This window comes from Serratia sp. (in: enterobacteria) (assembly GCF_051654945.1).
Taxonomy (GTDB): domain Bacteria; phylum Pseudomonadota; class Gammaproteobacteria; order Enterobacterales; family Enterobacteriaceae; genus Chania.
Genome location: NZ_JBOFZA010000038.1, coordinates 113,163 through 170,833, shown reverse-complemented (window position 1 = coordinate 170,833; position 57,671 = coordinate 113,163). Strand labels below are relative to the sequence as shown.

Annotated in this window: 46 protein-coding genes and 3 pseudogenes (2 of these 49 cut by a window edge); 27 read left to right on the top strand and 22 right to left on the bottom strand. The window is 54.2% G+C overall.

Features of this window, described 5'->3' with window-relative positions; translation table 11 throughout:
- Positions 1–394: the 5' portion of a molybdenum cofactor guanylyltransferase MobA gene (gene mobA / locus ACRDCA_RS05430; RefSeq protein ID WP_438688610.1), read on the bottom strand. 197 nt of this gene lie to the left of the window's left edge; the window shows 394 of its 591 coding nt (coding positions 1–394); the start codon lies at positions 392–394; its stop codon lies beyond the left edge, outside the window.
- A gap of 195 nt (positions 395–589) precedes the next feature.
- Here mobA and ACRDCA_RS05425 point away from each other — a divergent pair, with 195 nt between their 5' ends.
- The 3 genes from ACRDCA_RS05425 (at position 590) to dsbA (ending at position 2,592) form a co-directional block, all read left to right on the top strand.
- Entirely contained in the window at positions 590–859 is a 270-nt protein-coding gene (locus tag ACRDCA_RS05425; RefSeq protein WP_438688609.1) for a YihD family protein, read from the top strand.
- Between the two features lie 93 nt (positions 860–952).
- Complete coding sequence (locus ACRDCA_RS05420; RefSeq protein ID WP_438688608.1) at positions 953–1,939, top strand: serine/threonine protein kinase; 987 nt, start codon at positions 953–955, stop codon at positions 1,937–1,939.
- Positions 1,940–1,968: 29 nt separating this feature from the next.
- Entirely contained in the window at positions 1,969–2,592 is a 624-nt protein-coding gene (dsbA, locus tag ACRDCA_RS05415) for a thiol:disulfide interchange protein DsbA (RefSeq protein WP_438688607.1), read from the top strand.
- Between the two features lie 50 nt (positions 2,593–2,642).
- Here dsbA and ACRDCA_RS05410 read toward each other — a convergent pair whose 3' ends face one another.
- On the bottom strand, positions 2,643–3,533 hold the full coding sequence (locus ACRDCA_RS05410; RefSeq protein ID WP_438688606.1) for an acyltransferase: 891 nt from the start codon (positions 3,531–3,533) through the stop codon (positions 2,643–2,645).
- 500 nt (positions 3,534–4,033) lie between these two features.
- Between ACRDCA_RS05410 and polA the strand changes: the two genes are divergently transcribed.
- Together polA and ACRDCA_RS05400 are read left to right on the top strand one after the other, a co-directional pair.
- Positions 4,034–6,829, top strand: coding sequence for a DNA polymerase I (polA, locus tag ACRDCA_RS05405; protein ID WP_438688605.1), 2,796 nt, complete (start codon positions 4,034–4,036; stop codon positions 6,827–6,829).
- A 200-nt stretch (positions 6,830–7,029) separates the two neighbouring features.
- Positions 7,030–7,077, top strand: coding sequence for a spot 42 RNA, inhibition of DNA synthesis (locus ACRDCA_RS05400; RefSeq protein ID WP_071892919.1), 48 nt, complete (start codon positions 7,030–7,032; stop codon positions 7,075–7,077).
- A 304-nt stretch (positions 7,078–7,381) separates the two neighbouring features.
- On the opposite strand, the gene yihA is transcribed toward ACRDCA_RS05400, so the two are convergent.
- Positions 7,382–8,029 carry a ribosome biogenesis GTP-binding protein YihA/YsxC gene (gene yihA, locus ACRDCA_RS05395; RefSeq protein ID WP_025121265.1) on the bottom strand — a complete coding sequence of 216 codons (648 nt, stop codon included), beginning with the start codon at positions 8,027–8,029 and terminating at the stop codon, positions 7,382–7,384.
- Positions 8,030–8,774: 745 nt separating this feature from the next.
- On the opposite strand from yihA, the gene yihI reads away from it, so the two are divergent.
- Complete coding sequence (gene yihI / locus ACRDCA_RS05390) at positions 8,775–9,326, top strand: Der GTPase-activating protein YihI (protein WP_438688604.1); 552 nt, start codon at positions 8,775–8,777, stop codon at positions 9,324–9,326.
- Positions 9,327–9,512: 186 nt separating this feature from the next.
- The gene (gene hemN, locus ACRDCA_RS05385; RefSeq protein WP_438688603.1) at positions 9,513–10,886 is read left to right on the top strand and encodes an oxygen-independent coproporphyrinogen III oxidase; all 1,374 of its coding nucleotides are present in this window, start codon (positions 9,513–9,515) and stop codon (positions 10,884–10,886) included.
- Positions 10,887–10,922: 36 nt separating this feature from the next.
- On the opposite strand, the gene ACRDCA_RS05380 is transcribed toward hemN, so the two are convergent.
- From ACRDCA_RS05380 to glnA, 4 genes are all read right to left on the bottom strand, one after another.
- Positions 10,923–11,045 carry a YshB family small membrane protein gene (locus ACRDCA_RS05380; protein ID WP_438688602.1) on the bottom strand — a complete coding sequence of 41 codons (123 nt, stop codon included), beginning with the start codon at positions 11,043–11,045 and terminating at the stop codon, positions 10,923–10,925.
- Between the two features lie 452 nt (positions 11,046–11,497).
- Positions 11,498–12,910: a nitrogen regulation protein NR(I) gene (glnG, locus tag ACRDCA_RS05375; protein ID WP_025121268.1), complete on the bottom strand. Its 1,413-nt coding sequence runs from the start codon at positions 12,908–12,910 to the stop codon at positions 11,498–11,500.
- A gap of 8 nt (positions 12,911–12,918) precedes the next feature.
- Positions 12,919–13,968, bottom strand: a complete 1,050-nt coding sequence (gene glnL / locus ACRDCA_RS05370) for a nitrogen regulation protein NR(II) (protein ID WP_025121269.1) — start codon at positions 13,966–13,968, stop codon at positions 12,919–12,921.
- Positions 13,969–14,148: 180 nt separating this feature from the next.
- Entirely contained in the window at positions 14,149–15,558 is a 1,410-nt protein-coding gene (gene glnA / locus ACRDCA_RS05365; RefSeq protein ID WP_024482962.1) for a glutamate--ammonia ligase, read from the bottom strand.
- A 371-nt stretch (positions 15,559–15,929) separates the two neighbouring features.
- Between glnA and typA the strand changes: the two genes are divergently transcribed.
- The 11 genes and pseudogenes from typA to ACRDCA_RS05310 all read left to right on the top strand — a co-directional run bounded on the left by typA (position 15,930) and on the right by ACRDCA_RS05310 (position 36,507).
- Positions 15,930–17,753 (top strand): ribosome-dependent GTPase TypA, encoded by a 1,824-nt coding sequence (typA, locus tag ACRDCA_RS05360; RefSeq protein WP_438688601.1) that lies wholly within the window; start codon positions 15,930–15,932, stop codon positions 17,751–17,753.
- 165 nt (positions 17,754–17,918) lie between these two features.
- Positions 17,919–18,509, top strand: coding sequence for a glucose-1-phosphatase (gene yihX, locus ACRDCA_RS05355; RefSeq protein WP_438688600.1), 591 nt, complete (start codon positions 17,919–17,921; stop codon positions 18,507–18,509).
- A 50-nt stretch (positions 18,510–18,559) separates the two neighbouring features.
- Positions 18,560–19,453, top strand: a complete 894-nt coding sequence (locus ACRDCA_RS05350; RefSeq protein WP_438688599.1) for a virulence factor BrkB family protein — start codon at positions 18,560–18,562, stop codon at positions 19,451–19,453.
- Complete coding sequence (gene dtd / locus ACRDCA_RS05345) at positions 19,450–19,887, top strand: D-aminoacyl-tRNA deacylase (RefSeq protein WP_438688598.1); 438 nt, start codon at positions 19,450–19,452, stop codon at positions 19,885–19,887. The genes ACRDCA_RS05350 and dtd overlap by 4 nt, the downstream gene beginning before the upstream one ends.
- 23 nt (positions 19,888–19,910) lie before the next feature.
- Positions 19,911–20,858 carry a fatty acid biosynthesis protein FabY gene (fabY, locus tag ACRDCA_RS05340; protein ID WP_025121275.1) on the top strand — a complete coding sequence of 316 codons (948 nt, stop codon included), beginning with the start codon at positions 19,911–19,913 and terminating at the stop codon, positions 20,856–20,858.
- Positions 20,859–21,201: 343 nt separating this feature from the next.
- Positions 21,202–22,872, top strand: coding sequence for a ShlB/FhaC/HecB family hemolysin secretion/activation protein (locus ACRDCA_RS05335; RefSeq protein WP_438688597.1), 1,671 nt, complete (start codon positions 21,202–21,204; stop codon positions 22,870–22,872).
- A gap of 22 nt (positions 22,873–22,894) precedes the next feature.
- Entirely contained in the window at positions 22,895–34,675 is an 11,781-nt protein-coding gene (locus tag ACRDCA_RS05330; protein ID WP_438688596.1) for a hemagglutinin repeat-containing protein, read from the top strand.
- Between the two features lie 4 nt (positions 34,676–34,679).
- Positions 34,680–35,237, top strand: a complete 558-nt coding sequence (locus ACRDCA_RS05325; protein WP_438688595.1) for a hypothetical protein — start codon at positions 34,680–34,682, stop codon at positions 35,235–35,237.
- Between the two features lie 246 nt (positions 35,238–35,483).
- Positions 35,484–35,843: pseudogene (locus ACRDCA_RS05320) on the top strand (hemagglutinin repeat-containing protein); the annotation flags it as partial.
- Positions 35,832–36,236, top strand: coding sequence for an EndoU domain-containing protein (locus tag ACRDCA_RS05315; RefSeq protein WP_438688619.1), 405 nt, complete (start codon positions 35,832–35,834; stop codon positions 36,234–36,236). The pseudogene ACRDCA_RS05320 and the gene ACRDCA_RS05315, both read left to right, overlap by 12 nt.
- A gap of 10 nt (positions 36,237–36,246) precedes the next feature.
- Entirely contained in the window at positions 36,247–36,507 is a 261-nt protein-coding gene (locus ACRDCA_RS05310; protein WP_129938841.1) for a MafI family immunity protein, read from the top strand.
- A 37-nt stretch (positions 36,508–36,544) separates the two neighbouring features.
- Here the strand turns inward: ACRDCA_RS05310 and ACRDCA_RS05305 are convergent, their stop codons facing one another.
- Complete coding sequence (locus ACRDCA_RS05305; protein WP_438688594.1) at positions 36,545–36,781, bottom strand: hypothetical protein; 237 nt, start codon at positions 36,779–36,781, stop codon at positions 36,545–36,547.
- On the opposite strand from ACRDCA_RS05305, the pseudogene ACRDCA_RS05300 reads away from it, so the two are divergent.
- The 3 genes and pseudogenes from ACRDCA_RS05300 to ACRDCA_RS05290 form a co-directional block, all read left to right on the top strand.
- Positions 36,707–36,982, top strand: a pseudogene (locus tag ACRDCA_RS05300) (DNA primase); the annotation flags it as partial. The gene ACRDCA_RS05305 and the pseudogene ACRDCA_RS05300 sit on opposite strands and share 75 nt — an antisense overlap.
- Positions 36,983–37,010: 28 nt before the next feature.
- Positions 37,011–37,619 (top strand): hypothetical protein, encoded by a 609-nt coding sequence (locus tag ACRDCA_RS05295; RefSeq protein ID WP_438688593.1) that lies wholly within the window; start codon positions 37,011–37,013, stop codon positions 37,617–37,619.
- Between the two features lie 13 nt (positions 37,620–37,632).
- A complete protein-coding gene (locus ACRDCA_RS05290) occupies positions 37,633–37,863 on the top strand; it encodes a hypothetical protein (RefSeq protein ID WP_438688592.1) in 231 nt (76 codons plus the stop codon).
- Between the two features lie 32 nt (positions 37,864–37,895).
- On the opposite strand, the pseudogene ACRDCA_RS05285 reads toward ACRDCA_RS05290, so the two are convergent.
- Positions 37,896–38,239: pseudogene (locus ACRDCA_RS05285) on the bottom strand (hypothetical protein).
- Positions 38,236–38,421, bottom strand: coding sequence for a hypothetical protein (locus tag ACRDCA_RS05280; RefSeq protein WP_438688591.1), 186 nt, complete (start codon positions 38,419–38,421; stop codon positions 38,236–38,238). Before ACRDCA_RS05280 ends, ACRDCA_RS05285 begins: the two are co-directional and overlap by 4 nt.
- A gap of 362 nt (positions 38,422–38,783) precedes the next feature.
- Between ACRDCA_RS05280 and ACRDCA_RS05275 the strand changes: the two genes are divergently transcribed.
- Both ACRDCA_RS05275 and ACRDCA_RS05270 read left to right on the top strand, forming a co-directional pair.
- Complete coding sequence (locus tag ACRDCA_RS05275; RefSeq protein ID WP_438688590.1) at positions 38,784–39,068, top strand: damage-inducible protein J; 285 nt, start codon at positions 38,784–38,786, stop codon at positions 39,066–39,068.
- Positions 39,065–39,370 carry a type II toxin-antitoxin system RelE/ParE family toxin gene (locus ACRDCA_RS05270; RefSeq protein ID WP_438688589.1) on the top strand — a complete coding sequence of 102 codons (306 nt, stop codon included), beginning with the start codon at positions 39,065–39,067 and terminating at the stop codon, positions 39,368–39,370. Before ACRDCA_RS05275 ends, ACRDCA_RS05270 begins: the two co-directional genes overlap by 4 nt.
- Positions 39,371–39,380: 10 nt before the next feature.
- Here ACRDCA_RS05270 and ACRDCA_RS05265 read toward each other — a convergent pair whose 3' ends face one another.
- Together ACRDCA_RS05265 and ACRDCA_RS05260 are read right to left on the bottom strand one after the other, a co-directional pair.
- A complete protein-coding gene (locus ACRDCA_RS05265; protein ID WP_438688588.1) occupies positions 39,381–41,045 on the bottom strand; it encodes an AsmA family protein in 1,665 nt (554 codons plus the stop codon).
- Positions 41,046–41,183: 138 nt separating this feature from the next.
- On the bottom strand, positions 41,184–42,578 hold the full coding sequence (locus tag ACRDCA_RS05260; protein WP_438688587.1) for a nucleobase:cation symporter-2 family protein: 1,395 nt from the start codon (positions 42,576–42,578) through the stop codon (positions 41,184–41,186).
- A 237-nt stretch (positions 42,579–42,815) separates the two neighbouring features.
- On the opposite strand from ACRDCA_RS05260, the gene gltS reads away from it, so the two are divergent.
- The gene (gltS, locus tag ACRDCA_RS05255) at positions 42,816–44,027 is read left to right on the top strand and encodes a sodium/glutamate symporter (protein WP_438688586.1); all 1,212 of its coding nucleotides are present in this window, start codon (positions 42,816–42,818) and stop codon (positions 44,025–44,027) included.
- Between the two features lie 39 nt (positions 44,028–44,066).
- Here gltS and recG read toward each other — a convergent pair whose 3' ends face one another.
- Genes recG through gmk form a run of 5 tightly spaced genes read right to left on the bottom strand, consistent with a single transcriptional unit; the run spans position 44,067 to position 49,932 of the window.
- Complete coding sequence (gene recG, locus ACRDCA_RS05250) at positions 44,067–46,148, bottom strand: ATP-dependent DNA helicase RecG (RefSeq protein WP_438688618.1); 2,082 nt, start codon at positions 46,146–46,148, stop codon at positions 44,067–44,069.
- Positions 46,145–46,843: a tRNA (guanosine(18)-2'-O)-methyltransferase TrmH gene (trmH, locus tag ACRDCA_RS05245; protein WP_438688585.1), complete on the bottom strand. Its 699-nt coding sequence runs from the start codon at positions 46,841–46,843 to the stop codon at positions 46,145–46,147. The genes recG and trmH overlap by 4 nt, the downstream gene beginning before the upstream one ends.
- Positions 46,844–46,848: 5 nt before the next feature.
- Positions 46,849–48,960 carry a bifunctional GTP diphosphokinase/guanosine-3',5'-bis pyrophosphate 3'-pyrophosphohydrolase gene (gene spoT / locus ACRDCA_RS05240; RefSeq protein ID WP_025121292.1) on the bottom strand — a complete coding sequence of 704 codons (2,112 nt, stop codon included), beginning with the start codon at positions 48,958–48,960 and terminating at the stop codon, positions 46,849–46,851.
- Positions 48,961–48,978: 18 nt separating this feature from the next.
- Entirely contained in the window at positions 48,979–49,254 is a 276-nt protein-coding gene (gene rpoZ / locus ACRDCA_RS05235; RefSeq protein ID WP_024482945.1) for a DNA-directed RNA polymerase subunit omega, read from the bottom strand.
- Between the two features lie 54 nt (positions 49,255–49,308).
- Complete coding sequence (gene gmk, locus ACRDCA_RS05230) at positions 49,309–49,932, bottom strand: guanylate kinase (RefSeq protein ID WP_024482944.1); 624 nt, start codon at positions 49,930–49,932, stop codon at positions 49,309–49,311.
- 285 nt (positions 49,933–50,217) lie between these two features.
- Between gmk and ligB the strand changes: the two genes are divergently transcribed.
- On the top strand, positions 50,218–51,927 hold the full coding sequence (gene ligB / locus ACRDCA_RS05225; RefSeq protein WP_438688584.1) for an NAD-dependent DNA ligase LigB: 1,710 nt from the start codon (positions 50,218–50,220) through the stop codon (positions 51,925–51,927).
- Here the strand turns inward: ligB and ACRDCA_RS05220 are convergent.
- On the bottom strand, positions 51,924–52,541 hold the full coding sequence (locus tag ACRDCA_RS05220; RefSeq protein ID WP_025121295.1) for a trimeric intracellular cation channel family protein: 618 nt from the start codon (positions 52,539–52,541) through the stop codon (positions 51,924–51,926). The two genes, ligB and ACRDCA_RS05220, sit on opposite strands and share 4 nt — an antisense overlap.
- 275 nt (positions 52,542–52,816) lie before the next feature.
- Here ACRDCA_RS05220 and ACRDCA_RS05215 point away from each other — a divergent pair, with 275 nt between their 5' ends.
- Positions 52,817–53,248 (top strand): DUF3574 domain-containing protein, encoded by a 432-nt coding sequence (locus ACRDCA_RS05215; RefSeq protein WP_438688583.1) that lies wholly within the window; start codon positions 52,817–52,819, stop codon positions 53,246–53,248.
- 45 nt (positions 53,249–53,293) lie between these two features.
- Here ACRDCA_RS05215 and ACRDCA_RS05210 read toward each other — a convergent pair whose 3' ends face one another.
- Together ACRDCA_RS05210 and ACRDCA_RS05205 are read right to left on the bottom strand one after the other, a co-directional pair.
- Positions 53,294–54,478 carry a NupC/NupG family nucleoside CNT transporter gene (locus tag ACRDCA_RS05210; RefSeq protein WP_438688582.1) on the bottom strand — a complete coding sequence of 395 codons (1,185 nt, stop codon included), beginning with the start codon at positions 54,476–54,478 and terminating at the stop codon, positions 53,294–53,296.
- A 189-nt stretch (positions 54,479–54,667) separates the two neighbouring features.
- On the bottom strand, positions 54,668–55,747 hold the full coding sequence (locus ACRDCA_RS05205) for a linear amide C-N hydrolase (protein WP_438688581.1): 1,080 nt from the start codon (positions 55,745–55,747) through the stop codon (positions 54,668–54,670).
- A gap of 109 nt (positions 55,748–55,856) precedes the next feature.
- Here ACRDCA_RS05205 and ACRDCA_RS05200 point away from each other — a divergent pair, with 109 nt between their 5' ends.
- A complete protein-coding gene (locus ACRDCA_RS05200) occupies positions 55,857–56,744 on the top strand; it encodes a LysR family transcriptional regulator (protein ID WP_438688580.1) in 888 nt (295 codons plus the stop codon).
- 117 nt (positions 56,745–56,861) lie between these two features.
- Here ACRDCA_RS05200 and fdnI read toward each other — a convergent pair whose 3' ends face one another.
- Both fdnI and fdxH read right to left on the bottom strand, forming a co-directional pair.
- The gene (gene fdnI, locus ACRDCA_RS05195) at positions 56,862–57,503 is read right to left on the bottom strand and encodes a formate dehydrogenase-N subunit gamma (protein WP_438688579.1); all 642 of its coding nucleotides are present in this window, start codon (positions 57,501–57,503) and stop codon (positions 56,862–56,864) included.
- A protein-coding gene (gene fdxH / locus ACRDCA_RS05190) for a formate dehydrogenase subunit beta (RefSeq protein ID WP_438688578.1) crosses the window boundary here: on the bottom strand, positions 57,490–57,671 show its final stretch. The gene runs 712 nt beyond the window's last position; the window shows 182 of its 894 coding nt (coding positions 713–894); its start codon lies off the right edge, out of view — the gene reads right to left on this strand; the stop codon is at positions 57,490–57,492. Before fdxH ends, fdnI begins: the two co-directional genes overlap by 14 nt.

Sequence of the window (57,671 nt, the reverse complement as noted above, 5' to 3'; positions counted from 1 at the left end):
TTGGATGATCACGCTCACCATCGTTGGCATAGGCAGCCAGCGCGTTGCCTTTATGCTGCCACAGTTGCTCTACCAGATTGATAGGAAAGTCGGGTACGTCACAAGGGGCGCAGACAATCCATGGCGTGCGGGCATAAGTGAGGCCTGCCAAGATCCCGCCCAGGGGACCTGGGTAATCCGCCGTCAGATCGCCGACAACCGGCAAACCGCTTTGCTGATAACTCTGCTGATTACGGTTGGCACTGATGATCACCTGGCTCACTTGCGGTGTTAATCGGCTCAGTACGTGCTGGTACAGGGTTTTATCCCCCACTTGCACCAATCCCTTATCTTTCCCTCCCATGCGGGTAGAGCGTCCACCGGCCAGAATAACGCCGGTTATATTTGCATGCATAGTCATCATCCAGCCCCTCTCCAATGCCCTGATTGTAGCGCTAAACCTGTTTAGACATCATGATTTACCTTTATTGACACGCTGGTTCTTTCACTACGTAGTCAAGCCTGCTACTTTGTGGGTTTAAACCCGTCGTCTTTCAAGCTGCAGCTCGAAATCCATAGGGTTACTCACTTCACTGGATGATATCTTGATATGAAAACGCATCGCGTAAACGAGCTGATTGAGCTCTTGCACCCGGCCTGGCAACAGGATCCCGATCTCAACCTGATTCAGTTTTTGCAAAAACTGGCGCAGGAAGCGGGTTTTCAGGGGGAACTGGGTGAACTGAGCGATGACATCTTGATCTACCATCTGAAAATGCGTGGCAGTGCGGGCAGCGAACAGATCCCAGGCCTGAAGAAAGACTACGAAGACGATTTTAAAACGGCGTTGCTGCGTGCCCGTGGCGTGATAAAAGATTAGCATTCATGCGGTACGGTCATCAGTGGCGATGATTAGTGCTACTCTTTCTTATTCTTGGCACGCCGTTGTCATCTGGCGAACTGAACGGTTGGTATGAACAACTCGGCATTTAATTTTGAAACCCTTTCCCCCGATCTGATTATGGATGCGCTGGAAGGGATCGGTTTGCGTGTTGATTCTGGGCTGACAGCGCTCAACAGCTATGAAAACCGCGTTTACCAGTTTATGGATGAAGACCGTAAGCGTTACGTGGTGAAATTTTATCGCCCGGAGCGCTGGAGTGCCGAGCAGATTGGTGAAGAACATCGTTTCGCACTGGATTTGTCGCACAACGAAATCCCGGCGGTTGCGCCACTGGTCTTACAGGGAAATACGCTGCACACCCATGCAGGCTTTTTCTTTACCGTATTTCCCAGCGTCGGTGGCCGGCAGTATGAAATTGATAATCTGGAACAGCTGGAGTGGGTAGGGCGATTTCTTGGCCGCATCCACCAGGTTGGCAGTGAAAGCCTGTTCGTCGAGCGGCCGACCATTGGTCTTGAAGAGTATCTCACTGAACCACGGCAGGTGCTGGCCAGCTGTGATTTGGTCCCCAAGGCCCAGCGCGAGACTTTCCTGCGGGCTACGGATACGCTGATTGACGCGATCAAACCGCACTGGCAGCTGGATTGGCAGCCGCTGCGTTTGCATGGCGATTGCCACCCAGGCAATATCTTGTGGCGTGATGGGCCGCTGTTCGTCGATCTTGACGATGCACGCAACGGACCGGCGATACAGGATTTATGGATGTTGTTACACGGCGAACGGCGCGATCGGCTGATGCAGTTGGATATTCTGCTGGAAGCCTACGGCGAATTTGCCGAATTTGATCAACGTGAACTGGCGTTGATCGAACCTCTGCGGGCCATGCGTATGGTGTATTACCTGGCATGGGTAGCACGCCGTTGGCAGGATCCCGCGTTTCCTAAAAGTTTCCCGTGGATGGCGGAGTCTGATTTCTGGTTATCTCAGACTGCGGCATTTACTGAACAGGTTAAGCTGTTGCAGGAGCCTCCTCTGCAGCTCATGCCAATGTATTGAAGCGTTAACATAATGGAGAGTTTAGTTGTATGAAAAAAATCTGGTTGGCACTCGTTGGTATGGTGATGGCATTCAGTGCCTCCGCTGCGCAATTTAGCGATGGGACCCAATACATCACTTTGGATAAGCCGGTCACTGGTGAACCACAGGTGCTGGAGTTCTTCTCTTTCTACTGCCCGCATTGCTATCAGTTTGAAGAGACTTTCCATATCTCTGATGCGATCAAGAAAGGGCTGCCTGAAGGCACCAAGATGACCAAGTACCATGTGGAGTTCTTGGGGCCATTGGGTAAACAACTGACGCAGGCCTGGGCCGTTGCCATGGCTCTGGGTGTAGAAGACAAAATTACTCAGCCAATGTTTGAAGCGATTCAGAAAACCCAAACCGTGCAAACGCCAGACGATATCCGCAAGGTGTTCGTCAATGCTGGCGTAGCTGGGGAAGAGTATGACGCGGCCTTGAACAGCTTCGTGGTGAAATCTCTGGTGGCTCAGCAAGAAAAAGCAGCCGAAGATTTGCAACTGCGTGGCGTGCCAGCGGTATTTGTTAATGGCAAATACATGGTGAAAAACGATGGCCTGGATACCAGCAACATGGACGTTTACGTCAAGCAATTCGCTGATGTTGTCAAGTTCCTGAGCGAGAAGAAGTAATCAGCAGCAAATCACTAACGCCGGTTAATCCGGCGTTTTTTTTACCCTTGTTATTCGCGTTTGAGCCTTTCAAGTAAACTGTCTTTTTCCTGCCATAAGGTATTCAGCCACAGCTGGAATTTGCGCTTAAACCCTTTGTCATTGAAGTAATCCCCATGCAATGTTTCATCAATCGGCAGGCATTCAATCCTGACGACAATGCGCTGCAACCGTCCGCACAACATATCCATAAACGGATGCTCACGGTTATCTGGGTAGCACAGAGTGACGTTCAGGATCTTATCAAATTGCTGACCAAGAGCACTCAGGGTAAAGGCGATCCCGGCAGCTTTGGGGGCGAGTAAATTGCGGTAAGGGGAGCGAGTTTTAATTTTCTTGGCCTCGGTGAAACGGGAGCCTTCAACGAAATTGACGATGGTGGTCGGGCGCAGGCGAAACTTTTCGCAGGAACGTCGTGTGGTTTCTATATCCTGGCCGCGCTTTTGCGGGTGTTTGAGCAGATAGGCCCGCGAATAGCGCTTCATAAAAGGCATATCCAGCGCCCAGCAGGCGATACCGACGAAGGGAACCCAGGCCAGCTGTTGTTTAAGAAAATACTTATTCATGGGGATGTGGTGGCGGAATAATACACACAGCACCACAATGTCCGACCAGCTTTCGTGGTTGCTGATCAGCAAATACCAATTCTTTTTTTCTAAACCTTGCAGCCCTTGAATATCCCATTGTAGCCAGGGGTTAATGCGTAACAATACCGCCAGGCATTGGCACCAGCACCACATCATCAGGTCGGCAAAAGTGGAAATGTATCGCCATACGCCGGGCATGGGGAGCAACAGCTTGATGAGCCCGGCCACCACGATGGGGATAGAGCACAGCATCGTCACGCCAACGGCAAGCAGCGCAGAAAAGATAAAAATAACAGGAGCTAGCAATTTTGGCATGAGTTAAGTGCTGATGGTTGATAAGGATCGTTAGCTACGCCGGAGCGTATCAACAAAAAAATATTTTAACAGAATACAGGCCAACCACACGTGGCTAAAAGTAAGCGATTTTAACCGGGTAGAAATAGCCTGTTTTTTGTCGTTGGCGTGCAGATTTTCAATCTTATGCTATGGTCATTGAGGTAGTAAAATTGATTAAACGTGCGATTAAACTCCGGCCCCAGTTATATCCACAAATTGTCTGAAACACGATAAATAGCAAAGTCGCCAACACTCTTTTTTAACAGTGTGATTTCAATAGGAATTTTATTTCCTATTATAACGATATTAGCGTCGTTATAATTCAGTCTCTAAACTATGCACAAAGTTATCCACAGGCACGATCTTGTGGATCGTTTCGCATAATCCCAGCTAATTTGGCCGAAATGCACGCTAAGATTCGTCACCAGCGGCTAGCTATGGCATGCTTAGCCCAGTCCTTTTCACGAAAAAGAAACGTTATGGCCCAGATTGCAGAAAACCCATTAATCCTGGTGGATGGTTCCTCTTACCTTTACCGCGCCTATCACGCCTTCCCACCGCTGACTAACTCGGTCGGTGAGCCGACGGGAGCGATGTACGGTGTGCTGAACATGCTGCGCAGCCTGCTGCTGCAGTACACTCCCAGCCATGTGGCAGTGGTGTTTGATGCGAAAGGGAAGACCTTCCGTGATGAGCTGTTTGCCGAATATAAATCTCACCGGCCACCGATGCCTGACGATCTGCGGGCGCAGATCGAACCGTTGCATCAGATGGTCAAAGCCATGGGCTTGCCGCTGCTGGTCACACCAGGGGTTGAGGCCGATGACGTGATCGGTACCTTGGCGCTGCAGGCAGAAAAAGCGGGTCATGCCGTTTTGATCAGCACCGGTGACAAAGATATGGCGCAGTTGGTGACACCGAATGTCACCCTGATCAATACCATGAACAACACCATCCTCGGTCCGCAGGAGGTCTGTGACAAATACGGCATTCCTCCCGAGCTGATCATCGATTTCCTGGCGCTGATGGGGGATTCGTCGGACAACATTCCTGGCGTGCCTGGAGTGGGTGAGAAGACGGCCCAGGCGTTGTTGCAAGGGTTAGGGGGGCTGGATGCGCTCTATGCCAATCTGGACAGTATTGCCACGCTGAGCTTCCGTGGTGCCAAAACGATGGCCGCCAAGCTGGAGCAGAACAAAGAGGTCGCTTACCTCTCTTACAAACTGGCGACGATTAAAACCGACGTCGAGCTGGATCTGACCTGCGGTGAATTGGCTGTTAGTCCACCAGATGCCGATAAACTGCATGAACTGTTTAAACGCTACGAATTTAAGCGTTGGATGGCCGATGTTGAAGCCGGTACCTGGTTAGAAAACAAAGGGTCGGGCCGCAAGGCAAGCGCGGCTGCCAAGCCAACCGCAATAGCGGAAGCACCAAGAGCGGCGGCGGAAGCTACCTTGTCGCAGGAAGGTTACGTCACCATTCTGGATGAGGAAACCTTTGCCGAATGGATGCAGCGCCTGAAAAACGCCGACGTCTTCGCCTTCGATACCGAAACTGACGGCCTGGATACCCTGACGGCCAATCTGATCGGGCTGTCCTTCGCCATTGAGCCTGGCGTAGCCGCTTACCTGCCGGTCGCCCATGATTATCTGGATGCACCCCCACAGTTGGATCGCAACCACGTCCTGGCCACCCTGAAACCGCTGCTGGAAGATGAGAAGGCGTTCAAGGTAGGGCAGAACCTGAAGTTCGATAAGAGCCTGCTGGCGCGCTATGACATCGATTTGCGTGGTATTGCTTACGACACCATGCTGGAGTCCTATGTACTCGACAGCGTCAGTGGTCGCCACGATATGGATAGCCTGGCCGATCGTTATCTGGGCCATAAAACCATTACCTTCGAAGAGATCGCGGGTAAAGGTAAAAAGCAGCTAACCTTCAACCAGATTGCCCTTGAAGAGGCGGGCCCTTATGCGGCGGAAGATGCTGACGTAACGCTACAACTGCATCTGGCGATGTGGCCACAGCTGAAAGAGAGTGAAGGCCTGCTGACGGTCTTCAATGAGATTGAAATGCCGTTGCTGCCAGTGCTTTCCCATATCGAACGCACCGGGGTGCTGATCGATCCTAATATCCTCGCAGCCCACTCCATTGAATTGACCAAGCGCCTGGGCGAGCTTGAGATACAGGCTCATGAGTTGGCCGAAGAGCCGTTCAATCTGGCCTCGACCAAGCAGTTACAGGCCATTTTGTATGAAAAGCAAAAGCTGCCGGTGCTGAAAAAGACCCCGGGCGGTGCCCCTTCTACCAATGAGGAAGTATTGGCCGAGTTGGCGCTGGATTATCCACTGCCGAAAGTGATCCTGGAGTATCGTGGTCTGGCGAAGCTGAAAACCACCTACACCGACAAGTTGCCGTTGATGATCAACCCGGTAAGTGGCCGGGTACATACTTCTTATCATCAGGCTGTCACCGCTACCGGCCGTCTGTCATCCAGCGATCCAAACCTGCAAAACATTCCGGTGCGTAACGATGAAGGGCGCCGTATCCGTCAGGCATTTATTGCGCCAGAGGGCTACCGTATTGTGGCCGCGGACTACTCGCAGATTGAGTTGCGCATCATGGCGCATTTATCGCAGGACGCAGGCTTGCTCAAGGCGTTTGCCGAAGGTAAGGACATCCACCGGGCAACGGCGGCAGAAGTCTTTGGTCTGGCGTTGGATAAGGTCACCAATGAACAGCGTCGCAGTGCCAAGGCGATTAACTTTGGTTTGATCTACGGCATGAGCGCCTTCGGCCTGGCTCGCCAGTTGGGGATCCCACGCGGTGAAGCACAGCGCTATATGGATCTGTACTTCGAACGCTACCCTGGCGTGCTGGAGTATATGGAACGCACCCGCCAGCAGGCTGCCGAACAAGGCTATGTCAGCACGCTGGATGGCCGTCGGTTATACCTGCCGGATGTGCGTTCCAGCAACGGCATGCGTCGCAAGGCGGCCGAGAGAGCGGCAATTAACGCCCCTATGCAGGGCACTGCTGCGGATATCATCAAACGCGCGATGATTGAGGTGGATGCCTGGTTGCAAGGGCCTGAGCAGCCGCTGGTGCGCATGATCATGCAGGTGCACGATGAACTGGTGTTTGAAATCCATGAGTCTGCTATTGAACAGGCCAGCCTGCGCATTCATGAGTTGATGGAAAACAGTATGCAACTGGCGGTTCCGCTGCGGGTGGATATCGGCGTGGGTAAAAACTGGGATGAAGCTCACTAATTACCCTGGAGAGTATTAGGGTCAAGTTATTGCTAACTGGCGAAAACCTAAGCAGTTTTGGTAATTGAGCAACCGCCTGTGGCGATAGTTTCGGCAAAATCGTCGCTGTTAATGTCCAGATTGTGTAAGTAAACTACAAAAAATTCTTTTGCAGCGCGAAAAAATGATGTAGAGTTACAGACGTAGGGTACAGAGGTAAGATGTTCTATCTTTCAGACCTTTTACTTCACGTAATCGGATTTGGCTGAATATTTAGCCGCCCCAGTCAGTATTGACTGGGGCGTTTTTTATTGTAAAAACAACGCCAATCCAAAGGTTTTTGTTATCCTTAAGCACCTGCCTTTCGCCGCACTCCTTTCTGAATCCGCCGCTTTTCAACGCCCACAGCCCGAGTTTTGCCATAAGTTTTTATGATGGCTTTTAGTCAAATCTGTAATTAGATAACGAAATCCGCTCTGGTCCGGTAGACGACGGACGTAAAAAAGCCGATGTCTAAGCATCGGCTCAGTGGGCACAGCATGCGGTGCCCCTACCAAATACCCACAGCGGTGATTATTCCCCGCCGAGATCGTCTTCCGGCAACACTTCCGGTGGGATCTCGTTAAACCAGGTATTCAACTTCTGGCTAAGCTTATCGACGCCGATCTTTTTCGGCGAAGAGAAGGCTTCTACCTGAATGTCGCCCATAAAAGACTGCACGGCTTCACGCACCATATTAAGTTGCGCCTTGCGAGCACCAGAAGCCAGCTTATCGGCCTTGGTCAACAGCACCAGCACCGGCGTGCCAACATCAACGGCCCACTGGATCATCTGCTGATCCAGGTCTTTGAGCGGATGGCGGATATCCATCAACACCACCAGGCCTTTCAGGCAGTTGCGCATTTGCAGGTATTCACCCAGCGCCCGCTGCCATTTCTTCTTCATCTCTTCCGGCACTTCGGCATAGCCATAGCCCGGCAGGTCGACCAGGCGGATGCCTTCTTCAACTTCAAACAGGTTAATCAGCTGGGTACGCCCCGGCGTTTTACTGGTACGCGCCAGGCTTTTCTGATTGGTCAGAGTATTGAGCGCGCTGGACTTACCGGCGTTGGAGCGGCCGGCAAACGCCACTTCAATACCTTCATCCCCCGGAAGGTGGCGAATATCGGGCGCACTGGTGACGAAATGGGTCACATGGTAATTGTAGTTCTTGCTGGTCAAAATTTTTCGTCTCCGTGAGGATGGCTATCTGGTGGGCGATTATAACTGCATCAGCGGCAAAAGGGTGTGTTTCTCGGTTTTTAAGCGATTAACCACAAATTGCTTGTGGCAAACTGGCGCCTGCCGTGTGAGACATTGACCATTCGAATAGGGGGTAATGTCGCTTTATTCGAAAGCAGTAAATATTTTATTAATTATAAAACAATGAATTATAATTTCGATATGCACAAAGTTGCCGTAATCCGCCTGTAGGTATCTTGAGCGCACCCCATAAAAGCGTAAAGTAGGTTGCAAGGCAGGAGGCCAAGGAAACAGGAACATCCGGGAAGGGTGAAAAATCTCAGGGAATACACAGGGCGTGTATAGAGTACCAGGATGATGCCAGATGGAATTGAAACTGTTGGTGCCGGAGCGCACGAATAGTACAGGGATGAAGTAGTAACTGCAAATGGATGTACGCGGGAAGCGCACTCAGGAAGAGTGGAAGCGAACGGATCGCAGCAAGGATGATTTTTTCTTTCAGGATGAAGGACGTAGTTGCAGGGAGCGCGGTTATCGCAGATGGAAAGACCGGGATGTTGAGTGTGCGCATGGAGCGCGGAGCAAGAATATCCTTCGACTGAAGGTGCGAAATAGGCGGCAGGTTTTAACCTGCCGCCTTTTTTCTTTGTCTGCTTTCTGCTAGATTCCGCCGCAATCGTATAGCAATTCTATACTGAATCTACATACCTAAGAGTATTAAGCTATGAACCAGCCATCAAAAGCACCTCGCGGCCCACGCAGCAGCGCGGCGACGTCAAAAAGTAAAAAGAAAAGTCGTGTGGAGCTCGATCTGGAAGCTCGTGAGCGCAAGCGTCTGAAAAAGCGCCGTGGCCTGGCTTCCGGTTCTCGCACCCAGAATGACTCTGCCAACCAGAAAAATAAAACCGGGTCAGAACCCAAGGATCCGCGTATCGGCAGTAAAGTGCCGGTTGCGCTGGTGGTGGATGCTAAAGTGAAGGCTAATAAACCGCAGCCAAAGCCGAAGGCAGAAAAGCCGCCGCGTCTCACGCCAGAAGAAGAACTGGCCAAGCTGGAAAACGATGAGCGTCTGGATGCCTTGCTGGATCGCCTGGATGACGGCGCCACGCTGAGTGCCGAAGATCAGGCTTACGTCGATCAAACCCTGGATCGTATCGATGCGCTGATGGAACTGCTGGGCATCGAGCTGGGTGATGAAGACGACGAAGAGCAGGAAGAAAAGCAGGAAGATATTCTGAAACTGCTGAAAGGCGGTAACCCGAAAGACGTATTTTAAGCGGTTATGTGGCTGATCCCGGCAATAGCCCTACTGTTGACATGTTATCTACTGTGGTTATTCGGTAAACTATGGCGGCTGTCGAAGCGCAAAACGCGTTTTCGCAGCGCTTCCGCGGCCAGACAGCGTAGACAACTGCCCATTTCCCGGCCCGGTAGGAAAAAATATCGGAAGGAGTGAGCAAGCATGTCAGAACAGACCATTGTCTGGGATTTGGCCCTGATCCAAAAATATAACTATTCAGGCCCGCGTTATACTTCATACCCCACGGCGCTGGAGTTTAACCAGGGCTACGACGAAGCCGCGTTCCAACGCGCGGCCAAGCGTTATCCTGAGCGACCGCTGTCGCTGTATGTGCATATTCCCTTCTGCCATAAGCTCTGCTACTTCTGTGGCTGCAATAAGCTGGTTACGCGCCAGACCCACAAGGCCGATGAATACCTGGCCGTGCTGGAGCGTGAAATCATCGCGCGTGCACCTCTGTTTGCCGGCCGCAAGGTCAGCCAGCTGCATTGGGGCGGCGGCACTCCGACCTATCTCGATAAACAGCAAATCAGCCGCCTGGTCGCCATGCTGCGTCAGCACTTTGATTTCCAGCCCGATATGGAAATGTCGATCGAAGTTGATCCACGGGAAATCGAGCTGGACGTGCTGGATCACCTGCGTGCCGAAGGCTTCAATCGCCTCAGCATGGGGGTGCAGGACTTCAATAAAGAAGTGCAGCGCCTGGTTAACCGCGAGCAGGATGAAGAATTCATTTTTGCCCTGATCGCCCGGGCCAAGGCGCTAGGCTTTAACTCGACCAATATCGATCTGATTTATGGCCTGCCGAAGCAGACGCCAGAGAGCTTTGCCTTTACGCTGCAACGCGTGGCGGAGTTGAGCCCGGATCGCCTGAGCGTATTCAACTACGCCCATATGCCGAACCTGTTTGCTGCTCAGCGTAAAATCAAGGACGCCGACTTACCTAGCGCCCAACAAAAACTCGATATCCTGCAGCAAACCATCGCTTCGCTGACGGAGTCGGGCTATCAGTTTATCGGCATGGACCATTTTGCCCGGCCTAACGACGAGCTGGCCATTGCCCAGCGCGAAGGCAAGCTGCACCGCAATTTCCAGGGCTATACCACCCAAGGGGACAGCGATCTGCTGGGCCTGGGGGTTTCCGCCATCAGCATGCTGGGGGATAGCTACGCGCAGAACCAGAAAGAGCTGAAGGTGTATTACGCCAACGTGGAAGAGCAGGGGAATGCCCTGTGGCGTGGCCTGGCGATGACGGAAGATGACTGCCTGCGCCGTGACGTGATCAAGACGCTGATCTGTAATTTCCAACTGTCCTATCAGCCAATTGAGCAGCAATACGGCATCGTGTTTGCCGATTACTTTGCGCCCGATCTGGAATTACTGGCACCGTTTGAACGAGATGGGCTGGTGGAGTGCGATGAGCACGGCATCCGCGTCACGCCTCGTGGGCGTTTGCTGATCCGTAATATCTGCATGTGCTTCGATATCTACCTGCGTAAACAGGCCCGCGCCCAACAGTTCTCCCGGGTGATCTGACGTACAACACCATGGCCGCAATGGGCGGCTGTGGTGTTAGCTGAAGAAATTGATCAGTGCGGCGCACAACACTGTGGCAACGGCTGCCTGCGGTGAGTGGCTGACGGCAGAGCCAACGTCTGCGCCCTGGGTAAGAAAGACGATGAATGTATCCAGCATCAAAAACCTCCTGAGTTTGCGCTTCGATCATACTGCTGCCGCCTACCCGGTAAAAGCCTTCAATTGCTGGTTTTTTGTGCGCTAGATTGTATTTTTAATCATCAATTACCCCTCACCCCAACCCTCTCCCAATGTACAGACCGGATATCCCATGAACAACGGTTTGGGGAGAGGGGGCCAGCCCAGAGTCGCGGCAGGTGCGGGAATTAAACGGCAGCACGTTCGGTTCCCTTCCAAGGTATAGACCGCAAACGGTTTGAGGAGAGGGGGCCAGCCCAGAGTCGCGGCAGGTGCGGGAATTAAACGGTAGCACGTTCGGTTCCCTTCCAAGGTATAGACCGCAAACGGTTTGGGGAGAGGGGGTCAGCCCAGAGTCGCGGTCAGGTGCGGGAATTAAACGGTAGCACGTTCGGTTCCCTCTCCCTGTGGGAGAGGGTTAGGGTGAGGGGTATTTACTCCATCCCTAATTCTTTCAACTTACGCGTCAAGGTATTGCGGCCCCATCCCAACAGACGGGCGGCCTCCTGTTTGTGCCCTTGGGTATGGCGTAGCGCCGTCGTGAGCAAGGTGCGCTCCATTTCCGGCTGAGCTTCGGACAACAGGTTTTGATGACCGGAACGTAACGCACGGTCGGCCCATTGTGCCAACAACGTGGCCCAACTGTCCGGCAGGCCGTGGCTGCTGGTTTCAGGAGCGGCGGTTTCAAACAGCTCCGAAGGCAGATCCTGGATCAACACTTCTTGCCCGGCAGCCATTACGGTCAGCCAGCGGCAGGTGTTTTCCAACTGGCGCACGTTGCCTGGCCACGGCAAGCGGGTGAGGGCAGTTTCGGTTTCCGGATGCAGATTCTTTGCTTCAACCCCCAACTCTTTTGCAGCTACCTGTAGGAAATAGCGCGCCAGCCGCGGAATATCCTCACGGCGTTCACGCAGCGGTGGCAGATGCACGCGGATCACGTTCAGGCGGTGGAACAGGTCCTCACGGAATTTGCCCTCCTGGACGCGCAACTCCAGGTTCTGGTGGGTAGCGGCAATGATACGCACGTCCACTTTCACCGGAGCATAGCCGCCAACGCGATAGAACTGGCCGTCAGCCAGCACGCGCAGCAAGCGAGTTTGCACATCCAGCGGCATATCCCCGATCTCATCTAGGAACAGCGTACCGCCATCGGCCTGCTCAAAACGGCCCTGACGGATCTGATTGGCTCCGGTAAATGCCCCTTTCTCATGACCAAACAGCTCGGACTCGATCAGGTCTTTAGGGATCGCGGCCATATTCAGGGCGATAAACGGCGATTTGGCGCGTGGGCTGTGGCGATGCAGCGCATGGGCTACCAGCTCTTTCCCGGTTCCCGACTCCCCGTTGATCAGCACGCTGATCGATGAGCGCGACAGGCGACCGATGATGCGAAACACGTCCTGCATGGCCGGTGCTTCACCAATAATATCGGCCACGGGATCGTTGGCAGGTTGGCTGCGAGCCGGTTGCTGCTGTTCCTGATAATGGCTGATGGCACGCTCTACCAGCGCTACGGCTTCATCAATATCAAAGGGTTTTGGCAGGTAATCGAACGCGCCCTGTTGATAGGCGCTGACCGCCGCATCCAGATCCGAATGTGCCGTCATTATGATGACCGGGAGCATCGGGTGACGCTGTTTTATCTGCTTGAGCAGCGCCAGACCGTCCATCCCCGGCATGCGGATATCAGACAGCAGCACGTCGGGAGTTTGCGTTGCCAATGCTTCCAACACGGCATTGCCGTTGTCGAAGGTGACGCTGTTCAGTCCGGCCCCGGTGAGCGCACGCTCGAGCACCCAGCGGATGGAGCTATCGTCATCGACGATCCAGACTATCCCTCGTTGCATAGCAAACCTCACTGACGAATGGGCAGGAACACCGAGAATTCGGTATGTCCTGGCCAACTGTTAAATTCAATTTTTCCGCAATGCTGATCGATAAGATTACGGGCGATGGATAATCCCAGGCCGGTACCGCCTTCGCGGCCGCTGACCATGGGGTAGAAGAGGGTATCTTGCAGCAGGGCAGGAACGCCCGGGCCATCATCTTCAACATCGATCCGTGCCGCTAACCGATAGCGGGTGCCATGCAGGGTGATTTGAAACGCGGTACGCGTACGCAGCGTGATGGTGCCACCGGTTTCGCTCAGCGCCTGTAGCGCGTTGCGGGTGATATTGAGCAACACCTGCTCGATTTGATCGGGATCGTGCGCCAGTTCCGGCAGGCTGGGGTCGTAATCGCGCACCAGGGTGACGTTATCCGGTTTCTCCAGCGACACCAGTTGGCAGACTCGTTCCGCGACCTGATGGATACTCTGGGTAATATGTTGGCCTGGGCGCTGTGGCCCCAGCAGACGATCCACCAGATTACGCAGCCGATCGGCCTGCTCGATGATCACCTTGGTGTATTCCGTCAGCGAAGGGTCTGGCAGGGCTTTGGCCAGCAACTGCGCAGCCCCCCGCAAACCGCCGAGCGGATTCTTGATTTCATGAGCCAGACCGCGCACCAGATCGCGTGCCGCCACCTGCTGAGCGTGCTGTAACTGCTCCTGACTGAGGCGACGCTGATTGTCCATAGGGGCCAGCTCAAGCAGAATAAAGCCATCAGGCAGTGCCTGAGCGGTCAGGGAGAGGATATGGGCGCGGCTGTCGACCACCAGGGTCACTTCGTTATCGGTAAAGCCCTGACCCGCATGCAGGCTCTCACGCATCAGATCGATATTCAGCGAAAAATAGCCGAGTAAATCGGGCAGCGGTGTACCGAAAAGTTTACGGGAACTTTGTGCCAGCAGCTGTTGCGCCGCCGGATTGGCGTAGTGGATCGCCAGTGTGTCATCCAACAGCAAGATGCTATTGATGAGAGAATTGAGGATCTGCCCAGCATCGGGCAGCTTGCCGGTTGCCATACAGCAGTCTCCTGCACCTTTTTAGTGCATCCATCCTACTCCATCCGTAACCGTCACGGTATGAAATAGTTTTGCAGAATATACGGTGGAGAAAAAAGCCCATCAGAAGATGGGCTAAAAGTTTCCACGGCAACAAAAAAACGGCTACTAAAATTCAGGACGCGCCATCGTGTATAGGACTTAAACGCTGTAGTACAGTTCGAACTCAACTGGGTGTGGCGTCATGCGCACGCGATCCATCTCTTCTTTACGCAGTTCGATGTAAGCATCGATCGCGTCGTCGGTGAACACGCCACCACGGGTCAGGAATTCACGGTCTTCGTTCAGTGCGGCCATCGCTTCATCCAGTGAACCCGCTACTTTTGGAATTTCAGCTTCTTCTTCCGGCGGCAGGTCATACAGGTTTTTATCCATGGCATCGCCAGGGTGGATCTTGTTGATCACGCCGTCAAGGCCCGCCATTAGCAGTGCAGCAAAGCACAGGTACGGGTTAGCCGCTGGATCAGGGAAGCGGGCTTCGATACGGCGCGCTTTCGGGCTGGCAACCACTGGGATACGGATAGAGGCAGAACGGTTACGGGCAGAGTAAGCCAGCATGACCGGTGCTTCATAGCCTGGGACCAGACGCTTGTAAGAGTTGGTGGTCGGGTTAGCCAGGGCGTTGATCGCTTTAGCGTGCTTGATGATGCCGCCAATGTAGAACAATGCCATTTCAGACAGGCCGCCGTACTTGTCGCCAGCGAACAGGTTGGTGCCGTTCTTGGACAGTGACATGTGGCAGTGCATGCCTGAACCGTTATCGCCAAACATCGGTTTTGGCATAAAGGTCGCGGTTTTGCCAAATGCGTGAGCCACGTTATGCACCACGTATTTGTAGATTTGGATTTCGTCGGCTTTCTTGGTCATGGTGTTGAAGCGGGTTGCCACTTCGTTCTGACCTGCGGTGGCCACTTCGTGGTGGTGAGCTTCAACTACCAGGCCCATTTCTTCCATGGTCAGACACATGGTAGAGCGGATGTCCTGTGAAGAGTCGACCGGTGGTACTGGGAAGTAACCGCCTTTTACCGCTGGACGGTGGCCTTTGTTGCCGCCTTCGAGTTTAGTGCTGGAGTTCCACGCGCCTTCGATATCATCGATAGCGACCATGGAGCCACGAATGCTGCTGCCGAAACGAATATCGTCGAACAGGAAGAACTCAGGTTCTGGCCCGAACAGCACGGTATCGGCGATGCCGGAAGAACGCAGGAAGTCTTCGGCGCGCTTGGAGATGGAACGTGGGTCACGATCGTAGCCTTGCATGGTGCCTGGCTCGAGGATGTCACAACGAATGATCAGGGTAGATTCTTCGAAGAACGGATCCAGAACCGCCGTGCTGGCGTCTGGCATCAGGACCATGTCAGATTCGTTGATGCCCTTCCAACCACCGATTGAGGAGCCGTCAAACATTTTTCCTTCTTCGAAGAAGTCGGCATTTACCTGATGAGCAGGGATGGTAACGTGTTGCTCTTTACCCTTGGTGTCAGTGAAACGCAGGTCTACGAATTTCACTTCATGCTCATTCAGCATCGTCAAAACGTGTTCAGCGGACATACTTAACTCTCCCGGTTTTATCGTTGTCATCGTCGTGGAACGAATCTGTGTGACTGGCTTGTTTTTGCCTTGTTTATGGTAAAGCGAAAACTGTGCCAACTTTTCAAAAGCGAAAAAATCGCCTATTTGTGCGGGTTTTACTCATGACCAGTATGCACCATTAGCGATGCAATGCACTATCATGGTGCAAATTACCCGGGGCTGGGCACTGTAATGGTGCAAAACATCATCAGTTGCTGCTTTTTGCAGCGTGAAAGGGATCACAAACTAGCCTGTACACAGTTGTTTATAAGAGAGTGTTGTGATCTTGTTTAGTCCCTCGCTTAATACGTGTACAATAGCGCGCTATTTCTAATGCCTGAGGCAAAGCTGTGATCGAAAATTTGCGTAACATCGCCATTATTGCCCACGTTGACCATGGTAAGACCACCCTGGTTGACAAGCTGCTGCAACAATCCGGTACTTTCGGAGAGCGTGCGGAAGCCACTGAACGTGTAATGGACTCCAACGATTTGGAGAAAGAGCGTGGGATTACCATCCTCGCAAAAAACACCGCCATTAATTGGAAAGACTACCGCATCAACATCGTGGATACCCCAGGACACGCCGACTTCGGCGGTGAGGTTGAGCGTGTGATGTCAATGGTCGACTCGGTGCTGCTGGTTGTGGATGCAATGGATGGCCCAATGCCGCAAACCCGTTTTGTGACCAAAAAAGCCTTCGCTAATGGTCTGAAACCGATCGTGGTAATCAACAAGGTTGACCGCCCTGGTGCGCGTCCTGACTGGGTTGTGGATCAGGTCTTCGACCTGTTCGTCAACCTGGACGCGACCGACGAACAGCTCGACTTCCCAATCATCTATGCTTCTGCTCTGCTGGGTATCGCTGGTGCAGATCATAACGATATGGCTGAAGACATGACTCCGCTGTACCAGGCGATTGTCGACCACGTCTCTGCGCCACAGGTTGAGCTGGAAGCCCCATTCCAGATGCAGATCTCTCAGCTGGACTACAACAACTACGTGGGCGTTATCGGCATCGGCCGTATCAAGCGTGGTAAGGTCAAGCCTAACCAACAGATCACTCTGATCGACAGCGAAGGCAAAACCCGTAACGGTAAAATCGGTAAAGTGCTGACCCATATGGGTCTGGAACGTATCGAAGCCACCGTTGCCGAAGCGGGCGACATCGTTGCCATCACCGGTCTGGGCGAACTGAACATCTCCGACACCATTTGTGATGTGAACGCGGTAGAAGCGTTGCCAGCACTGTCAGTAGATGAACCAACCGTAAGCATGTTCTTCAACGTCAATACCTCGCCGTTCTGTGGTAAAGAAGGCAAGTATGTGACTTCACGCCAGATCCTTGAGCGTCTGAACAAAGAACTGGTTCACAACGTAGCGTTGCGCGTTGAAGAAACTGCCGATGCTGATGCGTTCCGTGTTTCAGGCCGTGGTGAACTTCACCTGTCGGTACTGATCGAAAACATGCGTCGTGAAGGTTTCGAGCTGGCGGTTTCCCGTCCGAAAGTTATCTTCCGTGAAATCGATGGCCGCAAGCAAGAGCCGTTCGAGAACGTCACGCTGGACATCGAAGAACAGCACCAGGGTTCTGTGATGCAGGCGATGGGTGAGCGTAAAGCTGACCTGAAAAACATGGATCCAGATGGTAAGGGCCGTGTGCGTCTTGATTACGTGATCCCAAGCCGTGGCTTGATCGGTTTCCGTAACGAATTCATGACCATGACTTCCGGTACTGGCTTGCTGTACTCCACCTTCAGCCACTATGACGACGTGCGTCAGGGCGAAGTGGGCCAGCGTCAGAACGGCGTGCTGATCTCTAACGGCCAGGGCAAAGCGGTAGCGTTCGCACTGTTCGGTCTGCAAGATCGCGGCAAGCTGTTCCTGGGCCACGGTGCTGAAGTGTATGAAGGCCAGATCATCGGTATCCACTCACGTTCTAACGACCTGACCGTGAACTGCCTGACCGGTAAAAAACTGACCAACATGCGTGCTTCTGGTACTGACGAAGCGACTACCCTGGTGCCGGCCATCAAAATGTCTCTGGAGCAAGCTCTGGAATTCATCGATGATGACGAACTGGTAGAAGTGACGCCAATCTCGATCCGTATCCGTAAGCGTCATCTGACGGAAAACGATCGTAAGCGTGCCAACCGCGGTCCTAAAGAAGCTTAATTCGCCGATTTAATCCGCAATACTTAGGGCGTGTCACAGCGCCCTGAGTTTTTTCCTCTGCCTTTCCCCCTTTCTGCGGCGCGCCATGCGCTTTTCACACTGCTCCCTGTTCAGCCTTAACTTTTCCCGTTACAGTGAAATCTCACTGGCCCATGGGAGAGGACTATGCTGTATATCTTTGATTTAGGTAATGTGATTGTCGATATCGATTTCAAACGTGTACTGGGCGTGTGGAGCAACCTCAGCGGCACACCGCTGGCGACGCTGTCCGAACGTTTTAGCATGGGCGAGGTTTTCCAACAGCACGAGCGTGGTGAGGTCAGCGACGAAGAGTTCGCGCAAAAACTGTGTGAGGAGATGGGGATTGCACTCAGCTTCGAGCAGTTTGCCACCGGCTGGCAGGCGGTATTTGTCGCTCTGCGCCCGGAAGTGATCGAGATTATGCACCGCCTGCGCAACGAAGGGCATCGCGTGGTGGTGTTATCGAACACCAACCGTCTGCACTGTAATTACTGGCCTCAGCATTATCCACAGGTTGCTGAAGCGGCCGATCACATGTATCTGTCGCAGGACCTTGGCATGCGTAAACCCGATGCCAACATCTATCAGCACGTCCTCAAAGCGGAAAACACCCCGGCGGCTCAGGCGGTGTTCTTTGACGATGTAGAGGCTAACGTGGCGGCAGCAGCTGCGCTGGGGATCAAGGCGGTCCATGTCATCGATCGCCAGGTTATTCCGGCTTATTTTGCTCAATGATCACCGTACGTTAAGCTTAAGGCGTCCAGACTGACATTTAGGATGAAGATATGTCGTTTTTCCGCCGCAAAAAGCTGCCATCGTCAATCAAACCCGGGATAACCTTCGGGCGGTTGCTGTATAAACGTATCGATGAGGATGGCCTGACCATGTTGGCGGGCCATCTGGCCTACGTCTCGCTACTTTCCCTGGTGCCGCTGATCACCGTGGTGTTTGCGCTATTTGCCGTTTTCCCGATGTTCGCGGACATCAGCGTCCAGCTGAAAAGCTTTATTTTCTCCAACTTTATGCCCGCTGCCGGTAACGTGCTGCAACGTTACCTGGAACAGTTCGTCGCTAATTCCAACAAGATGACCGCCGTGGGCATCTGCGGCCTGATTGTCACCGCGCTGCTGCTGATCTCCTCGGTGGATAGCGTGTTGAACACCATCTGGCGCAGCAAGAACAAACGGCCGATGGTGGTTTCCTTTGCCGTTTACTGGATGGTGCTGACCCTCGGTCCGCTGTTGGTGGGGGCCAGTATGGCGATCAGCTCCTATCTGCTGTCTCTACAATGGTTAGCGCAAACCGGCGTTAACAGCCTGGTGGATGAGGTACTGCGTATCTTCCCGCTGATCCTGTCGTGGGTCTCTTTCTGGCTGTTATATTGCGTTGTGCCTACGGTGCGCGTGCCGCCGAAAGATGCGCTGGTCGGGGCGCTGGTGGCCGGGGTGCTGTTCGAACTGGGCAAGAAAGGCTTTGCGCTGTATGTCACCATGTTCCCCTCCTATCAGCTGATCTACGGCGTACTGGCGGTGATCCCGATTTTATTTTTATGGGTCTATTGGAGCTGGTGTATCGTGTTATTGGGTGCCGAAATTACCGTTACGTTGGGTGAGTACCGCCTTTACCAGCAGCAAAAAGCAGAACAACAGCAAAAGCAGGAGCAGGAAGGATCGTTATGATTGCGTTAATTCAGCGGGTATTAACTGCCAGCGTTACGGTAGAAGGCCAGACGGTAGGCAAGATTGGCCCCGGTTTGTTAGTGTTATTGGGCGTCGAGCAGGATGATAACGAGCAAAAAGCCCAACGCCTGTGTGAGCGGGTGCTGGGGTATCGCATCTTCGGCGACGAGGATGACAAGATGAATTTAAACGTCCAGCAGGCTGGCGGCAGCCTGCTGGTGGTGTCGCAGTTCACCCTGGTGGCTGATACCCAGAAAGGCATGCGGCCGAGCTTCTCGCGCGGTGCGGTGCCACAGGAAGCCGATCGGTTATACCGCTATTTTGTTGAGCAGTGCCAGCAGCGGGGTATCGAAACCCAGACCGGTGAGTTTGCCGCCGATATGCAGGTGGCCTTGGTGAACGACGGCCCGGTGACGTTCTGGTTACAAGTTTAAGTTTTACGAGAGAGAAGGCGTCTATGTATCACCTACGAGTACCCGTTACAGAACAAGAACTGAAAGAGTATTACCAGTTTCGCTGGGAGATGCTGCGTAAGCCATTGCACCAGCCGGTGGGTTCGGAAAAGGATGCCTACGACGCCATGGCGCACCATCAAATGGTGGTGGATGAGAATGGCCGGATTGTGGCGATTGGCCGCTTGTATATCAATGCCGACAACGAAGCCGCTATCCGCTTCCTGGCGGTTGATCCCACCGTGCAGGACAAGGGCCTGGGTACGCTGGTGGCGATCACCCTGGAGTCGGTTGCGCGGCAGGAAGGGGTGAAGCGGGTGGTGTGTAGCGCCCGTGAGGATGCGGTGGATTTCTTTGCCAAGCTGGGATTTATTAACCAGGGCGAAATTACCGCGCCGCAAACCACGCCGATCCGCCATTACCTGATGATCAAACCGGTGGCCACGCTGGACGATATTCTGCATCGCCCCGATTGGTGCGGCCAGTTACAACAAGCCTGGTATGAGCATATCCCGCTCAGTGAAAAAATGGGGGTGCGCATCAGCCAGTATACCGGCCAGCGTTTTGTCACCACCATGCCGGAGGTTGGCAACCAGAATCCGCACCACACGCTGTTTGCCGGCAGCCTGTTCTCCCTGGCGACGTTGACCGCCTGGGGCCTGATCTGGCTGCTGCTACGTGAGCGCCATCTGGGCGGCACGATTATTCTGGCGGATGCCCATATTCGCTACAGTAAACCGATCACCGGCAGGCCAAGGGCAGTTGCCGATCTTGGTTCCCTGAGTGGCGATCTGGCCCGTTTGGCGCGTGGCCGCCGGGCGCGCGTACAGGCAGAGGTGCAATTATTTGGTGACGATGGCCAGGGCGCGATATTTGAGGGCACTTATATGGTGCTGCCTGCCGAACCCGAGGAGCCGCTGGAGAAGGGGGGATCGGAGGCGATTGCGAGCTGATAGGACATTTACCCTGACGGGCGCTGTATACTGCGCCCGGTTAGCTTGTCATCTAACCGAGTGATTTAATAGCTAGCGTTACCATTGGTAGAAAATTTACCCCAGGGTCTAATTATTTTTTTTCAAGAAAACTCTTAGTTAATTCAGCATGATTTGCTGTTTGAAATGCATACAGCAAATGAAGTGCATAGTTTAAGAAAGGTAAAAGATATTTACTCCACTTTCTTTTGAAATGTCTCTCTGCTTAGCCTTCCCCGAACACCGCAGATTCATGAACTCCTGCTTGTCTGTTGCTGAAATCACTCGTTAGAATGCCGCAAAATCATTAAAGCGGTTTATCTGAATGGACTCAGTAACTCAACGATTGGCAGTATCTCTATTGTTTCTTTCCCTAAGTTCGGTGGTGAGCGCCAATATGCTCAGCCCGGCGGATCGAGATACTATCCAACAGCAGCAGCGTGAACTGTTGCAGCAAAACCAACAGCAACGCCAGGAACTGCAACGCAGCCTGACGCCGGTGCTGCCGCAAACGCCAGCCGCCGTAGCCCCTGGCGGGCCGTGTTTCACCATCAATAATGTGCGCTTTGAAGGCGCCAACCTTCTGCCTGCCAGTGCGCGACAGGCGTTGACAAAATCTTATCTGCAGCGCTGCCTGAACCTGGCTCAGATCAACACCTTGGTGCAGCAGGTCTCCGATTGGTATATCGAGCGTGGTTATATCACCAGCCGTGCCTTCCTGACCGAGCAGGACTTATCCCTCGGCGAACTGAAGCTATTGGTGCTGGAAGGCCAGCTTGAGAAGATCCTGCTGGACCAACGGGATGACCGGATGCTGAAGATGGCGTTTCCCGGCCTGGTTGGGCACACCCTAAACCTGCGCGACATCGAACAGGGTATGGAGCAGATCAATCGCCTGCGCCAGCAACCGGTACAGATTGAAATTCTGCCTGGCAGCCAGCCGGGCTACTCGGTGGTCAACCTGACCGCCAAACCTGAGTTCCCGGTGATGCTGGGGTTGGGTTTTGACAACAGCGGGCAGAAAAGCACCGGCACCGGGCAAATTAACGGTTCATTGACCGGTAATAACCTGCTGGGGCTGGCAGATCAGTGGTTTGTTAGCGGCGCGCGCAGCAGCGATTTTGCCAGCGATCATGATGCCCGTAGCGTGCAAGCTGGTGTCAGCCTGCCTTACGGCTATTGGCTGGTGGATTACAACTACTCCTACAGCGACTACCTCTCGACGATCGACAATCAGGGCTTTGACTGGCGATCTAGCGGCGACAGCCAAACCCACCGCTTCAACGTCTCACGCGTCTTGTTCCGCAACAGCGATATGAAAACCGGACTGGCGCTAGGCCTGACGCACCGCATCAACCGCAACTATCTCAACGATACCCGGTTGGACAGCAGCAGCCGCAAACTGACCAGCGTATCGTTCGGCGCCAGCCACAGCCAAAAACTGTGGGGCGGCTTTGCCACGCTCAATCCTTCTTATAGCCGTGGCGTACCTTGGTTAGGCGCGGAAGATGACAGCGGCAAAGTCAGCGAAGCCCCCAAGGCGGAGTTTGATAAATACACCCTCTCCGGCAGTTATTACCTGCCGTTGGCGCAAGACTGGAACTACCTCACCAGCCTGTATGGCCAGTGGACGCCCGATCGCCTTTACGGCAGCGAACGCCTGACCCTTGGCGGCGAAAGCTCGGTGCGTGGCTTCAAGGAACAATATCTCTCCGGCGACAAAGGGGGTTACTGGCGTAACGAGGTTAACTGGACGCCGTTCAGCCTGCCGTATCTGGGCGATATTTCCGTCTTGGCTGCCGTGGATGGCGGTTATCTGCGCCATGATTCAGTCGACGCCTACGCCTCCGGCACCTTGTGGGGCGGCGCAGTTGGCCTGGGCAGCCGCAATCGTTATTTCAGCAGTCAATTTACCGTCGGCTGGCCGCTGGCGCATCCGGGCTGGTTAGAACCGGATCGGGTATCGATTTACTACCGCATCAACATCGTTCTTTAATTCACAGGAAAGGGTTTCAAGGATGAAGCAGAAAGATAATCAACCCGTTCATATCAGCCAGCGTTGGCTGAGTTATACCCTGTGCAGCCTGTTGGCGGGGCAGCCGTTGCTGCCCGTCATGGCTAACGGTGTTAACGTTGCGGCGGGTAATACCCAGGTTGATCAGGCTGGCAATGGCGTGCCGGTGGTCAACATCGCCACGCCTAATCAGGCCGGTATTTCCCACAATAAATACAACGACTTCAACGTGGGCAAAGAAGGGCTGATCCTCAACAACTCCACCGAGCGGCTTAATCAGACCCAGCTTGGCGGCCTGATCCAGAACAACCCCAATCTGAAGGCCGGGCAGGAAGCCCAAGGCATTATCAACGAGGTGGTTGCCCCGAACCGTTCCCAGTTGCAAGGCTATATGGAGGTAGCGGGCAAGCAGGCGAACGTGATGGTTGCCAACCCTTATGGCATAACCTGCGACGGTTGCGGTTTTATCAACACTCCGAATGCGACGCTGACCACCGGCAAGCCGATACTGGGGCCTGATGGCAAACTGCAGGCGCTGGAAGTCACGCAAGGGGCGATCAGCATTCAGGGCAAAGGGCTGGATGCCAGCCAGAGCGAAAAATTCGCTCTGATTGCCCGTGCCACCGAGATCAACGCCCAGCTTTATGCCCAGGATGCCACCATTACCCTGGGGGCCAACCGCGTGGATGCGCAAGGTAACGTCACCCCGATCGCTGGTCAGGGAGATGTGCCAAAAGTCGCGATCGATACCGGTGCGTTGGGCGGCATGTATGCCAACCGTATTCATCTGGTTTCCAGCGACAAGGGCGTGGGCGTCAACCTTGGTAATCTCAATGCTCGCGCCGGGGATATCACCCTGGATGCCAACGGCAAATTAACGATTAATAACAGTCTTGCCAGCGGTGCGCTCACGGCGACGGGGCAGAGCATCAGCCTGCTGGGTGACCATAAGGCCAGCCAATCCATTACGCTCAATAGCCAGGGTGACCTCAGCCAACAGGGCGGCACCCTGGTCAGCGATCAGAATGTCTCGATCGCCAGCGGCGGAAAATTGCAACTGAACACCGGCAAATTGACCGCCGGCAACGATGTCAGTTTGCGGGCTCGTGACGTGCTGGTGGACAGTACCAGCCAGATTGATGCGGCACGCCATATCGACATGACGCTCTTCAATAGCGGCCTGACGCAGGGGCAAGTGACCGCAGGGCAAAACCTTACCCTTAGCGGTGCTAGCCTGGTCAACAGCGGTACGTTGGCGGCCAATGGTGCGATATACAGCACTCTGGCCAATCTGGGGAATAGCGGCACAGTTCAGAGCCTTGGCAACCTGTCGCTGAGCGGCCAGTCACTTGCCAACAGCGGCAAGATATTGAGTGGTGGAGCGCTGAGCGTCTCCAGCCAGACGTTGGATCAGGACGGCACCCTGAGTGCCAAAGGCAAAGCCGATCTTACCGTCAGCGGAACCTTACGCAATGGCCACTACGCCGAGTTGCTGAGTGATGACAGCCTCACGCTGTGGGCAGGAACGCTACAACAGAACGGCCTGCTTTCTGGCACCACTGGGTTGTTCCTTGGCAGCGATGCGTTGACCACGGCGGCAGATGCCATCACTACCAGTCAGGGCAACATTTCGGTCAACGCTGCTAACGCCACATTAGGCGGTGAATGGAATGCCGGGGGCGATCTGGCATGGCGGGGCACGACGCTGAACACGCTGTCGGGGGCTCAGCTACAAAGCGGGGGCAACCTCGCCATTCAGGTTCAGCTTGCCACGCTGGCAGGCACCCATACGGCAAAAGGCACGTTGGCGGTAGGGGCCGACTCTCTGTTACACAGCGGTAAAAGCCATGCCGCAACGCTGGCCCTGAATGCGGATACCCTGACCAACCAAGGCACGCTGGTCGCTCCTGTCTTGGCGATCAACAGCCAGAAGCTGGCCAACAGTGGCCTGATTCAGGGTACTCAGACCCTGGATCTTATCGCCCGCCTGATGGACAACCAGCAAGGCGGCACCGTTTATACGGCCAACGCCTTATCCCTGGCGATCCCGTCGCTGAAAAACGCCGGACTGATCACCACCGATCGGGATTTGCTACTGAGTGGCGATCAATTGATCAACAGCGGCGAAATCAATGCCGCGAACCTGACGGCCAAAATCCAACGTATTGATAACCAGCAGAGCGGTTTACTGTTGGCCAGGCATACTTTGTCCCTCACCGGGATGGCGTTATCCAATGGCGGGCAACTGGCGGCAGAACAACTGACACTGAATACCGCCAATATCATCAATAACGGTACGTTGCAGGGTGATAGTGAGCTTGCCATCAAGGCAGCGGAGGTTACCAACCGTGGGCGTTTGCTCACTGGTGGTTCGCTGAACCTGATTGCCGATCACTTGACCAACGCCGGGGTCATGCAGGCGGCCATAATGGCCTTGTCGTTGGCCAAACGGTTCAGCAACCAGCAAGGCGGCTCCGTGAATGCGAGCGGCTCCCTGACGTTGGCCACCCCGCAGTTCAACAATGACGGCCTGCTGGCCGCGACGGCTCTGACCCTGGATACGACGTCTCTGTTCAATACCGGCACTCTGCAAGGTAGTAACCTGCTCGACGTCAAAACCTCCTCGCTGGATAACCAGCTTGGTGGTGTGTTACTTGGCGCAGGAGAACTGGCATTACAGGCGGACTCACTGACCAATGCTGGATTGCTACAGGGTACAACCTTGGATCTGTCGGCCCAGGAGTGGTTTAACACCGGTAATGTGTTGAGTGAGCAAACGGCGAACCTGAAAGTCGCAACTACGTTGACCAACCAGGGCAAGATCCTCGGCCAGAAAGGGATGAATGTCTCGGCGAGTTCATTGGACAACGCCGGGTGGCTGGCAGCCACTGTGCTCTCCGTCGTGGGTGACGTCATCAACACAGGGCTGATGCAGGGAAGCCAGTCGCTGCAACTTTCCGGCAGCCAGCTCAATAATACTGCCACAGGGCAGATGTTATCGAACGGAGCTTTACGCCTCGACGGCCAGCAGTTGATCAACCAGGGCGCGATGCAGGGGCAACAACTGACGGTTAACGCCCAGAGCTGGCAGAACAGCGGCAGTGCGCAGGCGCAACAACGCCTGACGGCGGAGCTTACCGGCGACATGCTTAACAGCGGCCTGTTGCTGAGCCAGGATCGGTTTGAACTCACGGCGGCCGATATTCTCAATCAGGGCACTCTGGCGGCAGATTCGGTGATATTGACCGCGCCACAGTTGACCAACAGCGGCCTGTTACAGGGCAACAGCCAACTGCAATTGACCATCCCTAACATCAGTAACCTTGCCAGCGGCAAGCTGGTCAGTGGCGGTGCTTTGGAACTGGCGCTCGATCAACTGAACAACGCCGGTTTATTGCAGGTGAACGATGACTTGTCTCTCACCGGTCAGCAATTTACCAACCAGGGCAGTATTGTGGCGAACAACCTGAACCTGGATGTGCTGGGGGCTTTTGACAACCAGCAAGACGGTAAACTCGTCGCTCGTGAAAATGCTACTTTCCGCAGCCAATCGGTGAACAATGCCGGGGTCTTGGCGGGTAATACGCTGGTGCTGGATAGCGGCACCGTGACTCATAGCGGCATCATGCAAGGTAATGTCGGGTTAACGCTTAATAGCACCGCGCTGAACGTACTGGCCGGTGCACAGCTGCTAAGTGGTGGCGAGTTGGCCATCAACAGCGGCGCAGTCACCAACGCCGGTTTCTGGCAGGGAAATAACCTGACGTTTGGCGTCGACAGTCTGGATAACATCGGATCGATCAACGCGGCTTCGGGCCTGACCGGCACTGCGGTCGACACGCTGCAAAACAGCGGGCAGATTGCGAGCCTGAATGCGTTGAACCTCAGCGCGGGCAACCTGATCAACAGCGGCAAGCTGGTGGCCAACCGCTTGACTCTGAATGCCGATACGCTGAGTAACAGCGGATTGTGGCAGGGAAGCGACTGGCTTGATGCCCACGGTGATGTGCTGACCTTGGGGGCGTCAAGCCGTGTGCTGTCTGGCGGTGCGTTGTCTTTGAATGCAGGGCAACTGACCTCTGAGGGAACGATCCAGGGCGGGCAGGCCCATATCACGGCCACTGATTGGTTGAACCGTGGCAGCCTGCTGGGGAGCGATTCTCTGGCAGTCAACGTCACTAACGAACTGGTGAATGAAGGGTCACTGCTTAGCCAGGGTGACGGCGAGATCCTGGCGCAAACGCTGACCAACAACGGTGCCGTGCTGAGTGATGGCAGCCTGTCTTTGGCTGGCGTAACGTTGAACAACCATGGTGCCGTGCAGGGCAACCTCCTCAACCTGGCGCAGTCCGTGGTGAATAACTCGGGCACGCTGATCGGTTTGCAGTCGCTAACGTTGGGTATTCAGGCGTTCTCCGCCCCGCTGCTGACGCTGGTGAACAGCGCCCAAGGCTCACTGCTGACTCAGGGCACGCTGAGCGTTAATGGCAGCACGGTGACCAATGACGGCCGCTGGCAGGGGCAACAAATCCTGCTGAATGCTCAGACGTTGAATAACGGTGGTGCTATCCAGAGTGCGGATGCGCTGCAACTGGTTCTGTCTGGGGCATTAAATGCGACGGCAGGCAGCAAAATTACCGCCATTGGCACTGCGGCGTTACAGGCGCTTTCGCTGACTAACGCCGGGCAGTGGCTGGCAAAAAATCTCAGCCTGCGTGCTGACAGTTTGAATAATCAAGGCGAAATCAGCGGTGTCGACGGGTTGACGGTCGCGCTAAGCGGAGCTTTCACCCAACAGCAAAATAACACCCTGCTGACGGCGGGTGATCTGAAACTGGATGCGGCCTCGATCTCCAACCTGGGGCGTATTCAGGGTAGCGACGTGTGGATTAACAGCGCTGCGCTGGATAACAGCGGACGCATCCAAGGAGAAACCGGGCTGACGCTGAACTTGTCCGGTTCGTTGACCAATAACGCATCGGGTACCCTTCTTAGCCAGAACGCTCTCACCATTACCACGCCGTACTGGGTCAACAGTGGCCTGATGCAAAGCGGTGCTGACACCTGGATTGGGGGGGCCGTGTCAGGGCGCAATGACGGCAGAATGCTTGCTGGTGCCGGTCTGTCACTCAACGGTACGCAATTTACCAACACCGGTTGGTTGCAAGCGGTCACATTGTTGCTGAATGCGGATGCAGTAGACAACAGCGGCACCCTGCTGGCTGAACTACAGGGCACGTTGACGGGAAGCAGCCTGAACAACCAAGGCACCGTCCAGGGAAACAGCCTGGTGTTGAATACCCAGCAACTGACCAACGGCGGCACGCTGCTTGGCACCTCTGGGCTTTACATCAATGCCAGCCAGGTAGCGCTTCAGACAACGGGGAAATTGTTCAGCGGAAGCGATTTACTGTTGAGCAGTAGCGGCTTTGACCAACAGGGCCAAGTTGTGGCATTGGGCAACCTGACGCTGCAACTGGTGAATGCCTTTACCAGCCAGAACGTGATTGCTGCAGGCCAGAGCCTGAATATCAGCAGCCAGGGAGCGTTGACCAATCAGGGCACTTTGCAGGGGCAGAGCGTCAATCTCACGACGTACGGCGTCTTGACCAACAACGGGCAAATCACCGGTGGGAGCTGGGGGAGCACCTTCAGTGGCAGCGCTATTGCCATGAATGCGGCAGGAACGCTGCAATCAGGGGGCGACGTGACCCTGAACAGCCAGAGCGATATCACCGTTGACGGATTTACCGGTACGCTAGGCACGATGACGCTGAATGCCACTGGCAGCCTGATTAACACTGCCTTGCTGTATGCCGGTAACAATCTGTACCTGCTGGCCAACAGCATCAAAAACCTGCGCGGTGACATTCTGGCAGGCAATAGCCTGTGGATGCAGCGCGACATGGCGGGCAATGCCAACAGCGAAGTCGTGAACAGCTCAGGTACCATCGAGACACAAAATGGTGATATCACCCTTAACACCGCCCATTTGCTGAACCAGCGCGATGGGTTGACTGTGACTAGCACTGAGGGCAGCGTACCGCAGTATTCCTGGGTGACAGATTTTGAGGCAAAAGTACCGCTGAGTTTCTTCAACAGAGGCGACTACGGTTACGTCATAAAATCTTGGGAATCGGGCGGTGGTAGCCCTGGCCACGGAGCTTCTCCAACAACGCATTACAGTTCAACGCCAACACCTTATCTGAATCAACGGATCAAAGAATTCGCATCAGGCATTTCGACCGTTACTGTAACGGCAAACGGTGGCGCTGCGCGCATCGCTTCCGGGCGTGATATTACGCTTTATGCTGGGCAGTTGGATAATCAGGCAAGCACTATTTTAGCCAACAATAACGCCTATCTGTCAGGGAGTAACCTGAATAACCAATCCTGGTTCTCGGGCAGTGAAACCCGCTATCAGACGTATCAATTTGGTTATGGCCTTAGCCAGGTTCCGCTGCCAGAAACCAATACTTCCAAAGGGGAAATTACCGCCAACTATATCCTGTACACGGCGACGGGCGAAGTACGCTATGAACGTGGAGAAGGTGAGATCTACCGCTCCGTTATTCAGGCGGGTGGTAACGTTGTGGCCAACTTTGCCAACGATCTCAGTAATACCACCACCGCACCTAACGCAGGCGGGGTAACTAACTCCCTCAATGCCCCGACGCTCAATACCCTGAGCCAACAGACTATTGGCGGTGCGGTAGAGAAACAGGCGTTATCTGCCAATGACAAGGCGGCGGTCAATTCTCCTGAATGGCAAGACAGCCTGCAGAATGCCCTGCAACAGATTAACGGTGGCAACGGCCTGGATAATGTCACGCCTGAACTTTCAGGTTTAGGAAAATACGGTGATGGTGGCCAAGGCAGCGCCAACCTGGGGGATGGAACAGCATTACAAAACACCACCACCGATGGCAAGGATCTGGTTGGCACGGATGGCAAGGGCTTAAATCACTATCAAGGCAAAACGGTCGATACCAGCGCGTATCCGCTGCCTACGGGCGAGAACGGCTATTTTGTTGCATCCACCGATCCGGATAGCCCTTATCTGATCACCACCAACCCGAAACTGAATGGTCTGGGACAACTGGATCCGAGCCTGTTTGGCGATCTTTACGCTCTAATGGGGATCACCCCAGGCCAGAGCCCGCGTGAAACTAACGAACAATTCACGGTGCAGGACAAATTTATCGGCTCTGCCTATTTCCTTGACCGCCTGAACCTCCACCCAGATTACGACTACCGTTTCCTGGGGGATGCGGCCTTTGATACCCGTTACGTCAGCAATGCCATGCTGAATCAAACGGGGAGCCGCTATCTTAATGGGATAGGCTCAGATCTGGAGCAGATGCAGACCCTGATGGACAACGCCGCCAAGGCGCAACAGTCGCTGGGCTTGAAGTTCGGGGTTTCGTTGACGGCGCAGCAGATCGCCTCCTTGGATCACAGCATCTTGTGGTGGGAAGCTACCAGCATCAATGGCCAGACGGTGATGGTGCCGAAGCTCTACCTGTCGCCAAAAGATGTGACGATCAATAACGGCAGCGTGATTGCCGGCAAAAATGTTTCGCTCACTGCCGGTAATGTCACCAACAGTGGCAGCACGCTGACCGCACAGAATACTCTGGCGATCGATAGCCAGAACAGTATCAGCAACCTCAATGCTGGCCTGCTCAATGCGGGTGGCGATCTGCAATTGAGTGCGATTGGCGATATCAACAATATCGGTTCAATCATCAGTGGCAAAACGGTGCAGTTGGAAAGCCTCGATGGCAGCATCATCAACCAGACGCTGACTAACCAGTGGGATACCCAGGGTTTCCTCGGTGGCTGGATGCCACAAAGCCTGTCACTGTCACGCACGGAAATTGGCAATATCGGCAGCATTCAGGCCTTGGATAGCTTAAGCCTGAGCGCTGGCAACAACATCGATATCCTGGGGGCCAAATTGACCTCCGGCGGTGCGATGGATCTGTTTGCGGGTGGGGATATCAACGTCCTGGCCAACACCACCTACAGTGCCGATAAATCCCAGGGCTGGCGGAGCGTAAAAGAAAGCGAAACCTACGGTAGCCAAGGTAGCGAAATCAGCGCCGGTGGGCCGCTGACAGTTGATGCGGGACGCGATGTCAACGTGAAGGCCAGCCAGGTCGGTAGCCAGAGCGATACGACGCTCGCCGCTGGACGTGACATCAACCTGCAAACCCAGGAAGCGAGCACCCGGCAGAAAGAAAACGGCACCGAACAGCGCAGTAATGATGCCACCCGCACTACCCTCACCAGCGGCGGTGATTTAACGCTGGATGCCGGCCGGGATGTGAATTCTCAGGCAGCGGCGATGGTGGCGGATAACAACGTCAGCCTGAATGCCGGGCGTGACGTAAACCTCAATACCCAGCAGACCAGCGAATACCGCGAGAGCAAGGAGGGCAAACGCCAGCAGGTGGACGAGTCTATCCGCCAACAGGGAACGGAGATTGCCAGCGGGGGTAACACCACGATCCACGCCGAACGAGATGCCACATTGAACGCGGCGCAAGTACAGGCCAGCGGCGATGTTGCCGTCAGTGCCGGGCGGGATATTACGCTAAACAGCGCGACCGAAAGTGATTACTCCTTCTTCGAAGAAACCAAAACCAAGAAAGGTTTCCTGTCGAAGACCACCACTCATACGGTGCGGGAAGATTACGCCACGCAGGAAAAAGGCACGCTGCTGAGCGGCGATAACGTATCGCTGTCTGCCGGTAACGATCTGTCGGTGAAAGGTTCCTCAGTCGTCGGTGACGGCAAGGTTAATCTGCAAGCGGGCAATAACGTAGAGATCGTGGCTGCAACGGAAGAGCAGTCCAGCTACCGGTTGGATGAGAAGAAAAAGAGTGGGGTGTTTAGCGGCGGTGGGTTGGGCTTTACCGTGGGAACCTCTTCATCGCGCCATCGGGTGAACGAAGACGGCACCACGCAGAGCCAGAGCGCCAGCACCATTGGCTCGACCGGTGGCGATGTGAATATCGTTGCGGGTGGCAAGGCACACATTGGTGGTGCGGATCTGATTGCGAACAAGAACCTGTCGGTGACGGGGGACAGCGTGCAGATCGACCCGGGGCAGGATATTTATCGCCGGGATGAAACCTTCGAGCAGAAGCAAAGTGGTCTTACTGTTGCGTTGTCTGGCCCAGTCGGCAGTGCGGTCAACACTGCGGTCACCACAGCGCAGCAGGCCCAGAAAGAGACCGATGGTCGTCTGGCCGCATTGCAGGGGACTAAAGCGGCATTGTCGGGCGCTCAGGCCGTGCAGGCGGGGCAGTTGGTGCAGGCACAAGGTGGCGATGCGCAGAGCATGGTGGGTATCAGTGCTTCATTAGGCTCACAAAAATCGTCTTCGCAGCAACATCAGGAACAAAAAACCGTCAGTGGTTCAACGCTGAATGCGGGTAACAATCTGACGGTTAACGCGACCGGCAAGGGGCACTCTGCCGACAGCGGCGATATCCTGATTGCAGGTAGCCAGTTAAAAGCGGGTGGAGATACCACGCTGGATGCGGCTCGTGATTTGCAATTACTCGGTGCGGCCAACACGCAAAAAACCGACGGCAGTAACAGCAGCAGTGGCGGCAATATTGGCGTCAGTCTGGGTGTGAGCGGGCCGAGCAGCGGTTTGAGCGTGTTCGCCAATGGCAACAAGAGTCAGGGCAACGAGCACGGTGACGGCACATTCTGGAGTGAAACCACCGTCGACAGTGGCGGCACACTCTCGATGCACAGTGGCCGGGATACCACGCTGGCCGGAGCGCAGGCCAGCGGTGAAACGGTGAAGGTTGATGCCGAACGTAATCTGACGCTGCAAAGCCAGCAGGACAGCGATAACTACGACGCGAAGCAGACCAGTATCAGCGGTGGCGTCAGCGTCGCGGTTATCGGCAGTGGTGGCTCAGCCAATATGAGCATGAGTCGTGACAAACTGCACAGTAACTACGACAGCGTGCAGGAACAAACCGGCATCTATGCTGGCAAAGGCGGCTTCGATGTTAAGGTGGGTGAGCATACCCAGCTTGATGGCGCTGTAATTGCCAGTACGGCAGAGGCCGATAAAAATCGGCTGGATACTGGCACGCTGGGCTTTAGCGATATCCACAATCAGGCAGATTACAAAGCCGAGCATCAAGGCGGCAGTCTGAGCACCGGTGGTCCGGTAGCTTCAGACCTGCTGACCAATATGGGCGGCATCGCACTGTCTGGTCTGGGTAATAAAGGGCATGCAGAAGGCACTACCCAGGCGGCGGTGTCGGGCGGTAGCGTGGTTATTCGTGACCAGGCTAACCAGCAGCAGAATATCGCCGATCTGAGCCGGGATACGGACAATGCCAACGGCAGCATCGGGCCGATCTTCGATAAGGAGAAGGAGCAGAATCGCCTCAAGGAAGCACAGCTGATTGGGGAGATTGGCGGGCAGTCGATGGATATCATCCGTACACAGGGTGATATCGACGGGCTGAAAAAGGCGAAAGAGAAGTACCCAACCTTGACCGCTGATGAATTGCGTAAAACCGACATCTATCAAACGGAGATGCAGAAGTACGGTACGGGCAGTGATTTGCAAAAAGCGGCTCAAGCCGTGACGGCGGCGCTGCAGGGCCTGGCTGGTGGGGATATTGGCCAGGCGATTGCGGGTGGGTTAAGCCCATATGCAGCAGAGCAAATCAAAAAGTACACGGGTGATAATAAGACTGCCAATGCGCTTGCCCATGCGGTTTGGGGGGCAATAGCAGCACAAGTGAGTGGCAACTCGGCAGCAGCAGGAGCCGTGGGTGCCGCCGGTGGTGAATTGGCCGCGCGTTATCTGGCAGAGAAGTTATATGGCGCAGACACGCCGGAAAAAATTGCTAAACTGAGTGAGGAGCAAAGGCAGAATCTCAGTGCGCTTTCTACGCTTGCAGCAGGTTTGGCAGGTGGGGTGACGGGGGATAGCACTGCTAATGCTCTGGCGGGCGCTCAGGCCGGTAAGAATGCGGTGGAGAATAACTTCCTGAGTCAGGGAAGCCCACAGAAATACACTGATAAGTATAAAGAATGTAATGGAAATGCTGGTTGTGAGCAGGGTGTCCGTAAGGATATGGCGCAGGAGTCAGCGGAGAACATCCAGAAGCTGAAATCATGCTGGGATGCCGGGGATGCCGCTTGTGTTGCAGATACGCGTTCGAAAATAGAACTCGATGAGAAAGCGTATACTGAGTTACGCCAGCAGGACAACATGGCCGGGCGTGCTTATGAAGACTCGGCAAAATGGTATGCTGATATTATTGATCAGTGTGCTGGTAAGTGTGATTGGTTAGAAGCTTCATTGCTGAAGACCGGAGCCGATGGGCTAGGTAACTTGGTTTATGGTGCGTTGGGTGCGGGGAGCCTGCCGAAACCGGGACAAACTGTAAGCGCGAACGATCTTAAGGTTGCCAGCGAAATTAGTAAGGATATAGCATCTGTTGGGAAGCAGACAGACATTGGATTTGCGGCAAAGCAAACTAAGAAAAGTGCAGGGCAAATAGTTATTAAAAATATAAATCAATCTGAGGCAATTGAAAATTTATCTGCCAATGGTTATATAAAATCAGTTTCGAAAGATGGTTCGGTTACCGTTATGACAAAGGGCGAGAAAGTATATAGATTCTATCCATCTTCAACTGGAGGTGGGATTGCTGGTGCTGAATCTGGGGTACCGTCTGCCTCTGTATCAGTAAATGGTAAAATCATTTCTAAATTACGTTTCCCAGGAGAGTGATGCCGTGACTATCGAACATAATAATGCAATAACTCTTCTTAAAAATGTTGTGAGGCTCGGAACTAATCTTCCTGCTCACGTTTTTCACAAAAAATTTGCAAGATATTTCTTTTTTGATAATGATATCTGCACATCAGACGATTTGATTAGTGTGACTAAACTAGTCATTAGTGAGTCTTTTGGGTATGACTTAATTGCGAGCGTTTTCTCTAGTTCAGATTTTAGATACTTAGGCAATCTACATATGAATGAGGATTGGATCGCTAAAATAGTTGCCTTAAGCACTGAAATGAATGGCTCTGGTGATTATGGAGGTCTAATTATTTTAGATCAGAAAAAACAATGGGCAATATTCCAGAAAACCCCTGTTGAAGAGGGTGTGTTGGGGGTCAATAGCAATAAAAAACTAGAGGCCATAAATGATTTAATTTATGAGAATTTTGTTGATTGCGAGAAATTTAAAGAATGGCTGGGGGAAAGGACATCACATGATGTTGAATTAGTCGAATCCATGGGGAGAGATTATTTAATGAGTATGGTAGAAAACTATAGAGAAGCATAGTTTACGTATTTACTAATGCTCGACTATTATCACAAAACCCCGAAAGCGGTAATGGCAGAGACGAAAAGCGCTGTTATGATGGGGCGTTGGTTGCTCTTTAACAGCGTTGGGGAAAATGGCGTAACGGGCTGAAAAAGCGCGTCTGGGAAAAAAGTTGCCTGAGCCAGAATGCACAGGGGAAAAGTGGTTGTAAGCTGCTGAGTGTACTAGGAAAAATGCTGTTGGTTGGCTGGCTCCGCACAGGATAAAGTTGTTGTGGAGAATAATGCGCTGAATGGAAGTAGCTTCGGTAAGGGCATGGCAGACATAGGGATGTCGCAAACCTCGCTTGGTGCCTCCATGTTGCAAGGTGGTGCTTCACCGGATGAAATCGTAGCGGCCTTGGTCAAGAACGCTCAGGGAGACATGCCGGAAGGCCAAGATGCGGTTAAAGGTCTGTTGACTGCCTGGGGCGAGTTCTTCGGGGTGCCGGTCAGTGCGTTGACGGCAAATGGAGAAATGACGCCAGCAAAAGCCGCAGAAATCATGGCCAGCGGTGTACCAACCAGTGAAGCGAAACTGGTGCAGTATGTGCTTGCTAAAGCCGTTCTAACCGTGGCAAAAAGTTCTGATCTGGGGCTATCGGCATCGAATCAGAAATATGTAGATATCCTTTCACCAGAAGCTAAACAGCATATCTTGTACGGGGATAGCCCTACGCAGGGTGGACATCTATATCCAGGAAATCCAGGTAAAACAGTCTTCCCTCAAAACTGGTCAGCGGACAAAGTTGTCCATGAGATAGGTGATATAGCTACTTCACCTGATACTCAATGGTTCGCTCAGACTGGGACTGGCGGGCTGTATACGAATGCCGGGAAACCGGCAAGATGGGCTGCTTGGGAAGTGCGGGATGGTGTTAGAGTTCGAGTGGTATACGAGCCAGCTAATGGGAAAATTATAACAGCGTTCCCAGATAGTAATCCTACCCCTCCAGCCTTAAAACAGATTAAGAAATAGAGTGGATGTAATGGATATTAATGACAAAATTAGATCATTAGGTGAAGGACTAAAGGATCGGTTGGATCCTTCTCTGGTCGACTTTGCTCTTGAGTATATTGGGTTCTCAGAGAATGTATTAGCGTTCGAAACTCTATGTGACCATATCGCTGATCATGATGTTGTTATTAGTAAAGATGAGTATATACAAGTACTTAAAATAGCCAACGATCTTGGCTTGGAAATAGACAGTAGATATACATATATAAATCCAGAAAAAGAATCTTCGTAAATCGATGCAACCCCGGCCTTGGCCGGGGTCTTTGCTTCTATGCCCTGAGAACTTCCTCTTCTCGCCGCTGTAACCGGATCACACCGGGTGCGGCGGTGATCTCCAACTGTTCCGCATCGGTGATCCCCGACTCGGTGATCCAGTCGCCGCCGATGATCAACTCGCCGTTCTCCCGTACCCAATCCGCCCCCAAATCTTGCCGCTGAAGGTGGTGAACCCGTTCGCACATCGGCTCCCGTTCCTGAGCGACAAGACCCGCACCCGGCGCGACCATATGAAATACCTCACCCTGATACAGTCGATAGCGTTGCTGCACCAGTACCAGCGGGAGGTAAAACGGGCCGAGCACCGGGTCAGCGTTATCGAGTATATCGAGGTGGCGCGGGAGGATATCGCGTTGGCCAATCGGCTGGCGCATGAGGTGCTGGGGCGGACTCTGGACGAGATGCCGCAGCAGACGCGCAAGCTGTTGGTTGGTTGACTCCGCACTGGATAAAGTTGTTGTGGAGAATAACTTCTTGGCGGTTCCTGTGCCGGTTTCTCCACCGGTAGCGCTGCCGAATACGTCCATCAATGGTGCAGGCGGAAATGAAGCCTGGGATGCGGATGATGGCTCAGATCCAAGTAAGTCTCGTGAAGAGAACGCGCGTCAGCCGAATGTGGCGAAGGATCTGACGGATGAAGATAAAGCGGAAGCGGGTGGGACAGGATCTGGAACGCCAGGTGGCTGGGAGCCTCAGGATGAAGAGAATGCGCGCAATAAAGAGGGGATTTCTCAAAATATTCCCTCTAAAAACCAATTAAGCGAATCAGCAGCGTCTCCTAATCGGAACGGGCTAACTGATGCCGGAAGAGCTTTGCAAAAGCACGGTGGAAGAGAAGGCTCTACATATTCATACTCTAGTCAAAAAGCTGCAGTCTTGAACCAAGAAGGACAAGCTATAGTGAATGAAATACTAGGGAATCCGAATAGTAAAATTGAATCCAGAGTCGTTTTTGAAAATAAGCAAAAAATTACTGTGGTGGAGGTTACAGCCCCTGATGGTAGGGCTCTCAGATATAATGCTGATGGTACTAAGTTGATCTGCTTCCGTGAGCCACCGACGAAATAATGAGGGATAACCAATGTTAGAGTATAGTGTCGGCAGTTCGATGGATAGGGATGATCTATATGCTGAATTATCATTTAATAGAGTTCAGTGGGGGGAAATCTCATTATCCGAGGATAGGAAATCCGTGAATATTATTATTTACCCCAATGATAATGATGTTCTCGAGTTCAAATATGATGAGTTTTTACATCTTGTTGAGAAGGCAAAAAACCATCTTCTCAAGCTGGAACCATTAGTTGAATGAAGATCTCGGCCAACTGGCCGAGATCTTTACCTCTACGCCAGAAATCCCCCATCTTCCCGCCGCTGCAACCGGATCACACCGGGTGCGGTGGTGATCTCCAGTTGTTCCGTATCGGTGATCCCGGACGCTATGATCCAGCCCCCACTGATGATCAGCTCGCCGTTCTGCCGTACCCAGTCCGCTCCCAAATCCTGCCGCTGTTGGCTGGCTTCGCACAGTGCGCTCCAGGTGGCCGCATCGGTGACGGGGTGATCCACAGGCCATCGGGCCGGAGCGTGAGCTGTAATGGCGTGCCGGGGGGAAAACCCAGCCCGGCCAGCGTGCTACCGTCGATAATCAGCGCCGGGATCGGTTGGGATGTGAAGGTGATGTTCATGCTGCCCCCTTGTCGATATAGCGGCGGAAGTCGTCGCCCTCGAGGCTCTTGCACAGGGCCTCATGGGGGCCGGTGATCAGCCGTTCCAGCATCTGGCGCTGGGTCAGGCCGTGGTGGTGCGCCAGTCGTTCGAGCACAAAATGGGCGACGAGGCTGACTTCGATGTTCAGGCGTGAACTCACTCCCTCGTCGCGACGGCGTGCGCGGTACTCTGCCTGGCGTTATGCGTTGGTCTTGGCCATGATGAACCTCCCTGTTACTGCGTAACTCATCTTACTAAGTAAGTAAAAAACACGGTGAGGTGTTTTATTGAGCGAATTTAATGAGTGTGCGGACTCTTTGCTGATGTTTGGACGCGCCTCGCATAAATGAGGTTTCCACAGCTAACAAATTGAATATATTAAGTATAAATATTATAAATTAGTCGTCTAACTCTAAGCGGTAGGCTCGGCCCATCCGGCAAACAATTAGCGCCTGAAGATGACAGCTCAAAATATAGCATGCATAATGACAACACAAATGACACCACGCAGGCGGAATGAAAATGAGCACCATCCACTTCAGAATCGATGAGGAAACCAAGCGTCTTGCGATGCAGGCTGCGGAAAGACAGAAAACGAGTCTGACAGAGGTTATGCGGCAACGGGCGGAGGAACTGGCCGCAGAGGAACGCCGCTATCAGAACAGTGAACATGAAGGCTGGTTGGAGCAGCAGATAATAGCTGCATTCAACCGCTATGATAGCGGTGAGAGTGACTTTATCAGCAATGATGAAATGGAAAATCACATGGATGAACTGAAAGCGAAGGCAGCACGGGGCGAACTGTGATAGTAGCCGTTCAGTGGGAAAAACAGGCGCGAGCGGACAGGGAAGCGATCTTCCTCTATCTGTACGAGGCTGCTGGCATTCTGGTAGCTAGCGCTACAGATGATAAGTTCGTCAGCATGGTTGATATCCTGCGGAAAAATCCGCTGGCAGGTACCAACGCTGGAAGCGCAGAAAAACAGCGCAAACTAGTGGTACCCCGCTTCCCGTTTATTATCGTCTATGTGGCTGAGAGTACCTCTGTTCGTATCCTGCGGGTAATACATACTTCGCGGAAAATAGCAGGCCGATACAGTAAAAGTTAGACTTCTAAGCTCACGGCACCTGCTGCTCCAGCGTCTGCCCATCCTTACTGGTAGCCTGCAACTGCCCCCGTAACGACGCCTTAAACGGTCCATCGCTGTTGAGTAACCCCTTCAATTGCAGCTGTAAATTACCGTCACCCTCTAGCGGCACATGCTGCCAACCCCATTGCTGCAAGGTATTCACAGGTACCGAACGTCCGTTAAGGGACAGCGTGAACGGCTTACCGGGCAGTTGGCTGATGTTGGCTTTGGCATCCAACAGGCCATCGGGCATAAAGGCGCTCAGCTCGGTAACGTTGATCTGCTGCGCATCGGCATCCAACGCCAGTGAAGGGCGGCGCACGTCGATTTTGTTAAAGGTGGCTCCCCCGGCATTGAGTTTCAGCGAACCGGACCAAATCCCCCACTGATGGTCACTGGCTAACAGCAGGTTGCTGCCGTAGCCATCCAGCGAAGTGAGCTGGAAGGGGAAATCCGGGTTGATATCGATGATCAGATTACGGTTGGTGCTCATCTTGCCAACGTAAACCTCTGCCAGCCAGCTTGGCAACGGCTGTAACCAGAGTTGGCGCCAGTTAATGGGCAACGTGTACTCCAGCGCGGAGACCGCCACCTCGTCGAGTTGCAGGCGCTTGTTGGCGCGCAGCCAGTTGCCGGTGGTACGCAATAACCCACCTTCCCAGCGGGTGGTGAATTGGCTAATCGCAATCCCGGCCGGGGAGAGCTGCATATCCATTATCGGATCGATCAGATGGAAGTTGCCGTTGATCAGATCGTCGGCGGTGAAGTTGATTGCGCCTTCCTGACTGCTCCAATCCCCTTGCTGGAAGGTGATATTTTGCATCGACAGATCGAGATCGTTGGCCGCCCAGGCGTTACCCTCCAGGCGAGCATTAATCAGATCGAAGCGTTTCACCGTAATGGATGGCAACGCCGTAAAACGGCTCCAGAACTGCTCCAGCGTCATGGGCACTTGCAGGCGGACGTTGCTTAGCCGCAAGCGTTCAACCAACCAGCTGCCATCGGCGGCGCGGCTGGCTACCCCGGTCAGATCGCCCTGTGCCAGATCGGCACCAAAGTCGCTCAAGATCAGCTGGTTTTGTTTGATTTCACCCTGGATCAACACCTGCGAAGCTGGGATACCGTTGACAATCATTGAGCCAGCGCTGAACTGGAACTGATTGTTATCCCCGAGCAAATGGCCAGCAGTAGGCTGCCACGGGTTGATCCCTGCATTGACCTTCTGTGCGTTAAGCTGCCAGCTATTATCGTTGGATTGCAGCGCCATATTGCTCAGTTGCAGCACATCGGCCTGTATGGGCAGCGGCGCGCCTTGCAAAGGCTGAACGTTCAGGCTGCCGTCGCGCAGCGTGATGCTGTCAAAATGACGTGGTTCGGTGATTTGCCGCAGACTGAAAGCCATATCAACCTGCTTGGCCGCCAACAGCTGTGGCTGGTTATTGCGGGCGAGCGTGACGTCCTCCAGGCCGATCTGCCCTGGTTTGCTCCACGAATGCGATATTTTTCCTACCGACAGCTGATAACTACCACGATCGCTGACCCATTGACTCAGCCAGCCAGCGGCCCAGCGGGTTTGCCCCACCACGTAAAGCAGCACAATGGTCAACACCACCAGCAGCAGCAACGTGAGCAATAGTTTTCCGATAAATTTCATCAGCGGATCCGTAGCGGTCAGAAAAGATACCCTGTTTATGCCGCAATTAGCCCGCCAGCTCAAGGGCAATGGCCTGAAAGACAATAAAAAAACGGCCAGTAGCGGTTTGCCAATGGCCGTTGGTTTGCTGCGGGAGGCTTATTTTTCTGGTGGGAACACCAGGTTCAGCACGATAGCGGTGATCCCACCGGCTGCAATACCGGAAGACAGCAGGGTTTTAATCCAGTCCGGGGCAAACTGCAAGATCAGCGGCTGTTGGGAAACCCCCATGCCGACGGCCAGTGACAGCGCCATGATCATGATGGCACGGCGGTTTAACGTCTCGCGGGAAACGATGCGCACGCCGGAGGCCGCAATGGTACCAAACATCACCAGCGTCGCGCCGCCCAGCACCGGCTCAGGAATATGCTGCACAAAACCGGCAACGGCCGGGAAGAGCCCCAGCACGATCAGCATCAGCGCCACCACGAAGCCGACGTAGCGGCTGGCAACGCCGGTCAGTTGGATCACGCCGTTGTTCTGGCCAAAGCAGGAGTTCGGGAAGGTATTGAATACCGCCGACAGCATCGAGTTCAGGCCGTTGGCCAGTACGCCGCCTTTCAGGCGCTTCATATACAGCGGGCCGCTGACCGGTTGTTCAGAAACGTCGGAGGTGGCGGTGATATCACCGATAGTTTCCAGCGAAGTGACCATAAAGATCAGCATCAGCGGCAGCAGCAGGTTCCAGTCGAAGCCCAGGCCGTAGTACAGCGGTGTCGGAATGTTGATCAGGGTGGTTTGGGTGGACGGCTCGGTTGCCGGCAGCATATCCATGGCCCAGGCCAGCAGATAACCCACGGCCATGGCGATCACCAACGAAGCGACGCGCAGGTAAGGGTTGCGCTGGCGGTTAAGCAGAATAATCACCACCAGCACCGCCCCTGCCAACAGCAGATTTTTGGGGGAGCCGAAGGTGTGATCGTTCATCGCCGCATAGCCGCCACCGATAGAGGTCAGCCCGACCTGAATCAACGACAGGCCGATAATCATCACCACAATGCCGGATACCAGCGGGGTAATAATGCGACGTGCCAGGTGCAACACGCGTGACAGCAGGATTTCGGTGCAGGAGGCGACCATCAGGGTGCCAAACAGCGCGGCCATCATGGTGGGCACGTCTGCGCCGCCGTTTTTCAGCGCCAGCCCGCCCATGATCAGCGGTGAGACAAAGTTGAAGCTGGTGCCCTGAATGGACAGCAGGCCAGAACCCACCGGCCCCCAGGTTTTGATTTGCAGAATAGAGGCCAGGCCGGAAGCGAACAGCGACATGCTGATAATGTGTTGCGTATCCTGCGCAGGCAGGCCAAGCGCCTGGCAAATCAACAGGGCTGGGGTGATCACGGCAACAAACATCGCCAGCAGATGCTGGCCGGCGGCAAACAGGGTCTGCGGCAGCGGCGGGCGATCTTCCAGGCGATAAATCAGTTCGCTATTGTGTACAACGGGGGCTGATGCTTTTTGCGCGGCATCAAGCTCGGCGGTTTGACTGGACATGGTGTGGCATTCCCAAAGGCGGCAAAGAAGGCATTTTAATGATCTGCCTCACAAAAGCAAACGGTTGCGCATTAATATTTTTCGCGCTAACCGCCCTATGAATGTCGCATTTTCGTTCATTTTTTCTTGTGTTATTAGCCGTTTTTACTTTTAATCCCCCCTTCATCGAGTTAAAAAACTGAGTGAATTTTATAACTTATTAATTTATTGGATTTTATTACTACACGGAGTAGCTAGATGTTTCATCTCGATACTTACGGCACATTAGTTGCCGCCACGCTGGTTCTGCTGCTCGGGGGCAAATGCGTGCGCTCCATTCCTCTGCTGAGAAAATATACCATTCCTGCTCCCGTTGCTGGCGGCCTGCTGGTGGCGGTTCTGTTATTAGTATTAAAGAAGACGGTGAACTGGGAAATCGGCTTTGATATGTCGCTAAAAGACCCGCTGATGCTGGCCTTCTTTGCCACTATCGGCCTGAATGCCAACCTGGCACGTCTACGGGCCGGGGGCAAAGCGCTGCTGGTATTCTTGTTCGTGGTGCTGGGTCTGCTGCTGGTACAGAATGCCATCGGTATCGGCATGGCGAAAATGCTGGGGCTGGATCCGTTAATGGGCCTGATTGCGGGTTCTATTACGCTATCTGGCGGACACGGTACCGGGGCGGCCTGGAGCAAGGTGTTCATCGAACGCTATGGCTTTGAGAATGCCACCGAAGTGGCCATGGCCTGCGCCACCTTTGGTCTGGTGCTGGGCGGGTTGATTGGTGGCCCGGTAGCCCGCTATCTGGTGAAACACTCTTCAACGCCGGAAGGCACACCGGATGACAGCTTGCAGCCGAGCGGCTTTGAGAAGCCGGAAAGTGGCCGACTAATCACCTCACTGGTGATGATCGAAACCATTGCCATGATTGCCATCTGCCTGAGCATCGGTAACTTTATTGCCGGGTTATTGAACGGCACCGCCTTTGAGCTGCCGACCTTTGTCTGCGTACTGTTTGTCGGCGTGATCCTCAGTAATACCCTATCGGCAACGGGCTTCTATCAGGTGTTTGAGCGGGCGGTTTCCGTATTGGGCAACGTGAGCCTGTCGCTGTTCCTGGCGATGGCGTTGATGAGCCTGCGCCTGTGGGAGCTGGCTTCGTTAGCTCTGCCAATGTTGGCGATCCTGGCGGTACAGACGCTGGTCATGGCGCTGTATGCCATCTTCGTGACTTATCGCGTGATGGGTAAAAACTACGATGCTGCGGTGCTGGCGGCCGGCCATTGTGGTTTTGGTATGGGGGCGACGCCAACGGCCATTGCCAACATGCAGGCGATCACCGATCGTTTCGGTCCTTCACATCTGGCATTCCTGGTGGTGCCGATGGTCGGCGCGTTCTTTATCGATATCGCCAACGCCATCGTGATCAAGCTGTACCTGATGTTGCCGATATTCCCGGCGATTGGCTAAGTGAGATTGCCCCTCTTGCGGCAAAGAGGGGCAGATTGATTAGGCGTTGGAGTAGCGAGCGGTTTCTGGCAGCCAGCGCTCAATCAAGGCATGGGCATGTTGAGGATATTGCTGGTGAATATGGCGAGCCACGCGCTGAACTTCCGGGATCATGGCCTGATCGCGCAGCAAATCCGCCACTTTAAACTCTGCACTGCCGGTTTGGCGGGTTCCCAATAGCTCACCCGGCCCACGGATCTCCAGATCTTGCTGGGCAATCACAAAACCGTCGTTACTGTCACGCAGCACCTGCAGACGTTTTTGGGCGGTTTTACTGAGCGGGGTTTTATACAGCAATACACAATGCGAGGCGATCGCACCACGGCCAACCCGACCACGCAGCTGGTGCAACTGGGCCAAACCAAGACGCTCAGGGTTTTCGATAATCATCAGGCTGGCGTTCGGCACATCAACGCCCACTTCAATCACCGTGGTGGCTACCAGCAACTGCAACTCACCCTGTTTGAAAGCCTGCATCACCGCCTGTTTCTCGGCGGATTTCATGCGGCCATGCACCAGTGCCACCTTCAATTCTGGCAGTGAAATCTTCAGTTCTTCCCAGGTGGCTTCCGCTGCCTGGGCTTCCAGCAAATCAGATTCTTCGATCAACGTGCAGACCCAATACGCCTGACGGCCTTCTTCGATACAGGCGCTTTTTACCCGCTGGATGATATCGGCCCGGCGCGTATCAGGGATCGCTACCGTTGTCACCGGCGTACGGCCGGGAGGCAATTCATCGATCACCGAGGTGTCTAAATCTGCGTAGGCGGTCATCGCCAGCGTGCGTGGGATTGGCGTGGCGGTCATGATCAACTGATGAGCATGGAACCCTTGTTCTTCCCCTTTCTCCCACAACGCCAGCCGCTGGTGAACGCCAAAGCGGTGTTGTTCATCGATGATCACCAGCGCCAGGCCATTAAACTGCACCTGCTCCTGGAAAATGGCGTGTGTTCCTACCACCATCGATACCTGGCCGCTGGCAATGGCTTCTTGCTGGGCGAGGCGTGCTTTGCCTTTTTGCTTGCCGGCCAACCAACCCACTTCAATGCCCAGGGGTTCAAACCACTGGCGGAAGTTATTGGCGTGCTGTTCGGCGAGCAATTCAGTAGGTGCCATCAGCGCTACCTGTTTGCCGTGCGCAATGACCCGTAGCGCGGCCAAGGCCGCAACCAGGGTTTTACCTGAGCCGACGTCGCCCTGCACCAGGCGCATCATCGGGAAACCTTTTTGCAGATCCGCTTCAATATCTGCCACCACCCGGGTTTGCGCACCGGTTGGTGAGAATGGGAGCTGAGCCAGGAAGCGGTTTTTCAGCCGATCGTCAGGTGTTAGTGATAATGCCCGATAGCTCTGTGCACCGGCCCGAACGGCCAACATGCTGAGGTTATGCGCCAGCAATTCTTCGAGGATCAGGCGTTTTTGTGCCGGGTGCTTACCCTGCTCCAAATCGACCAGTTGGATATCCGGCGGTGGGCGGTGCAGCAAATGCAGCGCTTGCGGCAGGCTCATCAAGCCACCGCTTAACTCCGGTGGCAGCAGTTCGGCAATCGCACAGGTATCCAGTAATTCCAGCGCCTGATCGGTTAACTTGCGCAGCGTAGCCTGGCGGATCCCTTCGGTGGTGGGATACACCGGCGTCAGGGCTTCCTGTAGCTCAACTTCGCTGTTTTCCCCTTGAACGCGGTATTCTGGATGGATGATTTCCGCGCCGTGGGTACCGCGTTTGACTTCGCCATAGGCCGTTACGTGGCGGCCGGTCGCCAGGCTGTTCTTCATCGCCGCGTTGAAGTTGAAAAAACGCATGGTCAGGATGCCGGTGCCATCGCTGATCTGGCAGGTCAGCATGCGGCGGCGGCCAAAGCTGATATCGCTGCGCAGCACTTCGCCTTCCACCGTGGCAAAAATGCCAGGCAGCAGATCGTTGATGAGATAGAGGCGGGTGCGATCTTCGTAACGCAGAGGGAGGTGCAGCAGCAGATCCTGGATGGTATTCAGGCCGATTTTGGCCAATTTCCCCGCCTGGCTGGCTCCAACCCCGGAAAGTGTGGTGAGTGGGACGGCATCCAGCAGGCGGCCTTTCATCGGCGTACCGTCGTGGCCTGCATGGCAGCCCACCATTCGGCATCGGCAACCACCTGGCCCTGCTCGTCAATCTGCGGGCGCGGTAGCTTTTTGCGTTTGGCCACGTTGGCCAATACCGGGTAGCCACCTTCAAACAGCAGGCGTTGTTGCTCCTCTGCGTCCAAGGCACTGTGATCGCGGCGGTACATGCCGGCGTTTTGCCGCTGGCGCTGGGCCTCATACAGGATCAGTGCCGCAGCGACGGACACGTTCAGCGACTGCACCATACCGATCATCGGAATGATAATGTCCTGATCGGCCAGGGCGAGTGCCTCTTCGGTGATGCCGGTTTTTTCCTGCCCCAGCAGAATGCAGGTGGGGCGGGTGTAGTCGATTTCGCGAAAATCAACGGCACGGGCAGAAAGGTGAGTTGCCAGGATTTGCATTCCCTGGCCTTTCAGTTGCGTGACCGCATCGGCGATGGTGGGGTGAGTTTTGACGCTCACCCAGCTATTGCTGCCCGCAGCGGAGGAGACCAGGGTACGCATCCGCGGGGTTGGCCACACGGCATGCACCTGATGTACGCCGACGGCATCGGCGGTACGGATAATCGCGGAGACGTTATGCGGTTTGTGAACCTGTTCCAGGCAGACTGTCAGATCGGGCTGCCGGGTGGCCAGCATTTCACAAATCCGCGCATAGCGTTCGGGGCTCATAGGCGCTAATTTCGGTTACGGTTAACTTTAATCACATCCGGCATGATACGGATCTTACGCATAATATTTGCCAGGTGGATGCGATCGCGGGTGGTCAGGCGAATAAAGGCGCTGTAGACCCGGCCATCTTTCTCTTCGGTATTCAGGCTTTGAATATTCGATTCGGCCGCATTGATCGCTGCCGTGAGGTTGGCCAACGCACCCTGATGGTTGAACATGTCCACTTTGATTTCCGCAATGAACTCCTGCTCGGTTTCCATATCCCATTCGACCGCCATGAATTTCTCTGGCTCTTTCTGATAACCGCGGATATTACGACAGGACTCATGGTGAACCACCAGACCTTTGCCCGGGCTGACGTGGGCAATAATCGGGTCGCCTGGAATTGGGCGACAGCACTTGGCAAAGGTGATCAGCACGCCATCGGCGCCTTTGATGGCCAGGTTGCGCACGCCGTTTGAGGAACCCAGGCTGGACTGATCGCCTTGCAGGTTCTTCGCGACCACTACGCTCATGGCGTTACCGAGGCCGATTTCTGCCAGCAGATCGTCCAGCGTGGCCAGCTTCATGCGATCCAGCTCATGCTGGATATTCTCTGGCGGCACTTCCGACAGTTTGCGGCTGCCCCCGAGCGCATGGTTGAGCAGGCGGCGGCCCAGGCTGACGGAATCATCGCGTTTGAGGTTTTTCAACATCTGGCGGATTTTGGCGCGCGCTTTGGAGCTCACCACGAAGTTCAGCCAGGCGGCATTTGGCCGGGCGCCCGGAGCGGTGATGATCTCTACCGTCTGGCCACTGGCCAATGCTTGTGACAGCGGGTGCGGCTGACGATCGACACGTGCGCCAACGCAGGCGTGGCCAATATCGGTATGCACGGCGTAGGCAAAGTCGACCGGCGTGGCACCGGCAGGCAGTTCGACGATGCGGCCTTCCGGGGTGAACACGTAAATCTCATCTGGGAACAGATCGGATTTGACGCTTTCAATAAATTCAAACGAGCTACCGGCGCTCTGTTGCAGTTCCAGCAGGCTTTGCATCCAGCGCTGAGCGCGGATTTGTGCGGTGGTGCCGGTTTCGCCCTGTTCCTTCTCTTTATAGGCCCAGTGCGCGGCGACCCCCATCTCGGCCATCTGATCCATATCTTCGGTACGGATCTGCACCTCAACCGGCACGCCGTGCGGGCCGATCAGCGAGGTATGCAAAGATTGATAGCCGTTGGCTTTGGGAATGGCAATATAGTCTTTGACCCGGCCCGGGCGCGGCTTGTACAGGCTATGTGCCTGGCCCAGTACCCGGTAGCAGGTATCCACTTCTTTAACGATCACCCGGAACGCGTAAATATCCATGATGGAATGGAAACGCTGTTCTTTCAGGTGCATCTTGCAGTAGATGGAATAGAGGTGCTTTTCCCGCCCGCTGACGCGGCAGGGGATACCGGCTTCGGTCAGGCGCCCTTCGATTTCAGAGAGGATTTTCTGGATCATCTCCTTACGGTTACCACGCGCGGCTTTCACCACTTCTTTGATTACGCGGTAGCGGTTCGGGTAAAGCGCTTCAAAACCCAGCTCTTCCAGCTCGGTTTTCAGGTGATGAATACCCAGGCGGTGGGCCAATGGGCTATAAATTTCCAGGGTTTCGCGGGCGATACGCCGCCGTTTGTCCGGGCGCAACGAGCCAAGCGTTCGCATATTGTGGGTGCGATCGGCCAGCTTGATCAGTACGACGCGGATATCCTGCACCATCGCCATGATCATCTTGCGGAAGTTCTCCGCCTGCGCTTCTTTCTTATCCTGGAATTTCAGTTTGTCTAGCTTGGATACGCCCTCAACCAGTTCAGCAACGCTTTTGCCAAACAGTTGTTCCATATCCTGATAGGTGGCCGGGGTGTCTTCGATGACGTCGTGCAGCAGGGCTGCCATCAGCGTCTCATGATCGAGACGCATTTCCGCCAGAATACAGGCCACGGCAACCGGGTGAGTAATGTAGGGCTCACCACTGGAGCGTGTCTGTCCCTCGTGAGCATCACGTGCGACGAGGTATGCCTGTTTGAGGCGCTTAATCTGCTCCTCAGGCAAGTAACGTTGAATCAGCAGATTCAGGCTTTCAAACAGGTACAAGGCAGACTCACAGTCTAATTAACGACGACCTTCAGCAATCGCGGTAACCGCCTGGATCTCTGCGGCTTCCTGCTCTTGCTGCTCCTGGCGCTCACGAACATCGAGGATCTGGCTGTTGATCAGGCCTTCTTCGATTTCACGCAGAGCGATAACGGTGTACTTATCATTCTCTTCAGGTACCAGTGCATCCTTACCACCGGTCTGGATCTGACGTGCCCGACGAGCAGCGACCAACACCAGGTCAAAACGGTTACCAATTTTCTCTACAGCGTCTTGAACAGTTACGCGTGCCATATTTGTGCTACTCCACAGGTGACGAAAAGACTGGGCATAATACTGAAACTGTCTTCAGTCTGCCAATAGTTTGCTGATTAAAGCATCATGCCGCAGCATTTGACGGCCCAAACGCAAGCGTTCGGCGCGAATAATGGTCTTCAGATCGGACAACGCCAGATCAAAATCGTCATTCACGATTAAATAATCATACTCCGCGAAATGCGTCATCTCCGCGACGGCCTGCGCCATGCGCTTGGCGATCACGTCATCCGCATCTTGCCCACGGCCACGCAGGCGGCGGCCAAGCTCTTCCTTCGACGGCGGCAGAATAAAGATGCTGCGCGCCTGAGGCATTTTGGCGCGGATCTGCTGTGCGCCCTGCCAGTCGATATCCAGGAATACGTCAACGCCGGTCGACAGGACTTGCTCGATGGCCGCGCGGGACGTGCCGTAATAGTTGCCGAACACTTCTGCGTGCTCAAGAAACGCATCCTGCTCAATCATACGGCGAAATTCGTCTTTGGAGACGAAAAAGTAGTGCTCGCCGTGATTTTCACCCGGGCGGCTATCGCGCGTGGTGTGTGAAACCGAAACCTGCGTGTCGTACAGCGGTTGCGTCTTTAACAAAGCCTGAATCAGACTTGATTTCCCTGCGCCACTTGGGGCAGAGACAATATAAAGCGTGCCTTGAGCCATGATGATGTTCGTTGCTAGCGGTTGATAAGTCGGTTACAGCGGATGTGTAAATTCTCCGCACAGTATACACGGCTAACGGGCGGTATGCAGCGTTAGCTCGCATTTTGGCCGCAGCTTTCTGCTAAAAACAGCGTGAAAAAGTCAATTTGCGCTGAGTATCCGGAAATTTTTGCCGTTTTCAGCACATACACATTCCTTATTGGGGGGCGTTTCGCACCTGTGGTTTTTGCCGCTCGCCAGAGCCGGCGATGAGGTATTTACTGCCGGATAGCAAGGAGGTGCTCAATGTGGCGAGGTATTTACCGGGCGCTGGTGGCGGTGGGATTGCTGTGCAGCTCGGCATGGGCTGGTGGCTGTCCAGAGTGGTCGCCAGAGCGATTAAGGTTGGAAATGACGGCGCTGGATACTCAGCTGGCGCGCTGGGACGAGGCTTATTATCGCCTGGGTAACAGCCCGATCGATGATGAGGTTTACGACGGCCTATTGCAGCAACTGCAAGATTGGCGGCGTTGTGTTGGTGTGCGGGAAGACACTGTACGGGCATTGCCTGCGGGTAAAGTTCCGCATCCAGTAGCACAAACCGGGTTACGTAAGCTGCCCAACCGCGGTGCCGTCGAACAATGGATGCAGGGCCGAAGCGATCTGTGGGTGCAACCCAAGGTAGATGGCGTGGCGGTAACGCTGGTTTACCGGCAAGGTGTATTAGTGAACGCCATCAGTCGGGGGGATGGGCAGAAGGGGGAAAATTGGCTGGAAAAGGTCAAGGCAATCCCCGCTATTCCCAACGTTTTACCGGGGGCCACGGCCAATCTGGTGCTACAAGGGGAGCTGTTTCTGATGGTGAACGATCATCATCAGCAAGCTCAGGGGGGTATCAACGCCCGTTCCAAGGTGGCCGGGATACTGATGCGTAATGCGCCCACCGCGCAACTTGAACGGCTAGGTCTGTTCATCTGGGCGTGGCCGGATGGCCCGCCCACCATGGATGAACGTTTGCAACAACTTGCCCAGATGGGGTTTGTGCTGCCGCAGCAATATTCAAAACCGATCACGACGCTGGCAGAAGTGGAGCACTGGCGGGCAGCCTGGTACAGCGGCGCTTTACCCTTTGTCACTGATGGCGTGGTTATCCACCAAGGTCGTGAACCGCAAGGGCGCTATTGGCAGGCCAAACCCAATGACTGGGCAGTGGCCTGGAAATACCCCCCAGCTCAACAGGTTGCCAGAGTCACAGATGTCGAATTTGCCATTGGCCGCACCGGAAAAATTGCCGTGGTGCTGCGTCTGGTGCCGGTGCGAATGGACGATAAATGGATCCGGCGGGTTAACGTGGGTTCGCTGGCGCTATGGCAAAAATGGGATATCGTGCCTGGCGATCATATTGCGATCGGCCTGATGGGGCATGGCATCCCGCACCTGAAACAGGTGGTGTGGTGGGCGGCTGCAAGGGCGACACCCATCGCGCCAAAACAGGATGATTATCATGCACTGAGCTGTTTTACCTTGCAGCCCGGGTGTCGCCAGCAGTTTCTGGCGCGGCTGGTATGGCTGAGTAGCCGCGATGGGCTGAACATCACCGGGTTGAATAAAGCCGGCTGGCAGGCGCTGATCGATCAGGGATTAGTGAATAACCTGCTGGATTGGTTGCAGTTAACGCCTGAACGGCTGAATGAGGTGCCCAGTCTGGGAGCCAGGCGTGCGCAAGCCCTCTATCGTCAATTTCGTTTGGCGCAGCAGCAACCTTTTGAGCGCTGGCCGATCGCTCTCGGGGTACCAATTTCGCCATTGCAGTTGGCCACGCTGAAGAATTGGCCGCAGCTACAGCGGATGACGTCTGCGCAATGGCAGGAACTTGCCGGCATTGGCGCGCAAAAAGCCAGAAAAGTGCAGGAGTTTTTGCAGCATCCCGCCTTTCTGACGTTGGTCACAACTTTACAGCAGCACGATATTAGCGGCTTTGCCGTGGCACCTGAGCAAGATGCCCCACCGGATTAATGGTCGGGGTGCTGATAGTTAAATACCGGCAAACCAAGACGAAAACGCAGAGCGAGCAGGCGAGCACTAAGGCCTGCAACCAAGGTGATGATGATCACCATGTTATGCGGCAAGCTAAGGTGCTGCAGACCGATATACAGCCAGGCGGCGGCAAAGGCGATACCTGCATAGATTTCCTTCTGGAAAACCAGTGGAATGCGATTGCAGAACATATCGCGCAGCACACCGCCGAATACGCCAGTGATCACGGCAGCAATGGCTGCAATCAGTGGAGCATGGCCCATATCCAGTGCCACCTGCGCACCAATGATCGAGAAGACGATCAGCCCAATCGCGTCCAACACCAGGAACAGATGGCGCAGGTGGCGCATCAGCGGGGCCATCCAGGTGGTGATAATTGCCGCTATGGCTATGATAACAATATACTCAGGATGCTTTACCCAGCTCAGCGGGAAGTGCCCAAGCAGCATATCTCGCACGGAACCACCGCCAATGGCAGTGGCAGAAGCGATAAAAATCACGCCAAACAAATCCATCTGGCGGCGGCCTGCGGCTAACGCACCGGTCATGGCTTCTGCGGTAATGCCGATGATATAAAGAATGCTCAGTAACATAGGGGGTTCACAGGGTCGGGGGGCAAGAATGTCAACGCCGAAGGGTAACCAGCCTGGTAGCGTCTCACCACTGAGTTTTTTTGTTGGTGCTGCTTTCGAATTACTTTACCTAATGCTAAATAGGTGTTTTTTGCTTACTGATAGTCTCTGGTGTTGCTTGTGATTTTTATGAGGCATTAGAAATTTATCGTTAATTTCTGTTGATGATTATGTTTTATGTTTTGGTTATCGCCAATGTTTGGCCCGACAACCCCGTTAAGGAATGTAAAAGCGAGATGAAAAACACCCCGATATTGGCCGCCGCCTTAACCATGATGTTAAGCGGTTGTGTGGCACCCGTTCAAAAATCTGCACCACAGAAACCGGCCGCGCTGTGCAGCACCGGTGACCCGATGACCCAAACCACGCTCTATTTTGGGCTGAATCGCCCGGCGGGGCCAGCGATCACGGGGGCAGAATGGCAGGCCTTTGTCGATCAACAGGTTACCCCGCGTTTTAAAGAGGGCCTATCGGTGTTTGATGCCAAAGGGCAATGGTTGGGGAACGATGGCAAATTGGCGCGGGAAAACAGTAAGGCGCTGATGTTGATCCATGGCCCTGACGCAGCGAGTGAGCAAAATATCGAGGTGCTGCGCACCCGCTATAAGCAACAGTTTGCCCAAGACTCGGTGATGCGTGTCGATGCGCCGGTGTGCGTAGCGTTTTAATCGATCCCCGGCTTGCCGCAGCAGCAACAAGCTGGGGCAGTCGTATTACAGCACCAGCCCGGCCACCGCTGCCGAAAGCAGGCTGACCAGCGTGGAGCCATAAACCAGCTTCAGGCCGAAGCGGGAAACTACATTGCCCTGGCGCTCGTTCAAACCTTTTATGGCCCCGGCAACAATCCCAATGGAAGCAAAGTTGGCGAAGGACACCAGGAACACCGAGAGGATCCCCAAACCGCGTGGGGACAGTTCTGCCGCGATTTTTTTCAGCTCAATCATCGCCACAAACTCATTGGCGACCAGCTTGGTGGCCATAATGCTACCAGCCCGCAGCGCATCATGAGCCGGAATGCCGATGAGCCAGGCCAGCGGGTAAAACACGTAACCCAGGATCTGCTGGAAACTGATGCCAAAAATAGCGGCAAAAATGGCGTTAACGGCGGCGATCAGGGCGATAAAACCGATTAGCATGGCGGCAATGATCATCGCAATCTTGAAGCCGGCCAGAATATATTCCCCCAACATTTCAAAGAAGCTCTGCTGTTCATGCAGTTTATTCAGCTTTAGCTCCGGCTCATCGTCCACCTGATAGGGATTGATGATCGAGAGAATGATAAAGGTGCTGAACATGTTGAGGATTAAGGCTGCCACCACGTATTGAGCGTCGATCATCGCCATATAGGCACCCACGATCGACATTGATACCGTCGACATCGCGGTGGCTGCCATGGTGTACATCCGGCGTGGGGAAATATCCGCAATAATGCCCTTATAGGCAATAAAGTTTTCTGACTGGCCGAGCACCAGCGTGCTGACGGCGTTGAAAGACTCAAGCTTGCCCATGCCGTTCACTTTAGACAGCAAGGTACCCACGATGCGGATCACCCACGGCAGAATACGGAAATGCTGCAAAATACCGATCAACGCAGAGATAAAAATTATCGGGCACAACACGCCGAGGAAGATAAAGGCCAGCCCCTGGCTGCTCATGCCGCCGAACACAAAGTCGGAACCCTGTGCGGCGAAGGCTAGCAAGGTAGTAAAGAAATCGGCTACGTGTTTGATAGCGCCTAAACCAATGGCGGAATGAAGGAAAAAATAGGCCAGTGCGGCTTCAATTACCAGCAGCTGAATAATATAACGTGGGCGGATTTTCTTGCGGTCATTGCTGACCACTAAGGCGAGAACGACAATGACCACCAAGGCTAAAATAAATTGCAAAATTTGCGACATAAACAATCCGAACGGCATACGGGCTAGGAAAACGCTATTTAGCCACAGCCCGCGGAGCCTTTCATTACCCTGTACGTAATCGGAACAAAATACTTTTGCCGGGAATTATGCGTTCAGATTGTTGCCAGCCATCGACGGCTGGCAGTGTTTGATCGTGAAATTATCCCTATAAAAATAGTGGGTTAAGCGTTATTTAGCCTGAGCCAGCACGTTGCCTTCCCAACCCTGCTGGGCATAGTCGTTAAGATGGTCGATTTTACGCACCGGTTGCCCTTGGCTGAAGTTGATGTCATGCAGTGGAACCCAAACCTGCGAGGCCGCAAAGGCCGATTTGAAGTGATACTCCGCATGGCTCAGATCCGAAATGGCTGTCCAGTAAGTCCCAATGCCTTTGTTCTGATCCGGGCGCTTGCTGTATTTGGCATACATGTCGGTCACTTTCTGTTCGCTTGGCTCGGCTGGTGAGCCGATGGGGTAAGCCACGTTATTAATCACCGACAAAATAAAGCCCTGCGCCTGATTTTTATTGTCCGGCTGTGGCAGGTTTTTCAAATCATAGCTGGCGCGCACCAGGCGCTCATCCGCTTCCAGCCCGCCAGGGATCTCGCTGCGCTTGGCATTTTGATACTTGGCCAGGTTCTTGAGTTGCTGGTCGTAAGCCGGGGGATTGGTCATCACCCGATAATTTTTATCGTGGTAGATATTCACTTTGCCGTTATCGATCTCGATGATGGCCGAATCGCCGCTAACGTCTTCGATCGCGATGTGTTTGGTATCCGAAGCATAATCGATAGGCATATGAGCCGCGGCCAGGCGTACATCGCTGCGGATGGCTTTAACCGCTTCATCAACGGTGGCGTAGTTATCCAGGATATAGCTCAACCAGGCGCGGCTTTCGAGCACCGGTTTGTCCTGATTGCCCTGTTGGATCTGGCTGCCGTTCATATAAAACAGCGTATGGCCCGCCAGCCCCTTTTCATTCATGCCGTCCATCGGGAACACGCCATCGGCGTAAACCACGACGCTGCCATATTGGGTTTGCCACTGGGCGGCGTTCTTCGCATCGCCACCGTTATGTGCAATGCCCCGTGGGGTGATCACCAGCGAGGGATCTACCGGCCCGAAGAAATCCAAATTACGTGCGCTGACCATATAGCCTGGGTACATATTCATAAAGGCGCGGGTGCAGGCTTGTGCCCCGGTGGCCAGGCTGGCGCTGAGTGCGGCACCCACCAGCAGGGCAGATACGCTATGCGTGAGTTTCTTCATGATTTTTTCCTTACCAGAATGAGGTGAACGAAATAATGGTAAGCCTGCGAAGGAATATCGTAGAGTGGGTGACCGGGGGGAAAACCCCCGTAACGCTGCGGGAGGACAAATGGGGAAAATACGCTTTTCATTGGCGCAGATTGAGGCTTTTGCCTGTGTCTGTGAAACCGGCAATCTGACCCAGGCCGCCAAACGCTTGGGGAAGGATCGCACCACGATCGCTGAGCTGATCGAAAACCTGGAGTTGGATCTTGGCTATTCGCTGTTTGATCGCAGTACCCGTCCGCTGCAGCTGACCGAGGCCGGTCAACGCCTTTACCGGCAAGCGCGGCTGTTTATGCAGGAGGCAGAAGCCTTCAACCTGCTGGCCCAGCATATTCCGCAGCAGGTGCGGCAGAAACTGACACTGTGTTATGACCCTTTTACCCCGCGCGCTTTTTTAACTGACCTGGCGGTGTTCCTGAGCCAGCGCGGTATTCAGCTTGATTTGCTGATGATGGAGCGTGGCGAAGGCGAACTCGCGTTGGCAGACGATGTGGCGGATATTGGCGTTTATCAGGCGATAAACCGCTCGATCGGTGAAAAATTTAAATGGCGGGCGTTGGGGGCTATCGAGCTGGCCGTCTATGCTCGCGAGGGGTTTTTCCCCACTGGCAGCCCGGTGACTTTGCTGTCTCTGGCATCCAGCACTCAGCTCATTCCCTTCAGCCACCTGCCTGAGCCGATGGCGAAACGTCTGCAAATCGCCGATCGCATTCAAGTCGTCAATGAACCGGCTTTGCTGCAAGCATTGCTAACCGCTGGTCTGGGGTGGGCTTTCTTGCCAACTCATCTGCAAATGCAGCACTTGCCGCAGGTTAATCGGCAAGATACGGAATTGGGTAAGCAGGGGTTGATGCATCCGATGGTGGCGTTATGGAAGCCCGGAGCCAATAGCGAATTGTTGGAACTGATCGAAAGTATGCAGCAGATATTTGATGGCTCGGTGGTGGCTTGAAAAATATGAGCCCTTCATTTGGCGTAGGGCTAGTCCAGAGCTGCGGTCAGGTGCAGAAGGTAATTCGTAGCACGTTAGGTCCCCTCTCCCTATGGGAGAGGGGTAGGGTGAGGGGCATTACTGCTCGTCTTTCTGCTCTTCAGCCTCGACCTTACGATACCAGCGTGGGTGATGTTTCTTCGCCCAGCGGCGGCTGACCTTGCCTTCAATCATGCCCTTGATCGAACCTTTCACCCAGAATGCCATATACATATGGATCAGGATGGCGTGGATCAGCACGATTGCCGATGCGGCATGGATCAACAGCGCATAACGGATCACCGGGATCGGGAAGTTATGGGCAAAATAAGGGCGCCAGATGATAATACCGGTGATCAACAGCACGAAAATCATGCTCATGATGCTCCAGAACATCATCTTCTGACCGGCATTATATTTGCCAACGTCAGCGACCTTATGCTCATTGCCCTTCAGCACTTCCACGATACCCTTGACCCACGGCAAGTCCTCTTTCTCGGGGATGTTATGTTTCACAAAACGGAAGAACATAAACATCAGCGCGACAAAGATCAGCACGCCAAAGAAAGGATGCAGGATGCGGCCCATCTGCGGCGTACCAAAGGTTTCGGTCAACCATTGCAGCGTAGGGAAGAACAACGCAATGCCAGACAGCGACACCAGGAAGAAGCAGATAACCACCGTCCAGTGACAGGCCCGGTCGATAAACTTGGTGCGAACAATCATTTTACTTTTGCTCATGATGGTCGTCCTCGTCTTCATCATCGACTTCTTTGTTCGGTCCGATACCGATGTAGTGGTAAATCAAGCCGGCAAAGGTGGCGATGAAGCCTGCCACAGATAACGGCTTGAGCACGCTTTTCCACAACCCGATCGACAGATCGATATGCGGGTCCTTTGGCAAATTGT

What these genes read in the sequence shown, in the direction of transcription:
- ACRDCA_RS05330 (WP_438688596.1), top strand. Translation starts at nt 22,895, where the DNA reads ATGAAGCAGAAAGATAATCAACCCGTTCATATCAGCCAGCGTTGGCTG.
- ACRDCA_RS05420 (WP_438688608.1), top strand. Translation starts at nt 953, where the DNA reads ATGAACAACTCGGCATTTAATTTTGAAACCCTTTCCCCCGATCTGATT.
- dsbA (WP_438688607.1), top strand. Translation starts at nt 1,969, where the DNA reads ATGAAAAAAATCTGGTTGGCACTCGTTGGTATGGTGATGGCATTCAGT.
- gmk (WP_024482944.1), bottom strand. Translation starts at nt 49,932, where the DNA reads ATGGCTCAAGGCACGCTTTATATTGTCTCTGCCCCAAGTGGCGCAGGG.
- ACRDCA_RS05350 (WP_438688599.1), top strand. Translation starts at nt 18,560, where the DNA reads ATGTCGTTTTTCCGCCGCAAAAAGCTGCCATCGTCAATCAAACCCGGG.
- fabY (WP_025121275.1), top strand. Translation starts at nt 19,911, where the DNA reads ATGTATCACCTACGAGTACCCGTTACAGAACAAGAACTGAAAGAGTAT.
- ACRDCA_RS05205 (WP_438688581.1), bottom strand. Translation starts at nt 55,747, where the DNA reads ATGAAGAAACTCACGCATAGCGTATCTGCCCTGCTGGTGGGTGCCGCA.
- ACRDCA_RS05310 (WP_129938841.1), top strand. Translation starts at nt 36,247, where the DNA reads ATGGATATTAATGACAAAATTAGATCATTAGGTGAAGGACTAAAGGAT.
- polA (WP_438688605.1), top strand. Translation starts at nt 4,034, where the DNA reads ATGGCCCAGATTGCAGAAAACCCATTAATCCTGGTGGATGGTTCCTCT.
- ACRDCA_RS05265 (WP_438688588.1), bottom strand. Translation starts at nt 41,045, where the DNA reads ATGAAATTTATCGGAAAACTATTGCTCACGTTGCTGCTGCTGGTGGTG.
- ACRDCA_RS05380 (WP_438688602.1), bottom strand. Translation starts at nt 11,045, where the DNA reads ATGCTGGATACATTCATCGTCTTTCTTACCCAGGGCGCAGACGTTGGC.
- ACRDCA_RS05275 (WP_438688590.1), top strand. Translation starts at nt 38,784, where the DNA reads ATGAGCACCATCCACTTCAGAATCGATGAGGAAACCAAGCGTCTTGCG.
- glnG (WP_025121268.1), bottom strand. Translation starts at nt 12,910, where the DNA reads ATGCAACGAGGGATAGTCTGGATCGTCGATGACGATAGCTCCATCCGC.
- ACRDCA_RS05215 (WP_438688583.1), top strand. Translation starts at nt 52,817, where the DNA reads ATGAAAAACACCCCGATATTGGCCGCCGCCTTAACCATGATGTTAAGC.
- ACRDCA_RS05260 (WP_438688587.1), bottom strand. Translation starts at nt 42,578, where the DNA reads ATGTCCAGTCAAACCGCCGAGCTTGATGCCGCGCAAAAAGCATCAGCC.
- ACRDCA_RS05410 (WP_438688606.1), bottom strand. Translation starts at nt 3,533, where the DNA reads ATGCCAAAATTGCTAGCTCCTGTTATTTTTATCTTTTCTGCGCTGCTT.
- ligB (WP_438688584.1), top strand. Translation starts at nt 50,218, where the DNA reads ATGTGGCGAGGTATTTACCGGGCGCTGGTGGCGGTGGGATTGCTGTGC.
- ACRDCA_RS05220 (WP_025121295.1), bottom strand. Translation starts at nt 52,541, where the DNA reads ATGTTACTGAGCATTCTTTATATCATCGGCATTACCGCAGAAGCCATG.
- ACRDCA_RS05210 (WP_438688582.1), bottom strand. Translation starts at nt 54,478, where the DNA reads ATGTCGCAAATTTTGCAATTTATTTTAGCCTTGGTGGTCATTGTCGTT.
- ACRDCA_RS05200 (WP_438688580.1), top strand. Translation starts at nt 55,857, where the DNA reads ATGGGGAAAATACGCTTTTCATTGGCGCAGATTGAGGCTTTTGCCTGT.
- gltS (WP_438688586.1), top strand. Translation starts at nt 42,816, where the DNA reads ATGTTTCATCTCGATACTTACGGCACATTAGTTGCCGCCACGCTGGTT.
- ACRDCA_RS05305 (WP_438688594.1), bottom strand. Translation starts at nt 36,781, where the DNA reads ATGGTCGCGCCGGGTGCGGGTCTTGTCGCTCAGGAACGGGAGCCGATG.
- dtd (WP_438688598.1), top strand. Translation starts at nt 19,450, where the DNA reads ATGATTGCGTTAATTCAGCGGGTATTAACTGCCAGCGTTACGGTAGAA.
- rpoZ (WP_024482945.1), bottom strand. Translation starts at nt 49,254, where the DNA reads ATGGCACGCGTAACTGTTCAAGACGCTGTAGAGAAAATTGGTAACCGT.
- glnL (WP_025121269.1), bottom strand. Translation starts at nt 13,968, where the DNA reads ATGGCAACCGGCAAGCTGCCCGATGCTGGGCAGATCCTCAATTCTCTC.
- yihI (WP_438688604.1), top strand. Translation starts at nt 8,775, where the DNA reads ATGAACCAGCCATCAAAAGCACCTCGCGGCCCACGCAGCAGCGCGGCG.
- yihX (WP_438688600.1), top strand. Translation starts at nt 17,919, where the DNA reads ATGCTGTATATCTTTGATTTAGGTAATGTGATTGTCGATATCGATTTC.
- recG (WP_438688618.1), bottom strand. Translation starts at nt 46,148, where the DNA reads ATGAAAGGCCGCCTGCTGGATGCCGTCCCACTCACCACACTTTCCGGG.
- hemN (WP_438688603.1), top strand. Translation starts at nt 9,513, where the DNA reads ATGTCAGAACAGACCATTGTCTGGGATTTGGCCCTGATCCAAAAATAT.
- glnA (WP_024482962.1), bottom strand. Translation starts at nt 15,558, where the DNA reads ATGTCCGCTGAACACGTTTTGACGATGCTGAATGAGCATGAAGTGAAA.
- trmH (WP_438688585.1), bottom strand. Translation starts at nt 46,843, where the DNA reads ATGAGCCCCGAACGCTATGCGCGGATTTGTGAAATGCTGGCCACCCGG.
- fdnI (WP_438688579.1), bottom strand. Translation starts at nt 57,503, where the DNA reads ATGAGCAAAAGTAAAATGATTGTTCGCACCAAGTTTATCGACCGGGCC.
- ACRDCA_RS05335 (WP_438688597.1), top strand. Translation starts at nt 21,202, where the DNA reads ATGGACTCAGTAACTCAACGATTGGCAGTATCTCTATTGTTTCTTTCC.
- ACRDCA_RS05290 (WP_438688592.1), top strand. Translation starts at nt 37,633, where the DNA reads ATGTTAGAGTATAGTGTCGGCAGTTCGATGGATAGGGATGATCTATAT.
- ACRDCA_RS05425 (WP_438688609.1), top strand. Translation starts at nt 590, where the DNA reads ATGAAAACGCATCGCGTAAACGAGCTGATTGAGCTCTTGCACCCGGCC.